38 protein-coding genes and 1 pseudogene are annotated in these 43,596 nt (G+C 47.8%); 19 read left to right on the top strand and 20 right to left on the bottom strand.

Annotated elements, in window-relative coordinates; translation table 11 throughout:
- Window positions 1–273, bottom strand: a pseudogene (locus VIM87_RS08800) (restriction endonuclease); the annotation flags it as partial.
- Between the two features lie 225 nt (window positions 274–498).
- A complete protein-coding gene (locus VIM87_RS08795) occupies window positions 499–2,964 on the bottom strand; it encodes a PAS domain S-box protein (protein ID WP_331996623.1) in 2,466 nt (821 codons plus the stop codon).
- A 114-nt stretch (window positions 2,965–3,078) separates the two neighbouring features.
- Here VIM87_RS08795 and VIM87_RS08790 point away from each other — a divergent pair, with 114 nt between their 5' ends.
- From VIM87_RS08790 to VIM87_RS08780, 3 genes are all read left to right on the top strand, one after another.
- Complete coding sequence (locus VIM87_RS08790) at window positions 3,079–3,519, top strand: response regulator (protein ID WP_331996622.1); 441 nt, start codon at window positions 3,079–3,081, stop codon at window positions 3,517–3,519.
- A 264-nt stretch (window positions 3,520–3,783) separates the two neighbouring features.
- On the top strand, window positions 3,784–4,896 hold the full coding sequence (locus tag VIM87_RS08785; RefSeq protein ID WP_331996621.1) for an acetolactate decarboxylase: 1,113 nt from the start codon (window positions 3,784–3,786) through the stop codon (window positions 4,894–4,896).
- Between the two features lie 8 nt (window positions 4,897–4,904).
- Window positions 4,905–5,501 (top strand): short chain dehydrogenase, encoded by a 597-nt coding sequence (locus tag VIM87_RS08780; protein ID WP_331996620.1) that lies wholly within the window; start codon window positions 4,905–4,907, stop codon window positions 5,499–5,501.
- A gap of 179 nt (window positions 5,502–5,680) precedes the next feature.
- On the opposite strand, the gene ftsZ is transcribed toward VIM87_RS08780, so the two are convergent.
- The 13 genes from ftsZ to mraZ all read right to left on the bottom strand — a co-directional run bounded on the left by ftsZ (window position 5,681) and on the right by mraZ (window position 22,577).
- Window positions 5,681–7,417 (bottom strand): cell division protein FtsZ, encoded by a 1,737-nt coding sequence (ftsZ, locus tag VIM87_RS08775; RefSeq protein WP_331996619.1) that lies wholly within the window; start codon window positions 7,415–7,417, stop codon window positions 5,681–5,683.
- A 145-nt stretch (window positions 7,418–7,562) separates the two neighbouring features.
- A complete protein-coding gene (gene ftsA, locus VIM87_RS08770) occupies window positions 7,563–8,978 on the bottom strand; it encodes a cell division protein FtsA (protein ID WP_331996618.1) in 1,416 nt (471 codons plus the stop codon).
- Window positions 8,975–10,057 carry a hypothetical protein gene (locus tag VIM87_RS08765; RefSeq protein WP_331996617.1) on the bottom strand — a complete coding sequence of 361 codons (1,083 nt, stop codon included), beginning with the start codon at window positions 10,055–10,057 and terminating at the stop codon, window positions 8,975–8,977. Before VIM87_RS08765 ends, ftsA begins: the two co-directional genes overlap by 4 nt.
- A gap of 87 nt (window positions 10,058–10,144) precedes the next feature.
- Window positions 10,145–11,515 carry a UDP-N-acetylmuramate--L-alanine ligase gene (gene murC / locus VIM87_RS08760; protein WP_331996616.1) on the bottom strand — a complete coding sequence of 457 codons (1,371 nt, stop codon included), beginning with the start codon at window positions 11,513–11,515 and terminating at the stop codon, window positions 10,145–10,147.
- A gap of 71 nt (window positions 11,516–11,586) precedes the next feature.
- The gene (gene murG, locus VIM87_RS08755) at window positions 11,587–12,675 is read right to left on the bottom strand and encodes an undecaprenyldiphospho-muramoylpentapeptide beta-N-acetylglucosaminyltransferase (RefSeq protein ID WP_331996615.1); all 1,089 of its coding nucleotides are present in this window, start codon (window positions 12,673–12,675) and stop codon (window positions 11,587–11,589) included.
- 156 nt (window positions 12,676–12,831) lie between these two features.
- Window positions 12,832–14,031, bottom strand: coding sequence for an FtsW/RodA/SpoVE family cell cycle protein (locus VIM87_RS08750; protein ID WP_331996614.1), 1,200 nt, complete (start codon window positions 14,029–14,031; stop codon window positions 12,832–12,834).
- 103 nt (window positions 14,032–14,134) lie between these two features.
- Window positions 14,135–15,526 carry a UDP-N-acetylmuramoyl-L-alanine--D-glutamate ligase gene (murD, locus tag VIM87_RS08745; protein WP_331996613.1) on the bottom strand — a complete coding sequence of 464 codons (1,392 nt, stop codon included), beginning with the start codon at window positions 15,524–15,526 and terminating at the stop codon, window positions 14,135–14,137.
- A 3-nt stretch (window positions 15,527–15,529) separates the two neighbouring features.
- Complete coding sequence (mraY, locus tag VIM87_RS08740; protein WP_331996612.1) at window positions 15,530–16,780, bottom strand: phospho-N-acetylmuramoyl-pentapeptide-transferase; 1,251 nt, start codon at window positions 16,778–16,780, stop codon at window positions 15,530–15,532.
- A 23-nt stretch (window positions 16,781–16,803) separates the two neighbouring features.
- A complete protein-coding gene (locus tag VIM87_RS08735; protein ID WP_331996611.1) occupies window positions 16,804–18,270 on the bottom strand; it encodes a UDP-N-acetylmuramoyl-L-alanyl-D-glutamate--2,6-diaminopimelate ligase in 1,467 nt (488 codons plus the stop codon).
- A 205-nt stretch (window positions 18,271–18,475) separates the two neighbouring features.
- Entirely contained in the window at window positions 18,476–20,584 is a 2,109-nt protein-coding gene (locus tag VIM87_RS08730; protein ID WP_331996610.1) for a penicillin-binding protein, read from the bottom strand.
- A 29-nt stretch (window positions 20,585–20,613) separates the two neighbouring features.
- Window positions 20,614–20,994, bottom strand: coding sequence for an FtsL-like putative cell division protein (locus tag VIM87_RS08725; protein WP_331996609.1), 381 nt, complete (start codon window positions 20,992–20,994; stop codon window positions 20,614–20,616).
- Between the two features lie 99 nt (window positions 20,995–21,093).
- Window positions 21,094–22,005 carry a 16S rRNA (cytosine(1402)-N(4))-methyltransferase RsmH gene (gene rsmH, locus VIM87_RS08720; RefSeq protein ID WP_331996608.1) on the bottom strand — a complete coding sequence of 304 codons (912 nt, stop codon included), beginning with the start codon at window positions 22,003–22,005 and terminating at the stop codon, window positions 21,094–21,096.
- A gap of 113 nt (window positions 22,006–22,118) precedes the next feature.
- A complete protein-coding gene (gene mraZ, locus VIM87_RS08715; protein ID WP_331996607.1) occupies window positions 22,119–22,577 on the bottom strand; it encodes a division/cell wall cluster transcriptional repressor MraZ in 459 nt (152 codons plus the stop codon).
- A 1,103-nt stretch (window positions 22,578–23,680) separates the two neighbouring features.
- Between mraZ and VIM87_RS08710 the strand changes: the two genes are divergently transcribed.
- The 8 genes from VIM87_RS08710 (at window position 23,681) to VIM87_RS08675 (ending at window position 30,548) form a co-directional block, all read left to right on the top strand.
- The gene (locus tag VIM87_RS08710) at window positions 23,681–24,643 is read left to right on the top strand and encodes an outer membrane protein assembly factor BamD (RefSeq protein WP_331996606.1); all 963 of its coding nucleotides are present in this window, start codon (window positions 23,681–23,683) and stop codon (window positions 24,641–24,643) included.
- Window positions 24,612–24,953 (top strand): DNA-directed RNA polymerase subunit omega, encoded by a 342-nt coding sequence (locus tag VIM87_RS08705; RefSeq protein ID WP_089917820.1) that lies wholly within the window; start codon window positions 24,612–24,614, stop codon window positions 24,951–24,953. The genes VIM87_RS08710 and VIM87_RS08705 overlap by 32 nt, the downstream gene beginning before the upstream one ends.
- A gap of 188 nt (window positions 24,954–25,141) precedes the next feature.
- Window positions 25,142–26,365 carry a bifunctional phosphopantothenoylcysteine decarboxylase/phosphopantothenate--cysteine ligase CoaBC gene (gene coaBC / locus VIM87_RS08700; protein WP_331996605.1) on the top strand — a complete coding sequence of 408 codons (1,224 nt, stop codon included), beginning with the start codon at window positions 25,142–25,144 and terminating at the stop codon, window positions 26,363–26,365.
- 37 nt (window positions 26,366–26,402) lie between these two features.
- The gene (locus VIM87_RS08695; RefSeq protein WP_331996604.1) at window positions 26,403–27,317 is read left to right on the top strand and encodes a DUF4835 family protein; all 915 of its coding nucleotides are present in this window, start codon (window positions 26,403–26,405) and stop codon (window positions 27,315–27,317) included.
- Between the two features lie 5 nt (window positions 27,318–27,322).
- Window positions 27,323–27,820 carry a DUF4296 domain-containing protein gene (locus VIM87_RS08690; RefSeq protein ID WP_331996603.1) on the top strand — a complete coding sequence of 166 codons (498 nt, stop codon included), beginning with the start codon at window positions 27,323–27,325 and terminating at the stop codon, window positions 27,818–27,820.
- Between the two features lie 19 nt (window positions 27,821–27,839).
- Complete coding sequence (locus VIM87_RS08685; protein WP_331996602.1) at window positions 27,840–28,532, top strand: CoA transferase subunit A; 693 nt, start codon at window positions 27,840–27,842, stop codon at window positions 28,530–28,532.
- Window positions 28,533–28,705: 173 nt separating this feature from the next.
- Window positions 28,706–29,362, top strand: a complete 657-nt coding sequence (locus tag VIM87_RS08680; protein ID WP_331996601.1) for a 3-oxoacid CoA-transferase subunit B — start codon at window positions 28,706–28,708, stop codon at window positions 29,360–29,362.
- A 346-nt stretch (window positions 29,363–29,708) separates the two neighbouring features.
- On the top strand, window positions 29,709–30,548 hold the full coding sequence (locus VIM87_RS08675; RefSeq protein WP_331996600.1) for an aminotransferase class IV: 840 nt from the start codon (window positions 29,709–29,711) through the stop codon (window positions 30,546–30,548).
- 140 nt (window positions 30,549–30,688) lie between these two features.
- Here the strand turns inward: VIM87_RS08675 and VIM87_RS08670 are convergent, their stop codons facing one another.
- Complete coding sequence (locus tag VIM87_RS08670; RefSeq protein ID WP_331996599.1) at window positions 30,689–31,480, bottom strand: 1,4-dihydroxy-6-naphthoate synthase; 792 nt, start codon at window positions 31,478–31,480, stop codon at window positions 30,689–30,691.
- Window positions 31,481–31,598: 118 nt separating this feature from the next.
- Window positions 31,599–32,261: a futalosine hydrolase gene (gene mqnB / locus VIM87_RS08665; RefSeq protein WP_331996598.1), complete on the bottom strand. Its 663-nt coding sequence runs from the start codon at window positions 32,259–32,261 to the stop codon at window positions 31,599–31,601.
- 61 nt (window positions 32,262–32,322) lie between these two features.
- On the opposite strand from mqnB, the gene VIM87_RS08660 reads away from it, so the two are divergent.
- The 3 genes from VIM87_RS08660 to fabD all read left to right on the top strand — a co-directional run bounded on the left by VIM87_RS08660 (window position 32,323) and on the right by fabD (window position 34,408).
- Window positions 32,323–32,736: a 6-pyruvoyl trahydropterin synthase family protein gene (locus VIM87_RS08660; RefSeq protein ID WP_089917804.1), complete on the top strand. Its 414-nt coding sequence runs from the start codon at window positions 32,323–32,325 to the stop codon at window positions 32,734–32,736.
- Window positions 32,737–32,791: 55 nt separating this feature from the next.
- Window positions 32,792–33,379: a GTP cyclohydrolase I FolE gene (gene folE, locus VIM87_RS08655; protein WP_089917802.1), complete on the top strand. Its 588-nt coding sequence runs from the start codon at window positions 32,792–32,794 to the stop codon at window positions 33,377–33,379.
- 138 nt (window positions 33,380–33,517) lie between these two features.
- Entirely contained in the window at window positions 33,518–34,408 is an 891-nt protein-coding gene (fabD, locus tag VIM87_RS08650; protein WP_331996597.1) for an ACP S-malonyltransferase, read from the top strand.
- A 116-nt stretch (window positions 34,409–34,524) separates the two neighbouring features.
- Here fabD and VIM87_RS08645 read toward each other — a convergent pair whose 3' ends face one another.
- Window positions 34,525–35,367: a GNAT family N-acetyltransferase gene (locus VIM87_RS08645; protein WP_331996596.1), complete on the bottom strand. Its 843-nt coding sequence runs from the start codon at window positions 35,365–35,367 to the stop codon at window positions 34,525–34,527.
- 190 nt (window positions 35,368–35,557) lie between these two features.
- Window positions 35,558–36,019: a GNAT family N-acetyltransferase gene (locus VIM87_RS08640; RefSeq protein WP_331996595.1), complete on the bottom strand. Its 462-nt coding sequence runs from the start codon at window positions 36,017–36,019 to the stop codon at window positions 35,558–35,560.
- A 98-nt stretch (window positions 36,020–36,117) separates the two neighbouring features.
- On the opposite strand from VIM87_RS08640, the gene VIM87_RS08635 reads away from it, so the two are divergent.
- The 3 genes from VIM87_RS08635 to VIM87_RS08625 all read left to right on the top strand — a co-directional run bounded on the left by VIM87_RS08635 (window position 36,118) and on the right by VIM87_RS08625 (window position 40,790).
- On the top strand, window positions 36,118–36,813 hold the full coding sequence (locus VIM87_RS08635; RefSeq protein WP_331996594.1) for an NUDIX hydrolase: 696 nt from the start codon (window positions 36,118–36,120) through the stop codon (window positions 36,811–36,813).
- Between the two features lie 167 nt (window positions 36,814–36,980).
- On the top strand, window positions 36,981–38,864 hold the full coding sequence (locus VIM87_RS08630) for a tetratricopeptide repeat-containing sensor histidine kinase (protein ID WP_331996593.1): 1,884 nt from the start codon (window positions 36,981–36,983) through the stop codon (window positions 38,862–38,864).
- A 3-nt stretch (window positions 38,865–38,867) separates the two neighbouring features.
- The gene (locus tag VIM87_RS08625) at window positions 38,868–40,790 is read left to right on the top strand and encodes a tetratricopeptide repeat-containing sensor histidine kinase (protein ID WP_331996592.1); all 1,923 of its coding nucleotides are present in this window, start codon (window positions 38,868–38,870) and stop codon (window positions 40,788–40,790) included.
- 92 nt (window positions 40,791–40,882) lie between these two features.
- Here VIM87_RS08625 and VIM87_RS08620 read toward each other — a convergent pair whose 3' ends face one another.
- Entirely contained in the window at window positions 40,883–41,881 is a 999-nt protein-coding gene (locus tag VIM87_RS08620; protein ID WP_331996591.1) for a beta-ketoacyl-ACP synthase III, read from the bottom strand.
- 147 nt (window positions 41,882–42,028) lie between these two features.
- On the opposite strand from VIM87_RS08620, the gene ruvA reads away from it, so the two are divergent.
- A complete protein-coding gene (gene ruvA, locus VIM87_RS08615) occupies window positions 42,029–42,616 on the top strand; it encodes a Holliday junction branch migration protein RuvA (RefSeq protein ID WP_331996590.1) in 588 nt (195 codons plus the stop codon).
- Window positions 42,617–42,652: 36 nt separating this feature from the next.
- A partial coding sequence (gene sprA, locus VIM87_RS08610) for a cell surface protein SprA (RefSeq protein WP_331996589.1) occupies window positions 42,653–43,596 on the top strand: 944 nt, incomplete at its 3' end.

Here is a 43,596-nt window from a genome sequence, read left to right as displayed (position 1 = left end):
GTGCGGATCCAGGTTAGCCGACCAATGTTTGCACTCAATCAAAATGGTAGGCTTGTTATCCTTTATAATAGCATAGTCCACTTTTTCCCCTTTCTTAATTTCCAGATCGGCAATAAACTCAGGAACCACTTCCAGGGGATTAAATACATCATAACCCAGGCATTGTATAAAGGGCATCACAAACGCATTCTTGGTTGCTTCTTCAGTGAGGATCTGATCTTTGAGCTTGGCAACGCGATTACCAAGTTGTTTCAACTGGTCCTTGAAATCCATAGGGATAAATTTTTTAAAGGGTAATAAAAAATACTTGTTATTCTTTTGAGGAAGATCAATAAAGGATAGGACAGGGGACCCTGTGAGCAGCCAACAAGAAATGAATTTAAATGAAATGTAGTATTTGGCCAAATATTATATAGGCCATGAGTATAGATAAATTAATATGATATCGCCATTGAGTTAATTAGATGTTAATGAGTAGTTATAAGATAAGTAGCGCACTTACTCCCCCAACTCCATCTCAAACCTGGCTCCTTTCCCTTCCTCCCCATACGCTCTTATCTCCCCCTTATGCAACGATACGATCTTCTTCACAATCGCCAGCCCTATCCCCGTACCTTCATACTGGTCCTTCGTATGCAGCCGTTGAAACACTTCAAAGATCTTAACCGCGTACTCATTCTTAAAACCAATCCCATTATCGGAATAAACAATCCGGGTTACATTGCCGTCTTTAACAACCTGGATAGTAATAACAGGCGTACGCTCACTATGCGCAAATTTCAGCGAGTTGCTGATCAGGTTTTGGAACAGCTGCCCTAATAACAGGGGCACGCCTGTAATTTCAGACAGCCCCGAATAATGCAGCACGGCATCTTTTTCCTTTACAGATATTTCAAGGTCCAGCCAGATCTGTTGCAGCAGCGCGTTCAGGTCTACGGGTTCAAACTCCAGGTTATCCTGCGAAAGGCGGGAAAAGGCCAGCAGGTCATCTATCAGCGACGACATGCGGGTAGAGGAGTTAATGATATTATCAATGTATTTATTGGCCGCAGCATCCAGTGTGTTGCCGGCTTTATCCTGCAGCATTCTGCTGAACAGGGAGATCTTCCGCAAAGGTTCCTTCAGGTCATGAGAGGCTACGCTGGTGAACTGCATCAGCTCATAGTTCAGCTTTTCCAGGTCAGCGGTACGTTCTTTTACTTTTTGTTCCAGTATGTGTTTGGTGGCTGCTTCCTGGTCATGAAGGGCTTCCTGGATCCTTTTTTCTTCCGTAATGTCGCGCACTTCCAGCACCGTGCCTTTTAATACGCCATTCTCCACAATAGGGCTGGATACAAATGCTACGGGGTAAAAATATCCATCCCGGTGTATGAATATTTCTTCCCCGCTGGTTTGGTGGCGGGTGCTGGTTGCCTTGTCAATAGGGCATTCTTCTATGGGAAAGTGCCGGCCATCCGGGTGAGTATGGTGCACATAATAGTGTAATGGTTTTTCCTGCAGCTCATGGATCTTAAACCCGGTCATTTTTTCTGCAGCAGGATTCATAAAAGTGCACATGCGGTGTTCATTCAGCATAAACAACGCCTGCATGGTGTTATTAGTAATGGTGTTAATGAGTACATTGCGGCTTTGCAAATGCTGCAGGGTTGTTTTTCTTTCTGTAATATCCATGCAGGATCCGGTATAACCTTCAAACACACCGGCAGCGCTGTAATAGGGGCTGGCGCTGGATACGCACCATCTTAACTCGCCATCCCGTCTTTTCAGGCGGAACTCAAACTCAAAATTCTTACGTTGCTGAAAGTCCTCCATAAAACGCGCCCGCATACTTTCCTTATCATCATCATACACATCAGACAGCCATTGATAACCCAAATGCATTTCCTGGGGCTTGCCGGTCCAGTCAACCCAGGTTTGATTTACAAAAGTATTCTCTCCTTTGCTATTGGTTATCCATAACGCAACCGGCGATGTTTTGGCAATTACTTGTGTAAGCGCTTCGCTTTTTTGCAGGGCTTCAGCAGTACGTTTATCACCCGTTACATCACGTATTACAGCCAGGTAATGCTGCTTTTCCTTAAAGATGAAATTCGTGAGCACCATATCCGTATGGATCACTGTACCGTCCTTTTTTACATGCACGCCTGCGCCGGAATAAGACTTACCGGTTTTCACAATTTCGCGGATGCCTTCAAATTCTTCCGGAAATTGCTGCATCAATGCGCTGCCGTGCAGCCCCACCATTTCTGTATTTGTATAGCCGTACATTTTTCCTGCAGCGGGATTGGCTTCTGCTATTACGCCCTTTTCATCATAAATAAGAATGGCGTCGGAGGTAGCGTTAAAAATACTGGAATACTGCTCCTTTTGTTCCAGTAACCGTTTCTCTGTTTTTTTCTTTTCTTCAAAGAGACGTGCGTTACCCATGGCAATAGCAGCCTGTGCCGCAATACCTTCTATCAGCTGCTCACTGGTTTCTGTAAATACGCCCGGTGTAGAATGGCCAAAGAACAAACCGCCAATTACCTCATTCGTAATAGGCGCCACTACAGGCGCTGCCAGGTAGCTCCTTACAGGCAGGTGGCCGCGGGGCATGCCATGGTAAGGGGCGTTCTGCCCATAATGCGGTTGTTGCGTAACATCGTCATACCGCACTACACCTTTACCTGAAAAGGTTGGACCAAATATTTTGGTATTCCGGGGCATAGGGAATTTAGAGAAGGCCTCTTTAGGCACCCCGGAAATAGTGTACAATAAATACTTTTCGCCGCTTGGATTTTCTTCATTATAAAAAAATGCGCCAAACTGCGCACCGCTAAGGGAGGTGCCAATATCCGTAATACGCTGCACCAGCTTCTCCAGCTCCACCTCCGAGTTAATTGCTTTGGCAGATTCCAGCAGCAGTTCCAGTATAGGATAGGTTTGGAGCTCGCCCGCATCGTGGGCGGTATCTTCAATGGCCATAGCGGTAAATTATTGTTGTTAATTGGCAAGTAATTAATAAATTTACCAAAATCAACTCAGATTAAGGATACTTGTCTCCGGACTATTTTCCCTGCAATAAACTTATTTAAAACTGTGAAGCCGATTGTGAACAAGCACTCTCCCCTGAACATTCTGTTGGCGGATGACGACGCGATTGACCGGGAATTATTTATTGAAGGCATTAGCCATACCGGTATTACATATACCATTAACGAAGTGGAGAACGGAGAGCAGGTTCTTTCTTACTTATCCGGCGCCAGCGAAAACCCCGACCTCATTATCCTTGATTTTAATATGCCCGTTAAAGATGGCAGAAGTACATTGAAGGAATTAAAGAACCAGGATCAGTTCAAACGCATTCCGGTGGTGATCATGTCTACTTCCAACTCAAAGTTTGATATAGCCCTGGCTTATGATAACGGCGCTAATTTGTTTGTAGTAAAACCAGACGATTTTAAAGAGCTGGTACATTTGCTCAGCTGCCTGTTTGCTGTATTTTCGCCTTCACTGCATCTGCTGCGCCACCATAATTAAAAAAGTATAGCCTGGCAATTTATCATCACCAGGCTATCTGCATCACAACGTGTTACTAGTTGCCCTGCTTCTTCAGCAAGGCGCATGAACAAGGCCATATCTTTTGCCAGTAACATTACCATAGGATATATATGCCGTAGGTTAGATCAATGTCTGAAATGAATACGTGCCAGGCTGCAATAAGGTTGCCTCATAATTTCATTTGCACCATACAACCCGGTACTGTAATTTTGATGCTATTGTAAGATCTAAACTTCATTTACCATGCGCCTTATCCATATCTTAACCATCCCTGTACTGGCTTTAATAATACTCTCTGCACGCCCGGCCGGCCAAAGCCATACGCACAGCAAGGCAGATACGTCACAACATCATTTATATACCGCCGGTATTGGCGGCGCATTGATCGGTGGTTTGTACGATGGTATTTACCCATACGGCACGCTGAAGCAGCACGGCAACTTTGGTCTGGGTGCGCCGGCCCTGCTGGATGGTGAGCTGATCATCTTTAACGGCAAGATCTATCAAACGCAATACACCGGTAAAACTTTTGAGGTGAATGATCAGCAGCTGGCCTCTTTTGCCATGGTCAATTATTTTCATCCAACCATAAAGATCACACCCAATAAAGCAATGGATAAAACCGCTCTTTTTCATTTACTGGATAGTGTGCTTACGAACGTGAACGGCATGTATGCTATTCACATCAGCGGTACCTTCAGCATGTTAAAGACCCGCGCCTTTCCGCCTGTAAAAGAGCATCAACATACACCGCTGGCAGATATGTTAAGCCTGCAGCACTTCTTTACTTATAACAGCGCGCAGGGCGACCTGGTAGGGTACCGCCTGCCGGTGTTTATGGATAACACCAATATCTCCGGTTATCACTTCCATTTCCTGTCTGCACAAAAGAATGAAGGCGGGCATATGATAGATCTTTTAACAGACCATATACAAATTGAGATAGATGTGCTGGATAGCTACGGGGTACAGGTGCCTGCCACGAGCGATTATGAACATTTTGATTTTAAAAAGAACCGGGAAGAAGATATTAAGAGCGTAGAACGTGGCGGCAAAGCACAGGCGCAAACGCAAGGAGGCAAGGTGGATACCATGACCGTTTACCGTGAGAAAATTGATCAGCTGGACAAACAAATAGTGCAGCTGCTGGGAGAAAGAATGGAAGCTGCCCGCGCTATAGGCACTTATAAAATGGTGCATAAGATTGGCGTAGTACAAAGCAACCGGTTTAACGAAGTGTTGCAAAGGGCCATTGCAGAAGGTAAGCAGCTGGGCCTTTCAGAGGAATTTATTAAAAAGCTGTATGAGGATGTGCATGCAGAAAGTGTGCGTCAGCAGGAGGCATTAAAACAATAATTACACGTATGAAAATACTGATGATAGGCGCTGGTGGCACCATAGGGCAAAAGGTAAAAGCCGCCTTAGGCAAACATGAGATCATTACTGCTGGTCGTAACAGCGGCGATGTGCGGGTAGACATTGCACAACCCGAAAGTGTGGAGCAACTGTTTAAACAGGTAAAAGGTATTGATGCGGTTATTGTAACAGCCGGCTCCGTGGGTATGGATGATCTGCAATCCCTTACCACCGCTAAGATCATGGAAGCGCTGCCCGGTAAATTAATGGGCCAGATCAATGTGGTACTAACCGGCCAGCATTATTTAAATGAAGGCGGCTCCTTTACGCTTACCTCCGGCATACTGGCCGACGATCCCGCCAAAGGCTTTGTTAGCGGCGCTTTGGTGAATGCTGCATTAAATGGCTTTGTATTATCCGCTGCCCTGGAGCTGAAAAAAGGCATGCGCATTAATGCCGTAAGCCCCGGTGTGGTAGAAGACTCATTTGCAGAACTGCAACCGCTGTTCCCGGGCTTTAACCCCGTGCCCATGGATAGAGTTGTGAATGCTTATGTAAGGAGCGTAGAAGGCGGCATTACAGGGCAGATCATTAAGGTATACTAAGGGTATGCATGCAGATGTTTTTGAATACCGCTCCCTGTTGCTGGACGGATTATGCAGCCTGCAATAAAAGGCCTTAAAATGAAAAGTCCTCCGGAGAACCGGAGGACTTTCTTTAACACAACTAAAAAACAATCAAACGAAAAAATACAGAGACTTAACCCATGAGAGATCGCTCCTCATTAATCGGGTTTTTTCCCATCTAAAAAAGTATTGATAGTATTGATCTCTGCCTGGTTTTGCCCATTCTCACTCACGGTATAATTGGAGTAAAAACGTTCTGCGGATCCGGCGCCATTGTCCAGATCAACATTGCGGCGCAGGTAAGCGGGCACGTTCTCAATCTCCGTATTATTATCCATCGTTTTCACATTAAAGCTAATGCTCCGCAGCTTGGCTATCCTTTCCGCCTGCTTACGTTTCTGCTCTTCAAACTGCTCATCTACAGCAGATGTGGGAGGTGCAGGCGTAGGCGTTGGTGCAGGCGGCGGTGTTGCCGGTTCATCCTCTTCCTTAAACACCATTTTCATTTCCGGCTGGTCATTGGCCGGTGGCGGCGTATTGCTCAGCGGTTCTATATGAATAAAGGTGGCCGGCGGCGGTGTTTGCTGACGTATAACGTTAATTCCTGCACCGGTATTGTTGCTGGCCGGCGGCGCGGGCTGTGCGGGTATTGCCGGTGGCACATAATCCGGGTCAGGCTCAATGTTTAATACAAAGTTCTGTTTTTCCGGTGCGGGCGGCGGTGTATAATTAGCTGCCTGCTGCGGGTGTGTTACTACCGGTTCTACCAGCCGGGGCGCCATATGATCTGTGGGTTCCACAAACAGGTTGCCCTGCCCCTTAGGATGGCTCATTTTCTTTTCATCACCATCCTGCCCCAGCTGCATTACGATCTTAGGCTCGGCTACCTTAGTTTCTGCTTCCGGGTTCATGGGCATGCGCTGTATAGGCTTCTGCTCAAAACCGGTGGCAATAATGGTTACACCTAATTTGCGTTCCAGGGTTTGATCGTAGCCTACACCTAAGATCACATCACAATCCTCACCGGCCATGCTTTGTACATAGGCCTGTATGGTATCCATTTCATCCAGCGTGTGCTCAAATTCGCCTTCGGCAGATGAAATGTTGATCAGGATCCATTTAGCGCCGCTGATGTCGTTATCATTCAGCAGGGGAGATGTTAAGGCTTCTTCAATGGCCCTTTGCGCGCGGCTTTCACCTTCTGCAGTAGCAGCGCCCAGTATGGCTACGCCGCCGTTACGCATTACGGTACAAACATCCGCAAAGTCCACGTTTATCTGGCCGGTGCTGTTGATCACATCTGTGATACATTTGGCAGCGGTGGCCAGTACATTATCTGCTTTTTCAAAAGCAGCCTTGAATTTAAGATCGCCGTATTTCTGGCGCAGCTTATCATTGGAAATGATCAGCAGCGTATCCACGTATTCTTTCAGGCGGCTCACACCTTCATCTGCCTGCATCATACGTTTCTTCCCTTCATAGGAGAAGGGAGTGGTTACAATACCTACGGTTAAAATACCCAGCTCCTTACAGATACGTGCAATAATAGGTGCGCCACCGGTACCGGTACCGCCGCCCATGCCTGCCGTAATAAAGGCCATCTTGGTATTTACCTCCAGTATCTTTTTGAGCTCTTCAAAGGATTCCTCCGTTGCCTGCTCACCGATCTTAGGATTGGCGCCAGCGCCCAGTCCTTGTGTTAAGTGCGGTCCTAACTGCACTTTATTTGGAACGGGGCTGTTAGCGATTGCCTGCGCATCGGTATTGCAGATAATAAAATTCACCCCATCAATGCGTTGGTTGAACATGTGGTTCACCGCATTGCTTCCACCACCACCAATGCCTATTACCTTGATGATGGAGGATTTCTCCTTTGGAAGATCAAAATGTATCATGACTCTATCTCTTTTATGGGTTAGTTGCCTAAATAATTAATAATGAATAATGAAGAATTAACAATATTGAGGCCAGTCTTTCAATTATACTCCCGCGCTTCGCAATTCTTCTTATTAATTATTAATTCTTAATTATTAATTGGTACTATAGTTTTGCGTCCTCTTCTTCTGTGAACATATCTATGATCTTTGTCTTCATCCTGTCCAGGAAGCTTTTCAAAGATGCATTCCTTTCGTTTGCTTTCCTTGCCTGTATAGCTGCTGTATCTTCTGCCGGTCCTTCTTCTTCCTGCATCCAGTCCTCATCGCCAGTGGCTGCCTTATTGGAAGCTTTTTCCTTGGCTATAAAGCTGGTGTTGATCTTTACATAATTTTCTTCCAGCGCCCTGCGGTCATTCTCATAATCGTTATAACCTTTCAGTATCAGGCCTACGCAGGTAGCGTACATGGGTTTGGTCAGCTCGTCAATATGGCCGCTGGCCAGATGCTCGTTCGGATAACCGATACGTGCATTCACACCCGTAGTATATTCGGTTAGCTGTATCAGATGTTTCAGCTGGGAGCCCCCGCCGGTAAGGATAATACCGCCATTCAGCATTTTATTATCCATGCCTATCTGTTTCAGATGGTACACAACAAAATCCAGGATCTCGCTCATACGCGCCTGAATAATGTGCGCCAGGTTCTTTACAGATATTTCCTTCGGGTTCTGTCCGCGCAGGCCGGGAATAGTGATGTAGGCATTGTTCTTGGCTTCATCTGCCAGCGCGTAGCCGAACTGCACTTTCATTTGCTCTGCCTGTGTTTTCAGCACGCCCAGGCCATTCTTAATATCATTGGTAATGTTTTCCCCGCCATAAGGAATTACCGCTGTATGTTTAAGAATACCTTCGTAAAACACGGCCAGGTCTGTGGTACCACCGCCTATATCTACAATGGCTACGCCGGCTTCAAAATCCAGGTCGCACATAACGGCGGCAGCGGAAGCTAAGGGCTGCAGCACCAGGTCATGGATGCGCAGGCCGGATTTTTCCACGCTGCGGTTTATGTTACGGATCGCATTCTTATCGCCCGTAATAATGTGGAAGTTAGCGCCCACCTTCACACCCGACATACCAATAGGGTAGGTGATGTTCTGCAGGCTATCCACAATATATTGCTGCGGTATCACGTCAATGATCTGGTCACTGGCGGGTATCACCGTTTTATACTGATCGTTGATCAGTTGATCAATATCCTTCTGGGAAATTTCTGCGTCCGTATCGCTACGTACAATATCCCCGCGGGTTTGCAAACTTTTTATATGATGGCCGGCAATGCCTACATACACTTCATTGATCTCCAGGTTGGGATTTGAAGCGTAGCAGTTTTCCAGTGCCTGCCGTATGGCTTTGATCGTTTGATCGATGTTCAGCACCATTCCGTGCTGCACACCAAAAGATGGGGCTTTACCGAATCCCAGGATTTCCAGTTTCCCGTATTCATTCTTCCTTCCTGCAATGGCAGCAATCTTCGTAGTTCCTATATCAAGGCCTACAATGATGGGAGCTTCCTGATTCATGGCGTTTTATGTTTTTTTGTTGCGTTAATTGGTTTGTCCGCCGGTTTATATACTGCTTTGGGTGTCCGCTGCGTTTTGGCCGGTGGTTTTGGTGTTTTGTTATTGGATGAAGGCTTTACTGTTGTTTTCGGAGCCGGTTTTGCGGCCGGCTTTTCCGTGTGCTCAGCATGCCTGGCTGTTTCTTTTGCAGGCGCTGCTGCTGCTGTTGTTGTCGCGGCAGCAATGTCGCCTGTGCCGGCCATATCCACATCCACACTATCCAGATGCGGCGGGGTGGGTTTTGGCGGCGGCGTACCATCTTTACGGGTACATACTACTTCATTTTCAAACGCCACGTTAATACGGGTATAATTGTTCCAGCCTACCCGGCTGAGGCCTTCTTTGTAGAAGGCTAATAACTTGGTAAATTTTTTCTCTACATCGGTTCCTTCTCCAAAGTCAATAATATGATCGCCCAGCTTGGGGGTGATCTCAAATTTGCGTTCGCCGTTAATATTCACCTGCTCTACCTGCGCCATCCAGAAAGGATCGTTCAGCACATAGGTGCTGAAGTCTACGATGCCTGCGGTAAGCGCGCTGTCGGCCGTTTGCAGCTGCGGCGCATCGGTAGGGAAGCCGGTGAATACAGGCACCCTTGCGGTATAACGTTCAGATACCGGTATGCGGTCGCGCTGCGCATCCAGGTAAAAGCTGTTGCCGGTGGTGGTGAACACACGGGCTACCGGCTCACGCTGCACTACCTTAATGTTCAGCACACGGTTGTTGTCAATGAACAGATCGGCCTGTTTTACCCAGGGATCCTGCGCTACCACTTTTTCCAAAGTGGCTATATTAATGCTGCTTACAGGCTTGCCTATTGGGTTCAGGTCTTTATTTTTTACGATCAGCGCCTTGATGTCCTTTTCTTCTATAAAGAAATTCTCGTCGTCACCGGAAAGCTTTACCACGATGCCTTTGCACTGGGTGGTATCTTTCACTTTCACTGCGGCGCTTACCAATACCACAAAGCCAACAAGTACTGCCATCCATAAAAGGGCGGTACCCATACGTTTTAATGCCTTGCGTGTTTTAGGTTGCACTCTTGTTACTTTTTTATTTGTTATTAAACGTGAAAGGTGAAATGTGAAAACGCTTGCCTGTTTTCACAGTTCGCTTCTCACTCTGCACTATTTCTCACTCTTTTCACCTTCCAATATTTTTTTAGCCGGCTCTTTCATCAGGTCTATATCACCTGCGCCTGCAGTAATGAACAGGGGCGCTGTATTGGCTTTCAGCCATTCCAGCACTTCTGCCTGCTGTAATATCTGCACCGGCTTCCCGCTTATTTTACCGGCGATCATTTCACTGCTCACGCCTTCTATAGGCAGCTCCCGCGCGGGGTAAATGGGTAATAAGATCACCTCATCTGCCAGGGCCAGGCTTTCTGCAAAACCATCTGCCAGGTCGCGGGTGCGGGTATACAGGTGCGGCTGAAATACCACTACGCACTTTTTATCCGGGAACAGGTCGCGCGCGCTGCTGATCAATGCCCGCAGCTCTTCCGGATGATGCGCATAGTCGTCTATGAACACCTGGTAATCGTTATTGATCACATATTCAAAGCGGCGGCGTATGCCTTTAAAATCAGCTACTGCGGCTTTTATGGCTGCTTCGTCAATGCCTAACAGGTGCGCCACGGTAATAGCGGCTACACTGTTCTCCACATTATGCAGGCCGCCAATAGGCAGTGTTACATTTTCAATGGTCCAGTCCTGCTGCACTACATCGTACTGGTAACCGCCGTTCCGGTTGCGGATGTTCTTGGCATACGCGTTGGCGCTGCTGCTGTTCAGGCGGTACCACAGCTTATTATCTGCCTGCAGGTCTGCTGCGCGTTGCAGGCCCTCCCGCGCTATTAACGTACCGTTGGGCTTTATATTCTTTGTGTACTGAATAAACGCTTCCTGCATATCCGCTTCTGTGCCGTAAATGTCCAGGTGATCCGGGTCCATGGCGGTAAGCACGGCAATGTCCGGACTTAGCTTCAGGAAAGAGCGGTCGTATTCATCGGCCTCAATTACAGCTACCCGCTTATCACTGCTCCAGAAATTGCGGTTATAATTCACGCTGATGCCGCCCAGGAATGCATTACAGCCATACCCGCTATGGCGCAGGATATGCGCTATCATGGTTGAGATGGTGGTTTTACCATGGGTGCCGGCTACCGTAATGGCAAACAGCTCCCGGGTAATTTCCTGCAGCACATCACTGCGTTTTACCACCTCAAAATTATTTTCACGATACCATTTCAGCTCTGAATGTATTGCGGGAATAGCAGGTGTGTACACCACCAGGGTGGCCTGCTTATCCACTAAGTTCACATCATCTGTATAATGGATCTGCATACCTTCTTCTGCCAGCTGTTTGGTAAGAGCGGTTTCCGTACGGTCATAACCGCTCACCTGCACGCCGTTCTCATTAAAGAACCGTGCAATGGCGCTCATGCCTATGCCGCCTATGCCAATGAAATACACCCTTTGTATGTTATTCAGATCCATCTTGCTGATTTACGATTTCAGATTTACGATTTTAGATTTGATTGGAAACCTAAAATCGTTAATCTAAAATCTCAAATTAATTTGAGCACTTCCTGTGCTATGGTCATATCTGCATTGCTGTTGCCCAGCTTTGCAATATTTTGTTCCAGCTGCTCCGTAAGGGCTTTGTTCTGCAACAGGCTAAAGAGGGTAGTACCCAGCTCTTTGCCTACCTCGCTGTCTTTGATCAGCAGCCCTGCCTGTTTGCTTACCAGCGCCTGTGCATTAAACGTTTGGTGGTCTTCTGCTGCATACGGATACGGCACAAAGATCACCGGCTTTTTAGCCACACATTCTTCCGCAATGGTCATAGCGCCTGCACGGGAGATCACCACATCGGCTGCCTTGTACGCAAAGTCCATCAGGTTAATGAACTCAAATACCTTTATGTGCGATGCGTAGGGCAGGGCTGCTGCTTTTGCGGTTTCATAATACAGCTTACCGGTTTGCCAGATCAGCTGCACATCTTTTTCCACAAACTCCGGCTGCAGAGCTTTCAATGCTTCGCTGATGGATTTAGCGCCTAAGCTGCCGCCAAAAGCAAACACTGTTTTTTTACCTTCCTGCAGGCCAAACTGCTTCAACGCTTCGGGCCGGGTTACGGCCGATTGTGTGATGCTGCTTCTTACCGGGTTGCCGGTGAGGATCAGCTTATTGGCCGGAAAAAATTTTTCCATGCCATCATACGCCACACAAATACGGCTGGCTTTACGGCCCAGGATCTTATTGGTTTTGCCGGCAAAGGAGTTCTGTTCCTGTATTAAGGTTGGAATACCTTTGCGCTGTGCTTTCCGCAACATGGGAAAGCTGGCGTAACCGCCTACACCTACCACCACATTGGGCTGAAAGCTTTTTAATATACTACTGGCCTGGTTCAGGCTTTTTATGATCTTAAAGGGCAGCGCCAGGTTTTTGAGCATATTGCTGCGGTTAAATGCTGCAATATCCAAACCCTCTATCTGGTAACCGGCCTGTGGCACTTTTTCCATTTCCATTTTGCCCTTAGCGCCCACAAACAAGATCTCTATGTTGGGCTGTATCTTCTTCAATGCATTGGCAATAGCAATTGCCGGGAAGATATGTCCTCCGGTACCACCACCTGCTATTATTACCTTTGCCACTTTCGTTTAATTAATAATGAATAATGAATAATTAATATGATTATGTTTTGTTCCTTGCCTTGCCTTGCCATCGATCTATTAAGAATTAATAACCCCGCACATTTTCCACTCAGCACTACTTCCTATTAATTATTAATTCTTAATTATTAATTAAGCTCAGGCGTACTCTTCCTCTTCCTCCTGTTCAGCAAGCACTCTTGCTAACCGCTCCTGCTCTGCTTTTTTGCCTTCCATTTCCTCTACATTGCGCGCAACACTTAATATAATACCAATGGCCAGGCTGGTAAATATTACGGACGAACCTCCCATACTTACCATGGGCAGCGTAACCCCTGTAACCGGGAATACACCTACGTTCACCGCCATATTGGTGAGCGCCTGTATCACCAGCGTTACGCTCAACCCTAATGCCAGGAAGGCCCCAAACGCGTAGGGGCATTTCCGGTAGATGCGTATGCAGCGTAACAGCAGCAGCATATAAGCCATTAAGATCAAAAAGGCGCCAAAGATACCATACTCCTCGATAATTGTTGCATATATATAATCAGAATACGCATGCGGTAAAAAATTCCGCTGCGTACTGTTACCGGGGCCTTTACCTAAAAAGCCGCCGCCGGCAATGGCAATGTTGGCCTGCTGCACCTGGTAAGGTGTTTCTGAATTTTCTTTATTGGTAAAATGCTCGATCCTTTTTAACCATGTTTTGGTACGGCCTTCCATGCCCGAAACCTTTGCTACCACAAACATCAGCAGCACCAATCCTGCGCCCATGGCCATCATGGCGGCCAGGTATTTTACCGGTATGCGGCCAATGAAACATAGCAGCATACAGCTGGCGCCCAGCAATAAGGCGGTGCTCATGTTGGCCGGCATAATGAGCACACAGATAATGCCTACCGGTATAATGATGGGCAAAAATCCTTTTTTCAGGTCGGTGATCACATGCTGCCGTTTGGACAGCTGCCGGCTTACATACATGAAAATGGCCAGCTTGGCCACATCCGATGTCTGGAACGTAAGGTTAATAATGGGCAGCCGTATCCAGCGGCTGGCGTCATTAATATGCGATCCAAAGGCCAGGGTGTAAATTAGCAGCGGTATGGAAATGATGAACCCTATCTGCGCTACGCGTGAATAAATAGTATAGTTCACCCGGTGCGCAAAATAGATGATCAGCAAACCCATTACCAGTACGGTTAGCTGCTTTAACAGGTAATACTCCGTGTGGCCGCCTCTTTCCCTATACGCCAGTGAGCCTGTGGCGCTATACACTGCCAACAAGCTCACCAGCGAAAGGAAGACCACGATCGCCCATATCACCTTGTCACCTTTTGTTCTATAAAGAAAATCACCCATAGTCAAATCTTGATGTGCAGATCTGCAGATATGCAGGTGTGCAAATGTGGGTCTTATGTTTCAATCCATTTGCACATTTTCATATCAGCACATTTGCACATTATTACAGTTCTCTTACTGCTTCTTTAAACTGCTTGCCTCGGTCCTCATAATTCTTGAACAGGTCAAAGCTGGCGCAGGCCGGGGAAAGCAATACCACATCGCCTTTGGCAGCCAGCTTAAACGCTTCCTGCACCGCATCTTTCATGCTGCTGGTATTTACCATGGCAGGGGTGGCGCTGCTTAACGCATCCTGGATCGGCTTGTTATCTACTCCCATGCAAACAATCCCTTTTACCTTTTCCTGTACCAGGTCTTTGATGGCGCTGTAGTCATTACCCTTATCTACCCCGCCCATGATCAGCACTACGGGCTGCTCCATGCTTTCCAGCGCAAACCACAATGAGTTTACATTGGTAGCTTTGCTGTCATTAATAAAGTCTACCCCACGCACGGTGGCTACATATTCCATACGGTGCTCGAGGCTTTTGAAAGAGGTAAGGCTTTCGCGGATCTTCTCTTTCCGTATGTCCATGGTTTTGCCTGCAATACCTGCTGCCATTGAGTTGTATAAGTTATGTTTGCCTTTGAGGGCAAGATCATAGATCGACACGATCACCGGATCGTCATTCAATTTTATATTCACCTGGTCGTTTGCTATAAATCCGCCTTCTTTCTTCAATGGTTCCATGATAGTAAAAGGTATTGTTGTTGAGTAAATAGTTTTTTCGTTCATATAATTCCTGATCTCCGGGTCATCCATGCAGTAAATGAAATAATCTTCATTTGTCTGGTTCATGGCTATCCTGAACTTGGAGGCTACGTAGTTCTCCATTTTATAGTCATAACGGTCCAGGTGGTCGGGTGTTATGTTCAGTAAAATGGCTACATGGGGCCTGAATGTGGTAATATCGTCCAGCTGAAAGCTGCTGATCTCAATTATGTAATATTCAGCCGGTGCAGTGGCTACCTGCCTGGCATAGCTGATACCAATGTTGCCTACCATGGCGGCGTTGTAGCCGGCCGTTTTAAAGATGTGGTAGGTAAGCGCAGTGGTGGTGCTTTTGCCGTTGCTGCCGGTAATGGCTATGATCTTTGCATCTTTGCTGAAGCGGTAAGCCAGCTCTATTTCTGAAATTACCGGTACCTGCTTTTCACGCACCTTTTTCATCAGCTCCGACTTTTCCGGTATGCCCGGGCTTTTCACGATCTCGTCTGCACCCAGTATAACATCCCAGGAGTGCTGGCCTTCTTCAAACGGGATGTGGTTCACGGCCATTTCCTGTTTGTAGATGTCCTTGATCAATCCTCCGTCAGATACAAATACCTCGTAGCCCTGCTGTTTGCCCAGCAAAGCTGCGCCAATACCACTTTCACCGGCGCCCAGGATCACCAGGCGCCTGGCGCTGCCGGTGCTGTCTGCTGCTGTTGGATGATATTGTATGTTCTTATTCAATTATTATCTCATTTTCAAAGTTGCAATGGCTACTACCGCGCACATAATGGCTACTATCCAGAAGCGTACGGCTATTTTACTTTCATGGTATCCTATTTTCTGGTAGTGGTGGTGCAGGGGCGACATTTTAAAAATGCGCCGTCCTTCGCCATACTTCTTTTTAGTATACTTGAAATAGCTTACCTGTATCATTACGCTCAGGTTCTCTACCAGGAACACGCCGCAGAAAATAGGGATCAGCAGCTCTTTGCGCACAATAATGGCCAGGGATGCAATAATGCCGCCCAAAGCCAGGCTGCCAGTATCGCCCATAAACACCTGCGCCGGGTAAGCATTGTACCAGAGAAAACCCACACAGGCGCCCACAAAGGCGGCTATGAAAATGGCCAGCTCGCCCAGGTTGGGGATGTACATAATATTCAGGTACTCCGCAAACTGTATGTTACCGGATACGTAGGCAAACACACCCAAACAAATGCCTATGACCGCAGAAACGCCTGTGGCCAGCCCATCCAGCCCGTCGGTTATATTAGCCCCGTTAGATACGGCCGTGATAATGAAGATCACGATCAGGATGTACAGCACGAAAGTATATTTCTCTGCACCCGGTATCCAGGAGATTAACCGGGAGTAGTTGAACTCATGTGTTTTTACAAAGGGAATAGTTGTGATGGGGGTTTTTACATCCACAAAACGTTTTCCTTCTTTGGTGGTCCTTTCCGTTTTACTGATCACCCGTTCATAGGAAGGGAGGGGTTTTGCATTCTGCACTTCACGGGAGATCACTACATTATCATTAAAGTATAAGGTAGTACCTACTATCAGGCCCAGGCCTATTTGGCCCAGCACTTTAAACTTACCGGCTAAACCTTCTTTATTCTTTTTAAATACCTTGATGTAATCATCTATAAAACCGATCAGCCCCAGCCAGATGGTGCATAGTATGATCAGCAGGATGTATACATTCATTACCCGGGCAAACAGCAGGGTAGGGATCACAATGGCCGACAGGATGATGAGCCCACCCATGGTAGGGGTGCCCTTCTTCGTGTTCTCGCCCTGCAGGCCCAGCTCCCGGATCACTTCACCGATCTGTTTCCGTTGCAGGAAGCGCACAATGCGTTTCCCTAACAGCAGGGAAATAACCAGGGAAAGCAGCAATGCCATGGTCACCCGGAAGGTGATAAACTGGAAAATGCCGCTACCACTGATGTTGAACTCAGTTTTCAGGTAGTTGAATAAATAATATAGCATAAGTTAGTTAGTCCTCGTACATTCTATTTTTCCATCATCCGCATCATTTCCAGCAGCACGGCTTTATCGTCAAACGGGTGTTTTACGCCCTTGATGTCCTGGTATTTTTCATGTCCCTTCCCCGCCACCAGAACAATATCTTCCGGGTTAGCCAGGCTGATAGCGGTTTTGATCGCTTCCTTCCGGTCGGTTATGGACAATACTTTTTTCTTCTGGTGCACCGGCACGCCTGCTTCCATAGCTTGTATAATAGCTGCCGGATCTTCAGAGCGCGGGTTATCGGAGGTGAGTATCACCTTATCACTATGCTCTGCCGCTACCTGTGCCATGATAGGGCGTTTGGCGGTATCACGGTCGCCCCCGCAGCCTACCACGGTGATCACCTGCTCATTGCCTTTGCGCAGGTTCTTGATTGTGGCCAGCACATTCAGCAAAGCATCCGGGGTATGGGCATAATCCACGATGCCGATAATGCGCTGGTTGTCTGATAAAACATAATCAAAGCGGCCTTCTGCACCCTGCAGGTTGCTCAGGGCCTGCAGCACTGCGTGTTTATCCTGGTTCAGCAATACGCCGGCGCCATATACTGCCAGCAGGTTATAGGCATTAAATTCCCCGATAAGGCGGAAGTGCACTTCCTGCTCGCCTACCTGCATGATCAGTCCTGTAAGGTTATTCTCCAGGATCTTGCCTTTAAAATCGGCCATGGTGCGCAGGCTGTATGTGGCTTTGCGGGCTTTGGTATTTTGCAGCATTACATTGCCGCGCTTATCATCCAGGTTGGTGAGCGCAAACGCGGTGTTGGGCAGGCCGTCAAAGAAGGCCTTTTTCACGCGGATGTATTCATCAAAGGTTTTATGATAATCCAGGTGATCGTGTGTGATGTTGCTGAAAATACCTCCGGCAAACTTTAAACCGGCTATCCTTTGCTGGTGTATGGCATGGGAGCTTACTTCCATGAATGCATACTGGCAGCCATCTTCCACCATTTTCGCCAGCAGCGCATTAAGGCTGATGGCATCCGGGGTGGTATGTGTTGCGGGTATAACGGTATCGCCTATCTGGTTTTGTACGGTAGAGAGCAATCCACAATGGTAACCCATTTTGGTAAACAGCTTAAATAGCAGGGTGGCAATGGTAGTTTTACCATTGGTGCCTGTAACGCCCACCAGCTGCAGGTTACGGGAGGGGTGCTGATAAAAGTTATCGGCCATTACACCGCAGGCATGCGTACTGTCGGCTACCTGTATATAACATACACTGTCCGGCAGCGTTTCCGGCAGCACTTCACAGATCACGGCAGCGGCGCCCAGCTCAATAGCTTTTGCTATAAAAGTATGGCCATCCGTATGCACTCCTTTAATGGCGATGAATGCATCGCCGGGTTGTACAGCCCTGGAATCTATGCGCAGCTCGTTCACGGAAATATTATTATTCCCGTGCACCGCCTGGATGCTTACACTATATAATATGTCTCTTAATAACTGCATGCTGCGTTTATACTTCTAAGACCTGACTAAAAGAATGCAAAATGATAAATGTAAAATTTCAAACCGACGAAGGAGGTTCATAGAGACCATTTAAAAGACTTTATGAACGAGATAAATGTAAAAGTCGGTGGTAGTAGCTTCGCTGCATTTAACTTTTACATTTATGATTTAAAATTTTACATTTTACATTCTTTTAGTAGTTTTCTTAAGTGTTCAGTTCAATTACAATAGTTTGATCCCTGCCTATCTTGCTGCCGCCGGGTATGGATTGTGTGATCACTTTACCCGCGCCCCTGATCTCTACCCGCAGTCCTGCATTTTCCAGCAAATACAGTGCATCTTTTAATCCCATTCCCTTTACATCCGGCACTGCGCCTTTCAGCTGTTTTACCGGTTCCAGCGCTACCTGCTGCTCATTTACTGTTGCGCTTACCCAGTTGGTATTGGTTACCGCCGGGCCCTGCCAGGGCAGGTGCAGGGTAGTTAAGATCTCCTTCAGCTCAGTGCCTTTCCCGTTCTTCAGCGCCAGCATAGAATCCAGGCGCATGGTGGTTTTTAACGGTTTTTGTTTTTCCACTGCAATGGCATATAATTTATCTGCCACTTCGCGGAACACCGGGCCTGCTACGGATGCGCCGTAAAACCTTGCCGCATGCGCTTTATTCTTGATCACTACCACGCAGGTGTACTGCGGATCATTTGCCGGGAAATAACCTGCAAATGAGGATTGGTAAATTTTATCTGCATATCCTCTTTTGCCATTAGCTACCAGCGCGGTACCGGTTTTACCGGCAAAGGAGTAATACGGTGTCCATAATTTTTTTGCGGTGCCTTCCAGCACTACGCCTTCCAGCATTTTCTTCACCTGCTTCAGCGTGCTGCGTGAGCAAATGCTGTCCATTACTACGGTTGGCTCAAACTGTTTCTGCACCTGCCCGTACTCCATGATGTTGTTCACCAGGTACGGCTTCATCATTTTACCGTTGTTGGCTACTGCATTATATAACATGCAGGTTTGCAGCGGGCTTATTAACACCTCGTACCCAAACGCCATCCAGGGCAGGGAAGTAGCGCTCCATGTTTTGGATGCGGTGCTTTTTATCACCGGCCATCCTTCCCCTTCCAGGTCAATACCGGTATGTTTATCCAGGTGCAGCTTTTTTAAATGTGCTACAAAGTTGTTGGGCTGTTTGCTGTAATACTGATAGGCCAGCTTGGCCATACCTACATTAGAGCTCAGCTCAAAGGCCTGTTTAACGGTTACGTTGGTGCGGTGGTGCGGCTCAGAATCATATACTGTTCTGCGGCCTACCTGCCAGCGTCCGTAGTTCAGGTCTACCATACCGTTCATGGTGGTATACCTGTCTTCCAGCACAGAGATCACGGTGGCCAGCTTGAAAGTAGATCCCGGCTCCGCTACCTGCAGGGCATAGTTCATGTCCTCAAAGTAGCTGCCATCCGGCTGCCTGCCTAAGTTGGCAATGGCTTTTATTTTGCCGGTCTTTACTTCCATTAATATACAGGTGCCGTGTTCTGCTTCATTTTCCACCATCATATTCATGAGGGCATTCTCTACAATGTCCTGCATGTTCACATCCAGCGTGGTGTTCACATCATGGCCATCTTCCGGCTCAATATCATATCCTTCTACCGGTACAAAGGTGCCGCCGGCAATGCGGCGCATCAGTCTTTTACCGGTCACCCCTTTCAGGTAAGCATCGTAGGTTCTTTCCAGTCCTACGTTCTGGGCATTTTCCCTTGACAGGCCAATGGTTCTGTTAGCCAATAGCTTAAAGGGATTAATGCGTTTATTGCGGGTTTCTGCTATGAGCCCGCCTTTGTTAGGCCCCAGCCGGAACATGGGAAAGGTGCGCAGCTCCTGGTACTGGTTAAAGGGCACGTTACGTTTCAGCAGAAAGTAACGGTCCTTGCTTTTATAACCTTCCCGCAGCAGCTGTTTGTATTCCGCTGTGGTGCGGTCGCCAAACAGGCGGGAGAGGTAGCCTGACAAAGAATCCACGTTCTCTTTAAACACCTGTCCGTTCTTATCGCGCAGGCCATCGGCCGCAAAATCTATCCTCAGATCAAAATAGGGGATAGAGGTAGAGAGCATTCTCCCTTCCTCTGAATAAATGGTCCCTCTTTCCGCATCCAGCGAGACATAGCTTGTGTGCAGGCTATCGGCCATGCTGCGCCAGTAGTTGCCTTCTACATTCTGCAGCATGAACACCTTAGCCAGTATTACCACGCCAAACAGCACCATGCCGATAAAGCAGAGGTAAACGCGCCATAGTATGTCTTTCTTTACTTCCATATATGATGAAATGAAGTAAGCGGTATTTCTTACTTCTCTTTCTTTTTAATCTCAATTTTCTGTGGTGGATTGTTGAGCGTTTTCAATCCCAGCGGTTCTACGGCTTTGCTCACCTCACTCATTTTGCTGCGGAACATCAGCTCACTTTTCACATTCAGGTATTCCCAGCGCAGCTCTTTTATTTCCTTTCCCAGCTTGTTTATTCTGCGGATCTTTTTTTCCGCAAAATGGCTGTTGGCTATGTATACCAGCGCCAGGCAGCTCAGGAACAGGATGAAGGGCATATTTTGCGTAAGGGCCCGGTAGTTGATGCGCAGGCGCCATTCCTTTTTCTGTTCCGGCGCCTCCGGTACTTCCGGACTTTCTTCTTCCTGTTCTATTTCTTCTTCCAATAACTCTTCCTGCAACACGTTGATAAATTTTTAAGTGTGCAAATATGCAAATGTGCAAATGCGGTGTTATGCTGTTGTTCATTTGCACATATGCATATCTGCACATTTACACATTTATTAAATTTTCTCCGCCACCCTCAGTTTTGCGCTTCTTGCTCTTGTGTTCTGCTTCAGTTCTGCGTCGCCTGCGGTGATGGGTTTCCTGGTAATCAGTTGGAAGGTCTTAGGGGGAGGGGCAGTAGTGAAATCGTAAGACGAGTCCTGGATCTCGAACTGTCCAGTTTTCATGAAATTTTTCACCAGCCTGTCTTCCAGCGAGTGGAAGGTGATAACGGCCAGCCGGCCCCCCGGCTTTAATACCTGCGCTGATTGCTGCAGCAGCTCTTTCAGTGCGCCCAGCTCATCGTTCACGACTATACGCAATGCCTGGAACACCTGTGCCAGGTACTTTTGCGGATTGCCTTTTACAATGGGCTGTATCAGTGACTTGAATTCGCTGATGGTGCGCAGGGGATGCGTTTTACGCTGCGTTACAATGGTTTTGGCCAAAGTACGGGCGTTGGTAACCTCTCCGTATTCCTGGAACAGCAGGTGCAGCGCCTTTTCTGAATAGGTTTGGAGCACCTGTGCTGCGGTAAGGGGGGAGCGGGTATCCATGCGCATATCCATATTGCCTTCAAAGCGGGTGCTGAAGCCTCTTTCAGCGGTATCAAACTGGTAGCTGGACACGCCCAGGTCTGCCAGGATACCATCTGCCTCGGTAGCCTTATACAGTTTCAGGAACCGCTGTAAATGGCGGAAGTTGTGCTGTACAAAGGTTACGCGCTCGTCTTCAATGCGGTTGCGGTAAGCATCTTCATCCTGGTCAAATACCAGCAGCCGGCCATTGGGGCCTAACTGCGAAAGGATGGCCCTGGAATGCCCGCCACCACCAAAGGTGGCATCCACATAAGTGCCGTCCGGGCGTATCTGCAGGTTGTCTATAACTTCCTGCAGCAGTACTGGTAAATGATATTGAGATGCTTCCATTTCAATTACGAATTACGAATTGGTCAATTACGAATTATGTACTACGAATTATTAACTAGCTTACCTGAAAGACGTTCAACATCATTCGTAATTCGTAATTGAATAATTCGTAATTAGGCATTCCCGTCTCCGGTCATCACCTGTTGCGCCAGATCACTGAAGGCTCCTGGTGAGAAATTTTCAAAGAACTCCTGGTACTTACTTATATCCCAGATCTCGATTTTATTAGTGGCTGCTGCCAGTATAATGTCTTTCTCCAGGCTGGCATACGTCATTAAATTCTTGGGAATCAATAACCTGCCTGCGCTATCCAGGTCCAGAATGGTGGCGCCGTTCAAAAAGTAGCGGCGAAATTCCCTAACTTTCGGGTCAAAATCGTTCAGCTTACTGATGCGTTCAAAGATGGGCTGCCATTCATTCATGGGATACAAGGTCAAACACTTTTCAAACCCCCGGTTCAGCACAAACTGCTCGCCGGCCCCTTCCGCTAACTGCTTTTTGAAACCGGCAGGTAGTAGAAAGCGCCCTTTTGCGTCCAGCGTAGCCTCATATTCACCGAGAAAACCTGTCATGTTGGGGGGCGAAAATCCTTGAAATCCATTTTCTAACACAAAATAACACTTTTTCCCACTTTTTAACGAAAAAATGCATTCTAAATTTTTTCCACAGGGGAGAACTGTCCTTTCTATTGGGCTTACCGGGGATTTATGCCCCTGCGAATGTGGATAGTGATGGCTTGTGTGTTAATAACGTGTGATTAAATATGATATTATTGTTAATAAGGGGTGTGGCCCCTTTTTTTGTGCCCTGATGGCAGGTCTTGACCAGGGTAAGCAAGTGGTAAAATCCCATTCATTTAATGACAAGCCATAGGAATAGGTTGTGCCGGGTAGGAGCCTGCCGGGAACAGGTCTAACCCCGCCCATTAATAAGCCATGGTGATAAGCTGTGCGGGATAGAAGCGTGTCGATAGCAGGCCTCACCTCAACCATCAATTAGCTATAGCGATAGGCTGTGCCGGGTAGGAACCTGCCGGGAACAGGTCTAACCCCGCCCAGCAATATGCCGTAGTGATAAGCTTTACCGGACAGGAGCTTACCGATAATAAGCTGGAATTTAGTTATTAATAAACCGTACATAAGCCGTCTCTTATAAGGGATGGGACATATATGGCTTTGATATGGCTTACATATGGCTCATATATGGCTTATCTGACAATCGGCGGGCCAGTGGACGACAGATGCGACCGGTGTTGCGTGAGTATTAGTTACGCACTGATTATAAATGGTTTTGCATTATTCGGGTATCTGGTAGTTGAAGGGATCATAGCCTGGTGGTAAAAAGTGTGCAGGAAACGCCGGGCAAGGAACTGTTACCCTGAAGAAGCAGCCCTGCGCTTGCTTTCGTATTGATTACGTGCTGGTTATAACCACTTGAAAGCTTTCCGGCAGCCGGTCATCATCCTGAAAATGGTATACACCAGGCTTAAATAATCCTGTTTAAGGTTTACATACAGCCGCCTGCCCGGCAATCCCCGGAACTTTTTTAAAAGATCAGCCAATTTCAGCAGTACCTGCCCGGTCGATGATTTATGCCTTTTGGCAAAATTTTAACAGCGGCAAATATTGTCCAGCCCTACATTTACATTTAATTTGTACCTTTGCCCTTCTTTTTTATGAGGAAAATCTTTTTATACATCACACTGTTTGCACTGGTGGCGGCTTCCGCCTGTAATATGGAACTGCGCCGGATAGAGAAAAGCAAGGACTTCGGCAAGAAGCTGGCCTATGCGGATAAGTTGTACAAGAAGAAAAAGTATACCCAGGCACAGATGCTGTACGAAGAGCTGTTCCCGGTGTATAAAGGCACCGATAAATTTGAGCCCATCTACTACAAATATGCCTACTGCTCGTATTATGTAAAGGATTATGTGCAGGCGGCCTTTCACTTCAAGAACTACCTGGACGCGTTCCCGAACAGCCCGCATGCAACGGAAGTTGATTATATGCAGGCCTATTGTTATTATAAACAATCGCCCAAGGTAAACCTGGACCAGACCAATACCGTGAAGGCCATATCTGCCATGCAGACCTACATTAATAACTACCCTACATCGGAGAAAGTAGCAGAGGCTAACCTGGTAATTGAGCTGTGCCGCCGCAAGCTGGAACAAAAAGAGTATAACAGCGCCGAATTATATTATAACTTAGGGTATTATAAGTCTGCCGCCATTGCTTTCAAGAACCTGCAGCGTAACTACCCGGATTCTGATAAGAGCGATGGTTATAAGTATATGGCTATCAAGGCTTATTTCCAGTACGCAAGGAATAGCATCCTGGAAAAGCAGAAAGAGCGCTATGAGGATGTGGTAACAGAGTACATGGACTTTGCCGACCACTTCCCCAGCAGCAAAATGAAGCCGGAAGCGGAAAAATACTACGCCATGGCGCAGGGCAACATCAAAACCCTGGACAATGAAACCGAAAAGATAGAGAAGGAGCGTGCACGCAGGGCCAAAGCAGCGAAGGCTGACATGAACAATCTTATTAACACGAATACGATTAACAACTATAACAATTCTTCTAACACCAATAAACCCTTGGAGAATGAGCAAAATAAAGAGAAATCTAACCAGTAGTTTAAATCCCTGGGTAGAAACCAAGAACACGACGGAGATAAAAGGCAAAACAGGCAATTTATACGAGTCTATTGCCGTTATTGCTAAGCGTGCCAATCAGATCAACATATCTGTAAAGGAAGAGCTGCACTCCAAGCTGGAAGAATTTGCCAGCCATACCGACAACCTGGAGGAAGTGCATGAGAACAAGGAGCAGATAGAAATATCCCGCTTCTATGAAAGAATGGCTAACCCGGCTATCCAGGCTACTTCAGAGTTCCTGGATGATAAGATCTACTTCCGCCGGAACGATGATGATCTGTACAGTTAAATAGTTGACAGTTTGCAGTTGCCGGTTGGCAGTTGATAATGCGAACTGTTTATAATACTTTACTAAACTGGTTGGCAGTTTGTGGTGATCAGGTTGCAGTCAAAGACTGCTGACTGGCAACTGCAAACTGCCAACTATTTTTTGTAGCTTGCCCACGGCAGGCTGTTGCCTGCAAACTCTGAAAGACCATGTTACAAGGAAAAAAGATCCTCTTGGGCGTATCCGGTAGTATTGCTGCCTACAAAGCAGCTACCCTTATACGATTGCTGGTAAAAGAAGGCGCCCAGGTAAAAGTAGTGATGACCGCTGCGGCCTGTGATTTTATTACTCCCCTAACGCTCTCCACTTTATCCAAAAATGAAGTGATGGTAGCCCTTAAGAACGATCAAAGCTGGAATAACCACGTAACGCTGGGCCGCTGGGCCGATGTGATGCTGATAGCGCCCGCATCTGCCAACACCATTGCTAAAATGGCGCAGGGCCTGTGCGATAACCTGCTGCAGGCAGTATACCTCTCGGCCACCTGCCCGGTATTGTTTGCCCCGGCTATGGATGAGGATATGTGGCACCATCCTGCCACCCGCCATAACATAGAGAAATTATTGTCTTACGGCCACCGGCAGCTGCCCGTGGAAAGCGGTGAGCTGGCCAGCGGTCTTTTTGGTGAAGGCCGCATGTCGGAGCCGGAAAGTATCATTGCTTTCCTGCGCCAGTACTTTAACACCCCGCAAACCAATATTCCTGTACAGCAGCCTTTAAAAGGCAAGCTGGCATTGGTAACGGCCGGTCCTACTGTGGAGCCTATTGATCCCGTGCGTTTTATCAGCAACCATTCCAGCGGTAAAATGGGTATTGCCATTGCCGATGCATTGGCAGCTGCCGGCGCTACTGTAAAGCTGGTGCTGGGGCCTACACGTTATACCCCTGCTGATCCCAGCGTGGAAACCATTCATGTTACCACTGCGGCTGAAATGTTCAATAGCTGCATTGCCAACTATCCCATGTCGGATATTGTTGTAATGGCCGCTGCCGTAGCAGATTACCGGCCCAAAACGGTGGTGGATAAAAAGATAAAGAAGGGAGATGAAGGTATGACGCTGGAGCTGGAAAAAACACACGACATACTGCGTACCCTGGGTAATAACAAAGGCCAGGACCAGCTGCTGGTGGGCTTTTCCCTGGAAACGAACAACGAAAAGGAATACGCGCTGAAAAAATTACAGGACAAAAACCTGGACCTGGTAGTGCTGAACTCTCTGAAAGATGAAGGCGCCGGGTTTAACCACGATACCAATAAAGTGACCCTGTTTGACCGTGACGGCAAGGAAACTGCCCTGCCGCTGAAGTCCAAGCAGGAAGTAGCAAAGGATATTGTTTCGGCTATAATTGAATTGCAACATGAAAACAAATAGTCCACGGCCTGCGAGCCATGGTTTACGGCCCCGCCCTATGAGATATATTTTCTTAGCTTTTAGCTTTTGGCTTTTAGCTTTTAGCTCCGCCCATGCGCAGGAGATCCGCGCCAATGTAACCGTAGTGGCCGGCCAGGTGACCGGGGTAGATAAAAAAGTGTTCACCACTTTGCAGAACGCCATCAAGGAATTCTTAAATAACCGCCGCTGGACCAATGATGCCTATACTGTAGGCGAACGCATTGAGTGCAACTTTATGCTGAATGTGCAGCAGGACCTGGGCTCCAATGCTTATAAGGCTGCGCTTACCATACAGGCTACCCGCCCGGTATTTAACTCCGGTTATGTAACCAGTTTGCTGAACACGCAGGATAATAATGTGGCTTTCCGTTATGTAGAGTTTCAGCCGCTGGAGTTCAGTGATAACCGGGTAGTGGCCAATGATCCCATGGTATCTAACCTCACCGCTACCTTAGCCTATTATGTGTACATTATACTGGGACTGGATTACGATTCTTTCTCGCCCCGCGGTGGTGACGACTTTTTCAAAAAAGCGCTGAACATAGTAAGCAATGCGCCGGATGGTAAGGATATTGCCGGCTGGAAAGCATTTGAGGGTAACCGTAACCGTTACTGGCTGCAGGATAATCTGCTGAATGCAAAGTTCAGCCGCTTTCACGATGTAATGTACCAGTATCACCGCCAGGGCCTGGATGTGATGTATGATGATATGAACAAAGGCCGTGCTGCTGTAATGAATAGCCTGAACATGCTGTACGCCATTCAGCAGGATATTCCCAATTCTATGCTGCTGCAAACCTTCTTCACTGCCAAGTCGGACGAGCTGCTGAAAATATTTTCCAAAGCGCCGCCGCAGGACAAAAGCCGCGCGGCGCAAATGCTGGCGCAGATGGATATAACGAATGCGAACAAGTATCAGCAAATGAAGTAAAGCAAGTGATCACGAACCAAACGATGACGATTATACGAAAGATAGTAATAGCTGTGCTGCTGCTGGGCGCTGTGGCCTGCGGTAATGCCGATAAAGTGCCTTCCAACATACTGTCTAAGGAAAAAATGCGCGATATATTGCTGGATATGAACATGGCAGATGCCTACAGCTACGATATTTCGCCCATGAGAGGCGTACCCCTGCCGGATTCTATGCGGCAATTAAAAGTAAAGGAATATTACCGGCAGATCCTGGACCTGCACCACATATCCGTAAAGGATTTTATGTTCAGCTACCGTTACTATGAATCGCATGCCGACCGCCTGAAAGAAGTGTATGACATGATGCAGGCCGCTATTGCAGAAGACCGCAAGATCCAGGAAGGCGAAGAGAGAAGGCAGCAGTATGCCGAGAATCCCGGCAGCTTTTTTCCATATCCCAAGAATACTGTAATTTCAAAAAAACAAGATACCATCTTGCCTTTCCTGAAAAGGAAACACTAACCCTGTAAAACACCAAAACATGAACAAAGTAGTGGCTAATGCTGATGAAGCCCTGCATGATATACCCGATGGTGCGGTATTAATGCTGGGAGGATTTGGATTAAGCGGTATTCCGGAAAATTCTATTGCAGCCCTGGTACGCAAGGGCGTTAAACAGCTTACCTGTATTTCCAATAACGCGGGGGTGGATGATTTTGGCCTGGGCCTGCTGCTAAAGACCCGGCAGATCAAAAAGATGTTATCGTCTTATGTAGGCGAGAATGCAGAATTTGAACGGCAGCTGCTTAGCGGAGAGCTGGAAGTAGACCTTATTCCGCAGGGCACGCTGGCTACCCGTATACAAATGGCCGGCATGGGCATTCCCGCCTTTTTTACGCCGGCCGGTTATGGTACCGAGATAGCAGAAGGCAAAGAGGTACGCGAGTTCAATGGCAAGCAATACCTGATGGAGCTGGCCCTGCATGCGGATTTTGCTATTGTAAAAGCCTGGAAGGGCGATACCATGGGCAACCTGGTGTTCCGCAAAACCACGCGCAATTTCAGCACCTCTATGGCCAAAGCAGGCAATATCACTATTGTGGAAGTAGAGCAGCTGGTGCAGCCCGGGGAGCTGGATCCCGACCAGGTACATGTACCGGGCATATATGTGCACCGCATTTTTCAGGGTAAGGATTATGAGAAGAGGATAGAGCGGAAAACGGTTAAAATGTAAGATGTGCAGATATGCAGATGTGCAGATGTTTTGAATGTGCTGATGTGCTAATATGCTAATGTGCTGGTGATTGTTAGATGTGTGGATGATTGTAGCATGATGGTGTACTTACAGACTACTGATATCCGGCCCGGTAAATCTAAAATCTAAGATCGTAAATCTAAAATTGAATCATGGCTTTAGATAAATATGGTATTGCAAAAAGAATAGCGCAGGAGCTGCAGGATGGTATGTATGTGAACCTGGGCATTGGCATTCCCACCCTGGTATCCAACTATGTGCCGGCAGGCATTTCCATTATGTTACAGTCTGAAAATGGGATGCTGGGCATGGGGCCTTATCCTGCCGAAGAAGATATTGACCCCGACCTGATCAATGCCGGTAAGGAAACGGTAACTGTATTACCCGGCGGCTGTTTTTTTGATTCCGCCGAAAGCTTTGGGATGATACGCGCCGGTAAAGTGAACCTCACGGTATTGGGCGCTATGGAAGTGGCTGACAACGGGGATATTGCCAACTGGAAAATACCCGGCAAAATGGTAAAAGGTATGGGCGGCGCTATGGACCTTGTTGCGGCAGCTCAAAATATCATTGTGGCCATGATGCATACCAACCCCAAGGGGGAAAGTAAGCTGCTGCCACAGTGCAGCCTGCCGCTCACAGGCGTACGCTGCGTAAAAAAAATAGTAAGCGACCTGGCGGTATTAGAAGTTACCCCGCAGGGCTTTAAGCTGCTGGAACGCGCACCCGGCGTTAGTGTGGAGGAGATTAAAGCCAAAACCGCCGGCCGGTTAGTGGTCGAGGGAGAGATACCTGAGATGAGGATATAGGAAGAAGAAGCAGGATGTAATAGATGAGAGATTAAATGCAAACGATGAGTTTGATGTAAATTGATCTGCTATTAAGATACAAATGGGCCAGGCTTTTAAGGCGTGGTCTATTTCTTTTTAGCCCTCAGGTTAATTTACACCCCCGCTGGCGGCCCGTCACAGAGCAGGCCGCAGCCTGCGATCCGCAAAACAATAAATATGTATTTTCCATATATCATTAATCGCTCTGCCTGCCCACACAATTATTAATTCTTAATTGTTAATTATTAATTCTCCGGAGGAGGATCCCCTAAATTTTCGTAACTTAACTACCCTGTTAAAAACCTGTCACCAAAAAGCGTTCGAAGTGCAAGTTGGTCTCATTTGTTACAACGGAAGATTTCTTCCCGGATCAGAACCCATTTTTACGGCAGATAACCGTTCCTTCCGCTATGGAGACGGCTGTTTTGAAACCATGAAAGTGTACCAGGGACAGGTGCTGCTGTCGGACCTGCATTTTGAGCGCCTGGCCACCAGCATGAACCGCCTGCACTTTGATGTTCCACTGAACTTTACCAAAGACTATTTTACCGGCCTTATTACAGAGTTATGCGCCCGCAATGGCCTATCCCGCCTGGCAAGGGTAAGGTTAACCGTATTCCGCTCCAACGGCGGTTTCTATGACCCGGTAGATAATACGCCCAACTTTATCATACAATCTGCAGAGCTTACCCGGCGCATTTTTGAGCTGAATGAGGAAGGGCTTACAATAGATGTGTTCCCTGATGCCCGCAAGAGCTGCGATAAGCTCTCCAGCATTAAATCCAATAACTGCCTGGCCTATGTAATGGCCAGCATGTATGCCCGCCAGAACCAGCTGGATGAGGCGATTCTGCTAAACCATCACAACCGTATAGCAGATACTACCATTGCTAATTTATTTGTGGTACGCGATGGGCAGATCATGACCCCGCCCTTGTCAGAGGGCGGCGTATGCGGGGTAATGCGTAAACATTTATTGAGAACAGAGCTGCCGTTTAAGCTGGAAGAATATCCCCTTTCCATCACCGACCTGGAAAAGGCCGATGAGATCTTCCTCACCAATGCCATTTATGGCATTCGCTGGGTAGGGCGTTTCCGTAATAACCGCTACGGCAATGCAGCCGCTACTATTTTACACGAAGTGTTATTTGAAGGAGTTATTTGATTTTAGATTGACGATTTTAGATTTTGGATTTGATGGATAAAGATCCATTGGTTTAACCCGGTGCTTCATTTATGCTAATGATGCCTACCGGTTTCAATCGCTTTCATCAAATCTAAAATCGTAAATCTAAAATCGTAAATCTACGATCCCCCGGCTTTTTTCATCAGCAGATCCACCGCTGCATGGCCTTCCTGGCCCAGATCCAGGCTAAAATCATTTACATACAGATCAATATGCTGGCGCATTACGTTCTCGTCCATTTCCTGCGCATGCTGCGTTACATATTCAGATAATTGCGGGTAATGCTGATAAGAATATTGAAGGCTTTTGTGGATCAGCGCATCTACCTGCTGCTGTATTTCCAGCGGCACATCCTTCCGGATAAAAATGCCTCCCAGCGGAATGGGGCTGCCAGTGGTGCTTTCCCAGTACTCGCCCAGGTCTATGATCTTTACCAGGCCTTTTTGCTGGTAGGTGAAACGGTTTTCGTGAATAATAACGCCTACGTCTGCACGGCCATCCAGCACCGCCCCTTCAATTTCAGAGAATACCATTACCTGCTTTTGTTTGGCTTCCGGGAACGCGATGGAGAACAGCAGGTTGGCGGTGGTATTATCACCCGGAATGGCAATGCGGCAATCCTTCACATCTTCCAAAGCAATAGGTTTTTTAGCGATCAGCAAAGGGCCGCAGCCTCTGCCCAGGGCGCTGCCGCTGTTCAGCAGGTTGTACTGATCTTTTACTTTCCGGTACACTGCAAAACTGAGCTTGGTAATAGCCAGCTTGCCCTGTAAGGCCCATTTGTTCAGGGTTTCCACATCCTGCAGGTCTGTGTTGAATCTTAATCCGTCCGTTTCGATCTTGTTGTTCACCATGGCATCAAAAATAAAAGTGTCATTGGGGCATGGTGAAAAACCTAATGATAAGTCCATTGTATAATTTTTTAGTTTTTAGTCCATGGTCCATGGTCGATGGTCCATAGCCTCCTTCGTATAGCTGTTTAACAAGTTGCATTAGTTGAACTACCTGCTCTGCGGCTTATGCCATGGACTATCGGCCATGGGCCATGGCCTCAACCACCCCAACCAGCGCCTGGTTCAGGTTCTTAACTGCCAGGGGAATGTTCCACTTGCTCTTATCCCGTACCTCAACATAATTCGAGATACAGCGCAGCTGCAGAAAGGGGATGTTTTCCTGTAAGCAGGCAAAATGAAAAGCGGCGCCTTCCATACTTTCTATATCGGGCGTATATTTCTGCTGCAGGCGCTCAATGGAGGGCAGGCTGCCCGTTACCGTGTTAATGCTTACGCTGCTGCCTATTGGCAGATCAGGGGTAAAGGGCAGGCCGGCAAAGGTGTTTACCAGGCTGGTGCCTGCAAAAGGTGTTTGCCCGCTGTTCCAGAGCCCGATCTCAAAAAGATCTCTGAAGGTACCGGCGTCATCCACGCCCAGGTCGCCAAACTGCTCTTTACCGATCATAACTACCTGCCCTAAAGGCCAGCTATGGTTAAAGCTACCGGCTATACCTGCCTGTATGGCTACATCCGGCCGTTTGGCAGCCATATATTTGCCCAGGTGCCAGGCGGTATGCGTGAGGCCTATGCCCCCGATCAGCACCTCAACCTGACAAGTTTGCGGCAGGCTTGCCTGGGATAAATATTCACTGAACGGTTTGATTTCCAGTGCTGTAGCGGCTACTACCAGTAGATTCATCCTGTAAACTTACGGCTGGCTCGCGGATTAATGGTATTTTTGCGAAAATTTTATTTCAATAATGATCTATTTAACGCGTGTGGAGAATTTCAATGCTGCGCATAAATTATCCAATCCCGCATGGAGCAAGGAAAAGAACCAGGAAGTGTTTGGTAAATGTGCCAATGATAACTGGCATGGGCATAACTATGAGTTACATGTAACAATAAAGGGCACACCTGATCCGGAAACCGGGTTTGTATTTAATGCCAAAACTCTGGGCGATGTGATCAAAGACGTGATCGTGGAAAAGGTGGATCACCGCAACCTGAATATGGACGTGGATTTTATGGCAGGTAAATTCACCTCTGCCGAAAACCTGGCCATTGCCATCTGGGACGAGCTGGCTAAGAACTTACCTCCTGCAGCGCAGCTGCATTGCATTAAGTTATATGAAACGCCCCGCATTTATGTAGAGTATTACGGCGGTCAATGAGCATTTGATCCAAAGACAGGACGCCGGCTTTAGAAATCAGAAATCGCACAACAAAATGGCATACAAAAAGACTGAGACATTTGATGAGCATGTGACCTCCGGTTTGATGGATAATTACAGGGAATGTTTGCAGCTGATAGGAGAAGATGCGGACCGGGAAGGCTTGCAGAAAACGCCGGAACGCCTGGCAAAAGCCATGCAGTACCTTACACAGGGATACCAGCTGGATGCCAAGGCCATTCTGCGTGGCGCTAAATTCACAGAGGCTTACAGCGAAATGGTGATCGTAAAGGATATAGAGCTGTATTCTTTGTGTGAGCACCACATGCTGCCTTTTTTTGGCAAAGCCCATGTAGCGTATATACCTAATGGTTACATCACCGGGCTAAGCAAAATAGCGCGTGTGGTAGATGTGTTTGCCCGCCGCCTGCAGGTGCAGGAGCGGTTAACGCACCAAGTGCTGGATGCCATCCAGGAAACGCTGGAACCGCTGGGTGTGGCCGTGGTAATTGAAGCGCAGCACCTGTGTATGATGATGCGCGGCGTGCAGAAACAGAACTCCGTTACCACCACATCGGGCTTCTCCGGCCAGTTTGAGGATGGCCGTACGCGGTCTGAATTTATGCGCCTTATTGGAAAATAACAGGGTAGTAAGTATCATACGTAACCTTCCGGGATCACATTCCTGGAAGGTTCTTTTATTATATTATTGGCTAATGTTTAAGTAACTGATTTTTTTGTTTTCTTTGCAGAGCTATTTCAATCTAAACTACAACGAGTAATGAAGCACGCTTACGTATTTCCCGGTCAGGGATCACAATTCCCCGGAATGGGAAAACCACTGTATGATGCCAGCCCCAAAGCAAAAGCATTATTTGAGCAGGCTAACGACATACTGGGATTCCGCATTTCCGATACTATGTTCACCGGTACCGATGAAGACCTGAAACAAACCAATGTTACCCAGCCGGCTGTTTTCCTGCACGCCGTAGTAGCTTTTATGGGTATTGAAAATGCAAAACCGGATATGGTGGCGGGCCACTCCCTGGGCGAGTTCTCTGCCCTGGTAGCCAATGGCACCCTGTCTTTTGAAGATGCGCTGCGCCTGGTTTTCATACGCGCTACAGCTATGCAAAAGGCCTGTGCAAAACAGCCTTCTACCATGGCTGCCGTACTGTCGCTGGATGATGCTAAGGTAGAGGAGATCTGCGCAGCAGTTACCAAAGAAACCGGTGAGGTAGTAGTGCCTGCCAACTATAACTGCCCGGGGCAGCTGGTGATCTCCGGCACCGTGAATGCGGTGAATATTGCCTGTGAAAGAATGAAGGCGGCCGGCGCCAAAAGAGCGCTGGTATTACCGGTGGGCGGCGCTTTCCACTCCCCGTTAATGGCCCCTGCCAAAGAAGAGCTGCAGGCAGCTATTGAGGGTACAACCTTTAACACGCCCTCCTGTCCGGTGTACCAGAATGTGGTAGCTAAAGCCATCATCGACCCGGCGCAGATCAAACAAAACCTGATCGACCAGCTGACCGGCGCCGTAAGATGGACACAATCCGTACAGGCAATGGTAGCTGATGGCGGTACAGAATTTACCGAAGTAGGCCCGGGTAAAGTATTACAAGGCCTGATCCTTAAGATCCATAAAGAGGCGGTAGTGAATGGAGTGAGTTGATAATGTGCAAATGTGCAAATATGCAAATGTGCAGATGATGAAAAATGATCTTCATTTGCACATTTGTGTTTTAGCGCATACTGCCCTTTCATCTGCACATCTGCATATTTGCACATCTACACATTTAACTCCATTTCCCACTGCTTCACAGCCACCTCAAACCCCGCCTGCAACAGGAACTGCTGTAACCCCTTGTTATCATCCGTAATATTAATAATGGAAAAAGGCCCCTGCAGCACCTGTATAACATGCTGCAGCAATGCGCTGCCAATCCCTTTGCGCCGGTGCTGCGGGTGTACACCCAGCTGGCGGATCCGTTTGTTGCTGCCGAACACACTGATAAATCCTGCAATCTCATTTTGCTCATAGGCCAGCCAGGTAAGGGTATGCTGGCCTTCCCGCTGAATGCTGGCAGGGCTGTTGGCCCAGCCGGGCGCCTGGTCCGTAAAGGTATTCAGCAGCGCCCAGTCAGGGGTGGCAGCAGTGCGGATGGTAATATTTTTCCGTACCTGCTTTATAAACGGCTGCCCTTTATAGCAATAAAAGAAACGGGTTTTGGTAAAACCGCTGTTCTCATATGCTTTAATGGCGGGGGTATTGGTGCTGATAACCTCCAGCAATATACGCTGCACACCTTCCTGTTTATATTGTTGCCGGTAATGTGCATACATGCGCTGCACCAGGTGCTGTCCGCGGTAAGCCGGTATTACGCCGGTGCCCCCGTTATACAGCAATGCGGGGTTAGGCCAGGTATCTGCCCCATGTAATATAAAACCTGCCAGTGTGGGGCCGTCAAAAGCGCCAATGCAGTGGGAGAGCCGTACGTTCTCGCCCTGCAGCTTTTGTTCCAGCAAGGGCACGGTTAACTGGAACGGTATTATATAATCGCTGAAAGCAAGGTTAAAAACGCTGCAAAGCTCCGGCAGCGTAATGTTTTGGAGATGGGAAAAGCGGATCATGGTTGTATTTGGTCCATGGTCCATAGTCGATGGTCCATGGCGTTTTTCATGTTATGGAATGGACCATGAAACACGGCCCGTGCTACAGTTTAACGTAATGTAAATACCTTCTTTGAATCATGGTCAGTGGCCATCCCACGCACAAGCACCCTGCGTTAAATGCCATGGACTATCGACCATCGACCATGGACTAAAAATCAATACTCCCGTTCCACCATTCGGGATCAAATTTCGCATTATACTTTTTATAAAAATTAATAGCCGGCTCATTCCATTCCAGCACCTGCCAGGTAAGGCCATGGAACTGTTTTTCCTTTGCTTCTGCGATCAGCTGATCAAACAGCAGCTTGCCAATACCTTTACCGCGGTAGCGTTCAGATACTACAATATCTTCCAGGTACATCCGGCAGCCTTTCCAGGTTGAGTAACGGATATAATATAATGCAAAACCGGCAATAAACTCCTGTCCATCCTCTACGGTTACCGCTACAAAGGCCTTCCATACCGGCGCAGGGCCAAAACCGGCATTCTCAAAATGTTCCAGGCTAACCGTTACCTCCCGGGGCGCCTTCTCATACTCCGCCAGCTCCCGGATCAGCTCCAGCAGGCGGGGACAGTCTTCTTTTTGTGCAATCCTGATTTTGATACTCATTACTTTAAATGGTTAGTGGATAACGCGGATCTGACCCGCTGTAATAATTCGTAAATCTAGAATCTAAAATCGTAAATTGGTAATAACCCGGTAGCATTATGATGGTATCCTCTTTTTATTCCGGTGTACCCCGGCACCTGGTAGCAGTTGACGGCATTATATTCGGCTTTGAAGACAGCAGGCTTAAATTGCTGGTGATCCAGCGCAAGGTAGATCCCAAACAGGGTGAGTGGTCGCTGGTAGGCGGTTTTGTACAGGAAGGCGAAAGCACGGATGCTGCTGCTGCCCGCGTGCTTAAACAAACCACGGGCCTGGAGAATATTTTCATGGATCAACTGGGCTGCTATGGTGAAGTGGAAAGGGATAGCGGCGCCCGCGTGATCTCTATTGCCTATTACGCCCTTATACGCGTTAAGGAGCATGATCATATACTGGCTGAAGAACATGGCGCACACTGGCTGGAGCTGCACCAGATACCCCCGCTTATTTTTGACCACGGCCGCATGATAGCCGATGCCCTGAAAAAGCTGAAGGACAATGCACACTTTCACCCCATTGGCTTTGAACTGTTACCTGAAAAATTTACCCTGTCGCAGCTGCGCAGCCTGTACGAAGAGATCTATCAGCATGAGCTGGACCGCCGCAACTTCCGCAAGAAAATACTGTCTATGAGCATACTGGAAAAGCTGGAAGAAAAAGATAAAACCACCTCAAAAAAAGGAGCGCACCTGTACCGGTTCGATAAACAAAAGTATGAGCAGCTCACCCGCCGGGGATTTGTATTCGAGATCTAGTGACGGCGCGTTGTTACGTTCTTTCCTTTATCTTCACATATAATATTTCTTTTTACATGGATATTATTTAGTATGCATCAAGCCGTAATGTATTGAACCATCTTCCGCGTAATAAAAATATTATGAGATGGGGTGTTATTTGTGTGTGGCTGATATGTAAAGCAGTTGTGTTAAAGGGCCAAAGCCAGGAGATCAGCCGGCTAAAGGCACAATTACCCCATACAAAGGATAGCACGCAATACGTGGATATCCTGAACCGCCTGTCTGTGCTATACCTGCCCCAAAACCTGGATACCTGTTTACTTTACACCAATGCAGCCCGCAGCATAGCAGAGCGGCAGGGCTATTCAAAAGGGCAGGCCGCGGTTTGGATGAACCAGGGCAATTACTACGCCCTCCGTTCCAACAGCTTTTTATCATACCGTTCTTACCTGCATGCCTTACGCGCATATGAAAAGCTGGGCGATAGCGCGGCCGTATGCCAGGCGCTTGCCAATATGGCTATTTATTACAAGTACATAGGGCAGCAGGCATCTGCCGTGCAGTACATGAACCAGGCCATGCATAAAAGCCGCAGTGTGCGCAATGATTCCCTGTATGCCACCATACTGGTAAACTATTACTTTGTGCATGCGGATGACAGCCTGCATGCAGATTCAGCACAATGGGCGCTGGCAAAGGTGCGCAGCCTGGCAAACCGGTACCATGATGAGCGCACGCAGTTAAAATGCGGCTTGTACGAAGCAAATGAGCGCATAAAAAAGGGTGATGTTGCCGGCGCAGAAAAGCAGCTGCTGCAAATAATACAGCAGGCAGCTGCCAATGGCTATACTTACCTGGCCATGTATGCCAGCGCACAGCTGGCCGGTTATAAAGGTTACTTTAAACAGCCGGATTCTTTACAATATAAAGTGAATATGGTGCAATACGGTGTAGCAGGCGGTTACTGGGAGCTTATATTACCCATGACCACCGCGCTGCATTCCTATTACACCCGGCAAGGGCAGCCCGCTACTGCAGCCCAGTACAGCCATTTAATGCTAAGCATACTGGAAAAAGAACAAGCAGCAAGAACACAGGGTGAGCTGGATTATATGGCTTATTATCAGCAGAACGGCCGCCTGAATGCCTTGCAGTTACAGCACCGTTTACAGCAGGCAAAGCTGGATAAAAAACGCCTGGAGAACCGCAAACGCCAATACCTGGTAGGCGGTATGGCCCTGTCATTAGTGCTGGTAATGCTGCTGCTTACCTTCTTTTATTATGCATATAAAAGATCGCGGGAGAATGGTATACGGCTTACGGAAAAGTACCGTGAGATCAGTGAAAAGAACACGCTGCTGCAAACGCATGATGATTTTAAGAACAAGCTGATATCCCTTATTGCGCACGACTTTCGCATGCCGCTGGTGAACATACTGGAGATCATGAACTTTTTGCAGGCGCATTCCCTGGGCCCGGAGGAAGCGGCTTCCCTTTTAACCGGTGTAGAGCGCAGCTCTCAAAACACACTGCATACTTTTGACAGTATACTGCGATGGATCAATTCCCAGCTATCGGGCTTTGTATATGCGCCGGAACCCTGCCGTGTGCAGGAGCTGGTGAACATTGCGCTGCAAAGCCTTACAGATGTGATCTCCGAAAAACAGGTGCAGGTGAATGTGCGTATCCCCGGTAATATATACGTGCTGGCAGAGTGTGAAATGCTGCAGTTTGTGCACCGCAATTTTATTCACAATGCGCTTAAGTTCTCGCCCCGCCATGGCAGTATTTATGTAACAGCCGCTGTTCATGAAGGACAGGTGACCGTAACGGTAACTGACGAAGGTGCAGGCATACCGGAGCATTTATTACCACACCTGTTTGAGTATCATGCAGACCGGCCGCGTAAAGGGCCACAGCAGGGCGCTGGCCTGGCGTTGATCATTTGCAGGGATTTTATGAATATGATGAAAGGCAGTGTGCAGGCAGCCAATACCAGCGGCCGGGGCGCAGCCTTATCTTATACCTTACCACAGGTTGAAGCTACAGATCCTTCAACCACCAGTTAAACAATGCAGCGTATTATCCTGTACATATTGCTTTGCGGCAGCTTATTGCCGGGCGCCTTCCGGGCCGGGGCACAGTCTGCGGAAATAGCAAACCTGCGCAGCAGCTTACCCTTTGCAAAGGATAGTATGGCGTATGTAGATATGCTGAATCAACTGGGCATGTACTATCACCTGAGCAATATAGACAGCTGTTTTCTGCTGGCCACCAAAGCCCGGGAAATAGCGGTGCGCCTGCATTACAAAAGGGGAGAAGCCGGCGCGCTGAAAAACCTGGGTATTGTATACGGGCAGCAGTTCAGCATACAGCAGGCCATTGCATATGAAAAGGCGGCTATGGCCTTATACCTTGCCAGCGGCGACTCAGCCAACGTTTGCCACATGATGAACAACCTGAGTATTGACTATGAAGCCGAGGGCAATAAACCATTGGAGCTATATTATGAGCAGCAGGCCATGGCCTGGGGCAGCCGCCTTTCCAACGACTCTATGTATAGCCTGGTGCTAAGCAACTATATCATTAAATACTCCAAAGACAGTACCAAGCAGCATGCTGTTAAATGGGCATATGATCAGCTGCGCAGTATTACCGCACGTTACCCTTACTCACGGGAATGGCTATATGCAAAAATGTTTGAAGCGGTTACCCTGTTAAAACAGGGGCATGGCGAACAAGGGGAGGTATTGATCAATAAGGTGGCGGATACGGCTATACAAAAAGGATTCCTGCACCTGGGCATAGCAGCGTATTTCCGGGTGCTGGACGATTTTATTCCGATGGGCTATCCCGCAGATAGTGTGCTGTATGCCGCAAAAATATTCAAGCTCTCACAGCAGGCAGGGTATTATGAGCTGATGATGAAAATGCTGCCTTATCTGTACCGGCACTATGAAAAGGTGAATGATGCGGATAACATTGCTTACTATGGCAATGGCCTGCGCCAGCTGGCGCTGCATCAGCTAGCCCTGCAACGGCAGCGGGGCGGGATCAATTACCTGGAATATTTTATGAAAGAGCAGGAAATGCAATCGCTGCAGCTGCGTAACCAGGTACAGCAACAGGCCATTGAAAGAAGTAACCTGGAACGGGTCACGCGCCGCATCCTCATCTGGTTCCTGGCAGCGCTGCTGGTATTGTTAACCGGCATTACCATCGTGTATTACCGGTATTACCGCAACTCCCGCAAATATGAGCTGCGCGTGGATAATATGAATAAGTCTATTGCGGAAAAGAACCGTTTGTTACGCTCCAACGATGATTTTAAGAATAAGCTGATCTCAGTAATAGCACATGATTTCCGTGATCCGTTAAACAACATCATTCGCATGGCAGCCATGCTGCAGGCGCACTCGCTGGATAAGCCCTCCATGGAGCAGCTCACCAGCCAGATCGCGGATTCCGCTGCAGAAACCCTGGCTGTTTTTGATAACATCCTGCGGTGGATCAAGTCGCAGCTTTCAGGATTTATATATGCCCCTGCGCCCTGTAATATTTATAGCATGATGACGGAAGCCCTGCCAAGCATACAGCATGCCGCGCAGGAAAAAAAGGTGAGCATCAGCATACAGGTGCCGGATGATATACAGGTAGCGGCAGAGCGGGAAATGTTACAGTTTGTGCACCGCAGCCTGTTAAACAGCGCCATTGGCTTTTCCACGCCGGGCGGGCAGGTACAGGTATTAACCACAGAAGAAGCGGGCGCCGTAAAAGTATGGGTAAAGGTATTGCAGATCAACATTACTGCGGCTATGCTGCCGCACTTGTTTGAATACAGGGGCACCAGCTATTACAAGGGATTCCGCCGGCACGATGCCGAGCTGGCCCTGGTGATCTGTAAAGATTTTATGGATAAAATGGGCGGCCATATCAGCGCCGCACCGGAAAAGCAGGGGTTTGCGTTTGTGTACGAGCTACCGTCGTTTCATTAATGTGCAGATGTGCAGATATGCAAATGTGCAAATGAAAAATGCCGTTATCCGCACAAATTCATTTGCACATCTGCACATTTATAATCTGCACATTATTTCGGATCGTACGCCCACTTAATATAGCTTGCGCCCCAGGTAAAGCCGCCGCCAAAGGCTGCCAGCACCAGGTTATCGCCTTTTTTCAGCTGTTTTTCGTAATCCCATAAACACAGGGGAATAGTACCGCCGGTGGTGTTGCCGTAGCGCTCAATGTTCATCATCACCTTTGCTTCCGGCAGTCCCATACGCTGGGCCGTAGCATCTATAATACGCTTATTGGCCTGGTGAGGTACCAGCCAGGAAACGGTATCGGATGTAAGCTGGTTGCGTTGCATAATATCATGCGCAGCTTCCGCCATGTTGGCCACAGCGTATTTGAACACCATTTTACCTTCCTGGTACACGTAATGTTCCCGGTTGGTAACGGTTTCTATGCTGGCAGGTTTAACGGAACCGCCTGCTTTCATGTGCAGGTACTCACGGCCGTGGCCATCGCTTTTCAGAATGCTGTCCACCAGGCCGTAACCTTCTGTATTGGGCTCCAGCAATACGCCGGCGCCGCCATCGCCAAAAATAATGCAGGTAGTACGGTCAGAGTAGTCCATGATGGCGCTCATCTTATCCGCCCCTATCACCATCACCTTCTTATAACGGCCGCTTTCAATAAAGCGGGCGCCGGTATCCAGTGCATATAAAAAGCCAGAGCAGGCTGCGTTTATATCAAATCCCCAGGCATTTTTAGCCCCTATCTTATCCGTTACCACGTTGGCTGTAGCCGGAAAAACCATGTCAGGTGTTACAGTAGCCACTATCAGCAGGTCTATTTCCTCAGGACTGATCCCCCTTTTGCGGCATATTTCCAGCGCTACCGGTACACATAGATCAGAAGTACCCTTGCCTTCCCCTTTCAATATCCTTCTTTCCTTTATCCCCGTGCGGGTGGTGATCCATTCATCTGTGGTATCTACCAGTTTTTCCAGTTCTTTATTGGTAAGTACATAGTCAGGAACATAACCACCCACCGCTGTAATAGCGGCCGTAATTTTACTCATATGTCGGAATAATTGTTTTACTAGGGGTCAAAAATACGATATTAAAAGAAATTCAAAAGTCTTATGTTGTCATAACGAACCGGGAGTTCAAGTAAAGCACAATCACTTACGAGTTTTTCCGTAAGTTTGCGCCTTTATAAATCCTGTATGATCGCTTACCTTACCGGAAAATTAACCCACAAGTCTCCTGCAATGGTGTATGTAGAAGTGCAGGGGGTGGGATACGAGGTACAGATCAGTTTAAATACCTACTCCCGGATCCAGGGGATGGAAAACTGCAAGCTGCTCACCTTTTTGCATATAAAAGAGGATGCCCATACCCTGTATGGCTTCTTTGACGATGCGGAACGCAGCATGTTCCTGCTGCTGCTGGGCGTATCCGGCATAGGGGCGTCCACGGCCCGTATGATGCTCTCCTCCCTGCAACCGGAAGACATTCAGCGCGCCATTGCCATGGAAAACGAGAAAATGCTGGAAAGCATTAAAGGCATAGGCGCCAAAACGGCAAAACGGATCATTCTGGAGTTAAAAGACAAGATAAAAAGGCAGAAAGAAACAGGACCACAATTATCTGTCAGCACGAACAATACATTGCACGAAGATGCGTTAAATGCATTGGTAACCCTGGGGATAGCCCGTAACGTGGCAGAACAGGCTATTCAAAGGGTACTGAAAACAGAACCACTATTGCAGGACTTGGAAGGGCTCATAAAAAAATCCCTGAAAAGTCTATAATTTTATTACCCTGACCTCTATAAAAACCTATTTCGCTTGGCAAAAAAGACATATTTAAGTGCTTTTGCAGTGATAGGCGTCGTATCTTTTTTTATTCTTGACACTGCCGCAAGGGAACGTTCGGGAAATTATTTTAAGCAACCAAACTGGAAAACAGATACAACCGCAAAGGATACTACCCATAAAAGTGACACCCTGAAATATCCTATAAAAGACAGGTACGGAAATGCCATTACCGATCCTGTCCGGAATGCCATTGACCTGAAAGACCCCGCCAGCATTAAAAGAGACGTAGAATACGATCCCGTTACCAAACAATATACCGTTACGGAAAAAATAGGCGACCAGTACTACCGTAACCCCACCTACATGAGCTTTGACGAGTTTTATAAGCTGCAATCTTCCCAGAGCGAACAAAGCTACTGGCAAAAGCGGGCAGCTACCCTGGGCAGCCTGAACCAGCTGGGCTCCGGCCCGCAGCTGAACAGCGGCAACAGCCTGTTTGACCGTGTATTTGGCGGCAGCAAGGTGGATATACGCCCCCAGGGAAGCCTGGACCTCACGTTCGGTTACCAGGGCCAGAACATCAAGAACCCCGTGCTGGTTGAACAGGCGCGTAAGAACGGGGGTTTTGATTTTGACATGAACATTAACATGAACGTAACCGGTAAAATAGGGGATAAGCTAAAGCTCATCACCAACTATAATACCCAGAGCACCTTTGACTTTGAGAACCAGATAAAGCTGGAATACACCGGTTACGATGATGAGATCATAAAAAAGATAGAAGCCGGTAACGTAAGTTTTCCCTTACGCAGCCAGCTGATTTCAGGGGTACAGTCGCTGTTTGGTCTTAAAACCCAGCTGCAGTTCGGCCGCCTAACGGTAACCAGCGTACTCTCTAACCAGAAATCGCAGAAACAGAACCTGATGCTGAAAGGCGGCACCCAGGTACAGGACTTTAACATACGGGCAGATGA

The organism is Chitinophaga sp. (assembly GCF_036569125.1).
GTDB lineage: Bacteria > Bacteroidota > Bacteroidia > Chitinophagales > Chitinophagaceae > Chitinophaga.
The sequence above is the reverse complement of the archived record's forward strand: the minus strand, read 5'-3'. Positions and strand labels throughout refer to the sequence as shown.

Excerpts from the sequence above, each read along its gene's own strand:
- folE (WP_089917802.1), top strand. The coding sequence starts at position 32,792 with ATGGCATACAAAAAGACTGAGACATTTGATGAGCATGTGACCTCCGGT.
- mraY (WP_331996612.1), bottom strand. The coding sequence starts at position 16,780 with ATGCTATATTATTTATTCAACTACCTGAAAACTGAGTTCAACATCAGT.
- VIM87_RS08780 (WP_331996620.1), top strand. The coding sequence starts at position 4,905 with ATGAAAATACTGATGATAGGCGCTGGTGGCACCATAGGGCAAAAGGTA.
- mqnB (WP_331996598.1), bottom strand. The coding sequence starts at position 32,261 with ATGAATCTACTGGTAGTAGCCGCTACAGCACTGGAAATCAAACCGTTC.
- ruvA (WP_331996590.1), top strand. The coding sequence starts at position 42,029 with ATGATCGCTTACCTTACCGGAAAATTAACCCACAAGTCTCCTGCAATG.
- VIM87_RS08705 (WP_089917820.1), top strand. The coding sequence starts at position 24,612 with ATGAGCAAAATAAAGAGAAATCTAACCAGTAGTTTAAATCCCTGGGTA.
- VIM87_RS08735 (WP_331996611.1), bottom strand. The coding sequence starts at position 18,270 with ATGCAGTTATTAAGAGACATATTATATAGTGTAAGCATCCAGGCGGTG.
- fabD (WP_331996597.1), top strand. The coding sequence starts at position 33,518 with ATGAAGCACGCTTACGTATTTCCCGGTCAGGGATCACAATTCCCCGGA.
- VIM87_RS08710 (WP_331996606.1), top strand. The coding sequence starts at position 23,681 with ATGAGGAAAATCTTTTTATACATCACACTGTTTGCACTGGTGGCGGCT.
- VIM87_RS08640 (WP_331996595.1), bottom strand. The coding sequence starts at position 36,019 with ATGAGTATCAAAATCAGGATTGCACAAAAAGAAGACTGTCCCCGCCTG.
- VIM87_RS08625 (WP_331996592.1), top strand. The coding sequence starts at position 38,868 with ATGCAGCGTATTATCCTGTACATATTGCTTTGCGGCAGCTTATTGCCG.
- VIM87_RS08670 (WP_331996599.1), bottom strand. The coding sequence starts at position 31,480 with ATGGACTTATCATTAGGTTTTTCACCATGCCCCAATGACACTTTTATT.
- coaBC (WP_331996605.1), top strand. The coding sequence starts at position 25,142 with ATGTTACAAGGAAAAAAGATCCTCTTGGGCGTATCCGGTAGTATTGCT.
- VIM87_RS08785 (WP_331996621.1), top strand. The coding sequence starts at position 3,784 with ATGCGCCTTATCCATATCTTAACCATCCCTGTACTGGCTTTAATAATA.
- VIM87_RS08635 (WP_331996594.1), top strand. The coding sequence starts at position 36,118 with ATGATGGTATCCTCTTTTTATTCCGGTGTACCCCGGCACCTGGTAGCA.
- VIM87_RS08750 (WP_331996614.1), bottom strand. The coding sequence starts at position 14,031 with ATGGGTGATTTTCTTTATAGAACAAAAGGTGACAAGGTGATATGGGCG.
- VIM87_RS08620 (WP_331996591.1), bottom strand. The coding sequence starts at position 41,881 with ATGAGTAAAATTACGGCCGCTATTACAGCGGTGGGTGGTTATGTTCCT.
- VIM87_RS08685 (WP_331996602.1), top strand. The coding sequence starts at position 27,840 with ATGAACAAAGTAGTGGCTAATGCTGATGAAGCCCTGCATGATATACCC.
- ftsZ (WP_331996619.1), bottom strand. The coding sequence starts at position 7,417 with ATGATACATTTTGATCTTCCAAAGGAGAAATCCTCCATCATCAAGGTA.
- VIM87_RS08660 (WP_089917804.1), top strand. The coding sequence starts at position 32,323 with ATGATCTATTTAACGCGTGTGGAGAATTTCAATGCTGCGCATAAATTA.
- VIM87_RS08695 (WP_331996604.1), top strand. The coding sequence starts at position 26,403 with ATGAGATATATTTTCTTAGCTTTTAGCTTTTGGCTTTTAGCTTTTAGC.
- rsmH (WP_331996608.1), bottom strand. The coding sequence starts at position 22,005 with ATGGAAGCATCTCAATATCATTTACCAGTACTGCTGCAGGAAGTTATA.
- mraZ (WP_331996607.1), bottom strand. The coding sequence starts at position 22,577 with ATGACAGGTTTTCTCGGTGAATATGAGGCTACGCTGGACGCAAAAGGG.
- VIM87_RS08680 (WP_331996601.1), top strand. The coding sequence starts at position 28,706 with ATGGCTTTAGATAAATATGGTATTGCAAAAAGAATAGCGCAGGAGCTG.
- VIM87_RS08730 (WP_331996610.1), bottom strand. The coding sequence starts at position 20,584 with ATGGAAGTAAAGAAAGACATACTATGGCGCGTTTACCTCTGCTTTATC.
- murC (WP_331996616.1), bottom strand. The coding sequence starts at position 11,515 with ATGGATCTGAATAACATACAAAGGGTGTATTTCATTGGCATAGGCGGC.
- VIM87_RS08795 (WP_331996623.1), bottom strand. The coding sequence starts at position 2,964 with ATGGCCATTGAAGATACCGCCCACGATGCGGGCGAGCTCCAAACCTAT.
- VIM87_RS08645 (WP_331996596.1), bottom strand. The coding sequence starts at position 35,367 with ATGATCCGCTTTTCCCATCTCCAAAACATTACGCTGCCGGAGCTTTGC.
- ftsA (WP_331996618.1), bottom strand. The coding sequence starts at position 8,978 with ATGAATCAGGAAGCTCCCATCATTGTAGGCCTTGATATAGGAACTACG.